The organism is Brevibacterium sp. 91QC2O2 (genome assembly GCF_024580695.1).
Taxonomy (GTDB): Bacteria; Actinomycetota; Actinomycetes; order Actinomycetales; family Brevibacteriaceae; genus Brevibacterium; species Brevibacterium moorei.
The window spans coordinates 1-42,698 of record NZ_JANIJY010000025.1 but is presented as its reverse complement, the minus strand read 5'-3'; the positions used below and the strand labels follow the sequence as shown (position 1 = coordinate 42,698).

The 42,698-nt window shown below is 68.4% G+C and carries 33 protein-coding genes; 22 read left to right on the top strand and 11 right to left on the bottom strand.

Going from position 1 to position 42,698, the window contains the following annotated elements; translation table 11 throughout:
• Positions 1 to 68 precede the first annotated feature (68 nt).
• Together NQ036_RS13570 and NQ036_RS13565 are read left to right on the top strand one after the other, a co-directional pair.
• On the top strand, positions 69 to 1,280 hold the full coding sequence (locus NQ036_RS13570) for a CdaR family transcriptional regulator (RefSeq protein WP_257059617.1): 1,212 nt from the start codon (positions 69 to 71) through the stop codon (positions 1,278 to 1,280).
• A gap of 97 nt (positions 1,281 to 1,377) precedes the next feature.
• The gene (locus NQ036_RS13565; RefSeq protein ID WP_257059614.1) at positions 1,378 to 2,352 is read left to right on the top strand and encodes an alpha/beta fold hydrolase; all 975 of its coding nucleotides are present in this window, start codon (positions 1,378 to 1,380) and stop codon (positions 2,350 to 2,352) included.
• Between the two features lie 7 nt (positions 2,353 to 2,359).
• On the opposite strand, the gene NQ036_RS13560 is transcribed toward NQ036_RS13565, so the two are convergent.
• The 4 genes from NQ036_RS13560 to NQ036_RS13545 all read right to left on the bottom strand — a co-directional run bounded on the left by NQ036_RS13560 (position 2,360) and on the right by NQ036_RS13545 (position 9,548).
• Positions 2,360 to 3,010 (bottom strand): 4'-phosphopantetheinyl transferase superfamily protein, encoded by a 651-nt coding sequence (locus NQ036_RS13560; RefSeq protein WP_257059611.1) that lies wholly within the window; start codon positions 3,008 to 3,010, stop codon positions 2,360 to 2,362.
• Between the two features lie 2 nt (positions 3,011 to 3,012).
• On the bottom strand, positions 3,013 to 7,428 hold the full coding sequence (locus NQ036_RS13555; RefSeq protein ID WP_257059610.1) for an amino acid adenylation domain-containing protein: 4,416 nt from the start codon (positions 7,426 to 7,428) through the stop codon (positions 3,013 to 3,015).
• A gap of 78 nt (positions 7,429 to 7,506) precedes the next feature.
• Entirely contained in the window at positions 7,507 to 7,785 is a 279-nt protein-coding gene (locus NQ036_RS13550) for a phosphopantetheine-binding protein (RefSeq protein ID WP_257049669.1), read from the bottom strand.
• Complete coding sequence (locus tag NQ036_RS13545) at positions 7,782 to 9,548, bottom strand: (2,3-dihydroxybenzoyl)adenylate synthase (protein ID WP_257059609.1); 1,767 nt, start codon at positions 9,546 to 9,548, stop codon at positions 7,782 to 7,784. Before NQ036_RS13545 ends, NQ036_RS13550 begins: the two co-directional genes overlap by 4 nt.
• Before the next feature lie 227 nt (positions 9,549 to 9,775).
• On the opposite strand from NQ036_RS13545, the gene NQ036_RS13540 reads away from it, so the two are divergent.
• The gene (locus tag NQ036_RS13540; RefSeq protein WP_257059608.1) at positions 9,776 to 11,500 is read left to right on the top strand and encodes an N-acetylmuramoyl-L-alanine amidase; all 1,725 of its coding nucleotides are present in this window, start codon (positions 9,776 to 9,778) and stop codon (positions 11,498 to 11,500) included.
• Positions 11,501 to 11,602: 102 nt separating this feature from the next.
• On the opposite strand, the gene NQ036_RS13535 is transcribed toward NQ036_RS13540, so the two are convergent.
• The 4 genes from NQ036_RS13535 to nrdI form a co-directional block, all read right to left on the bottom strand.
• Complete coding sequence (locus tag NQ036_RS13535) at positions 11,603 to 12,346, bottom strand: metal-dependent transcriptional regulator (protein WP_257059607.1); 744 nt, start codon at positions 12,344 to 12,346, stop codon at positions 11,603 to 11,605.
• 59 nt (positions 12,347 to 12,405) lie between these two features.
• The gene (nrdF, locus tag NQ036_RS13530) at positions 12,406 to 13,434 is read right to left on the bottom strand and encodes a class 1b ribonucleoside-diphosphate reductase subunit beta (RefSeq protein ID WP_257059606.1); all 1,029 of its coding nucleotides are present in this window, start codon (positions 13,432 to 13,434) and stop codon (positions 12,406 to 12,408) included.
• A gap of 91 nt (positions 13,435 to 13,525) precedes the next feature.
• On the bottom strand, positions 13,526 to 15,721 hold the full coding sequence (gene nrdE / locus NQ036_RS13525; protein WP_257059604.1) for a class 1b ribonucleoside-diphosphate reductase subunit alpha: 2,196 nt from the start codon (positions 15,719 to 15,721) through the stop codon (positions 13,526 to 13,528).
• Positions 15,718 to 16,221, bottom strand: a complete 504-nt coding sequence (nrdI, locus tag NQ036_RS13520; RefSeq protein WP_257059602.1) for a class Ib ribonucleoside-diphosphate reductase assembly flavoprotein NrdI — start codon at positions 16,219 to 16,221, stop codon at positions 15,718 to 15,720. Before nrdI ends, nrdE begins: the two co-directional genes overlap by 4 nt.
• 66 nt (positions 16,222 to 16,287) lie before the next feature.
• Here nrdI and NQ036_RS13515 point away from each other — a divergent pair, with 66 nt between their 5' ends.
• The 4 genes from NQ036_RS13515 (at position 16,288) to NQ036_RS13500 (ending at position 20,856) form a co-directional block, all read left to right on the top strand.
• Positions 16,288 to 18,216: a phosphoenolpyruvate carboxykinase (GTP) gene (locus tag NQ036_RS13515; RefSeq protein ID WP_257059599.1), complete on the top strand. Its 1,929-nt coding sequence runs from the start codon at positions 16,288 to 16,290 to the stop codon at positions 18,214 to 18,216.
• A complete protein-coding gene (locus NQ036_RS13510) occupies positions 18,213 to 19,157 on the top strand; it encodes a metal ABC transporter substrate-binding protein (protein WP_257059598.1) in 945 nt (314 codons plus the stop codon). Before NQ036_RS13515 ends, NQ036_RS13510 begins: the two co-directional genes overlap by 4 nt.
• Positions 19,158 to 19,237: 80 nt before the next feature.
• Complete coding sequence (locus NQ036_RS13505) at positions 19,238 to 19,960, top strand: metal ABC transporter ATP-binding protein (protein WP_257059621.1); 723 nt, start codon at positions 19,238 to 19,240, stop codon at positions 19,958 to 19,960.
• Positions 19,957 to 20,856, top strand: a complete 900-nt coding sequence (locus NQ036_RS13500) for a metal ABC transporter permease (RefSeq protein ID WP_257059596.1) — start codon at positions 19,957 to 19,959, stop codon at positions 20,854 to 20,856. The genes NQ036_RS13505 and NQ036_RS13500 overlap by 4 nt, the downstream gene beginning before the upstream one ends.
• Positions 20,857 to 20,982: 126 nt before the next feature.
• Here the strand turns inward: NQ036_RS13500 and NQ036_RS13495 are convergent, their stop codons facing one another.
• Together NQ036_RS13495 and NQ036_RS13490 are read right to left on the bottom strand one after the other, a co-directional pair.
• Entirely contained in the window at positions 20,983 to 21,996 is a 1,014-nt protein-coding gene (locus tag NQ036_RS13495) for an SDR family NAD(P)-dependent oxidoreductase (protein ID WP_257059594.1), read from the bottom strand.
• A gap of 96 nt (positions 21,997 to 22,092) precedes the next feature.
• Positions 22,093 to 22,818 carry a hypothetical protein gene (locus NQ036_RS13490; protein ID WP_257059592.1) on the bottom strand — a complete coding sequence of 242 codons (726 nt, stop codon included), beginning with the start codon at positions 22,816 to 22,818 and terminating at the stop codon, positions 22,093 to 22,095.
• Positions 22,819 to 22,953: 135 nt separating this feature from the next.
• Here NQ036_RS13490 and NQ036_RS13485 point away from each other — a divergent pair, with 135 nt between their 5' ends.
• The 10 genes from NQ036_RS13485 to NQ036_RS13440 all read left to right on the top strand — a co-directional run bounded on the left by NQ036_RS13485 (position 22,954) and on the right by NQ036_RS13440 (position 34,802).
• A complete protein-coding gene (locus NQ036_RS13485; protein ID WP_257059591.1) occupies positions 22,954 to 24,378 on the top strand; it encodes a histidine kinase in 1,425 nt (474 codons plus the stop codon).
• Positions 24,369 to 25,016, top strand: a complete 648-nt coding sequence (locus NQ036_RS13480; RefSeq protein WP_257059590.1) for a response regulator transcription factor — start codon at positions 24,369 to 24,371, stop codon at positions 25,014 to 25,016. The genes NQ036_RS13485 and NQ036_RS13480 overlap by 10 nt, the downstream gene beginning before the upstream one ends.
• A 3-nt stretch (positions 25,017 to 25,019) precedes the next feature.
• A complete protein-coding gene (locus NQ036_RS13475; protein ID WP_257059589.1) occupies positions 25,020 to 26,093 on the top strand; it encodes a DUF4097 domain-containing protein in 1,074 nt (357 codons plus the stop codon).
• A 141-nt stretch (positions 26,094 to 26,234) separates the two neighbouring features.
• Positions 26,235 to 27,461 (top strand): OmpA family protein, encoded by a 1,227-nt coding sequence (locus NQ036_RS13470; RefSeq protein WP_306440084.1) that lies wholly within the window; start codon positions 26,235 to 26,237, stop codon positions 27,459 to 27,461.
• A complete protein-coding gene (locus NQ036_RS13465; protein ID WP_257049490.1) occupies positions 27,458 to 27,940 on the top strand; it encodes a hypothetical protein in 483 nt (160 codons plus the stop codon). The genes NQ036_RS13470 and NQ036_RS13465 overlap by 4 nt, the downstream gene beginning before the upstream one ends.
• A gap of 155 nt (positions 27,941 to 28,095) precedes the next feature.
• Positions 28,096 to 29,877, top strand: a complete 1,782-nt coding sequence (locus tag NQ036_RS13460; protein WP_257059588.1) for a substrate-binding and VWA domain-containing protein — start codon at positions 28,096 to 28,098, stop codon at positions 29,875 to 29,877.
• A 10-nt stretch (positions 29,878 to 29,887) separates the two neighbouring features.
• Entirely contained in the window at positions 29,888 to 30,919 is a 1,032-nt protein-coding gene (locus NQ036_RS13455) for a hypothetical protein (protein ID WP_257059587.1), read from the top strand.
• 28 nt (positions 30,920 to 30,947) lie between these two features.
• Complete coding sequence (locus NQ036_RS13450; RefSeq protein WP_257059586.1) at positions 30,948 to 32,354, top strand: toxic anion resistance protein; 1,407 nt, start codon at positions 30,948 to 30,950, stop codon at positions 32,352 to 32,354.
• Positions 32,355 to 32,437: 83 nt separating this feature from the next.
• Entirely contained in the window at positions 32,438 to 33,808 is a 1,371-nt protein-coding gene (locus NQ036_RS13445; protein WP_257059585.1) for a DNA glycosylase AlkZ-like family protein, read from the top strand.
• Positions 33,809 to 33,953: 145 nt separating this feature from the next.
• Positions 33,954 to 34,802: an SDR family NAD(P)-dependent oxidoreductase gene (locus NQ036_RS13440; RefSeq protein ID WP_257059584.1), complete on the top strand. Its 849-nt coding sequence runs from the start codon at positions 33,954 to 33,956 to the stop codon at positions 34,800 to 34,802.
• 108 nt (positions 34,803 to 34,910) lie between these two features.
• Here NQ036_RS13440 and thrC read toward each other — a convergent pair whose 3' ends face one another.
• Positions 34,911 to 36,413 (bottom strand): threonine synthase, encoded by a 1,503-nt coding sequence (thrC, locus tag NQ036_RS13435; RefSeq protein WP_257059581.1) that lies wholly within the window; start codon positions 36,411 to 36,413, stop codon positions 34,911 to 34,913.
• Positions 36,414 to 36,696: 283 nt separating this feature from the next.
• Here thrC and NQ036_RS13430 point away from each other — a divergent pair, with 283 nt between their 5' ends.
• The 5 genes from NQ036_RS13430 (at position 36,697) to NQ036_RS13410 (ending at position 42,361) form a co-directional block, all read left to right on the top strand.
• Positions 36,697 to 38,151, top strand: coding sequence for a glycosyltransferase (locus NQ036_RS13430; protein ID WP_257059578.1), 1,455 nt, complete (start codon positions 36,697 to 36,699; stop codon positions 38,149 to 38,151).
• A gap of 89 nt (positions 38,152 to 38,240) precedes the next feature.
• Entirely contained in the window at positions 38,241 to 38,867 is a 627-nt protein-coding gene (locus NQ036_RS13425; RefSeq protein WP_257059576.1) for a TetR/AcrR family transcriptional regulator, read from the top strand.
• 175 nt (positions 38,868 to 39,042) lie between these two features.
• On the top strand, positions 39,043 to 40,044 hold the full coding sequence (locus tag NQ036_RS13420; RefSeq protein ID WP_257059573.1) for an alpha/beta hydrolase: 1,002 nt from the start codon (positions 39,043 to 39,045) through the stop codon (positions 40,042 to 40,044).
• A complete protein-coding gene (locus NQ036_RS13415) occupies positions 40,041 to 41,615 on the top strand; it encodes an alcohol acetyltransferase (RefSeq protein WP_257059570.1) in 1,575 nt (524 codons plus the stop codon). Before NQ036_RS13420 ends, NQ036_RS13415 begins: the two co-directional genes overlap by 4 nt.
• Positions 41,612 to 42,361 carry a DUF6320 domain-containing protein gene (locus tag NQ036_RS13410; protein ID WP_373566596.1) on the top strand — a complete coding sequence of 250 codons (750 nt, stop codon included), beginning with the start codon at positions 41,612 to 41,614 and terminating at the stop codon, positions 42,359 to 42,361. Before NQ036_RS13415 ends, NQ036_RS13410 begins: the two co-directional genes overlap by 4 nt.
• The last annotated feature ends 337 nt before the right edge of the window (positions 42,362 to 42,698 follow it).

The following is a 42,698-nucleotide window of genomic DNA, read 5'->3' as shown; positions in this document are numbered from 1 at the left end:
GGAACGGCCCGACCACCGCGGCGACACGCGCAGGCACATCACACCCGAACAGTACAATCACCTACAACATGAGACAACGACGCCGCGATCAAGCACAAACCCCAACCCGTGAAAAATCGAGGCTAGGCCATGCGGCGACCCGCCACAACGGGGTCGCCGAGGTGCTCGGGGTGCTCTACGATGTCAGCGGCTTCTCGGCGGTCGTTGCCGACCCTGCGCTGCATATCATCGCGCAGCACGGGCCGGGGGCCGATGCCCTGCTCGCGCGGTTCGTGGACGACATCGTGGTCCACCTGCCCCAGGGGATGCGCTGGTCGTTGAGCGAGGGGGCGGGAGAGGACGAATTCGCCCAGGTCTCTCCGCTGGGGACCCAGGGAAACCTGCGCGGGATCATGATCGCCGCCAGGACGGGGGAGGCCGGCTTCGACGACCAGGCGCTGCTCAGCATGGTCGTCTCCCAACTGAGCGTGCTCCTGGAACTGCGGTATTCGGCAGGACAGCAGAACCGCCGGCGCCGGGAGGCCGTCGTGGGCGCGCTGGTGTCGAAACCGCATTCCGAGGTCGACGCGGTCTTCCAGCTGGCCAGGGCGGGGATCGAATGCGCCGGCGCGCGTGTCGTGAGGTTCTCGCACCGCCTCGATGAGACCGACTGCCTTATCCTCGACTCATCGTTGGAGCGGGCCTGCTCGGAGCTTGTCTATCATGCCGATTCCACGGGGACCACGGCCCTGGTCTGCGATCCGGGCGAAGGGCTGGTGCGCGCGCTCGAATCCGGCCTGCGCAGACTGCCGCCGCGGACCGGGCGATCTGAGCGGGCCGAGTGGTCCGTGGAGGGTGGCGTCCGGTCAGCCGAGAGCGGCGTCCGGGCCGGGCTCGGGACCTCGACCGGGCTCGGGTCGATCAGCCGGTGCGCACAGCAGGCCAGACGCGCGCTGGGGATCGCGGAGTCGCGCGGTCTGCCGGTCGCGGAGCTGTCCGCGGTCGACGGATTCCGGACCCTGCTGGCGATGGGGACTACGGACGACCGGGCCGCGTTCTGCGCTGAAATCCTCGAGGACATCGACTCCCATGCGCAGAGCAGCAGCCTGCTGGCGGCGCTGCGCGGGTACTTGAGGGCCAACGGCAATATGGAACAGGCGGCGCACAGTCTGGGCATCCACCGGCACACCCTGCGGACCAGGCTGGCACCGGTGGAACAGGTCAGCGGCAGATCCCTCGACGTGGCGGACCAGCGGTTCGAACTGTGGTTGGCCATCGAACTGCGGGACCTGCAGGACTGAGGATCGTCACCTGCGGGGTGTGCAACCGAGTGGGCACGCGGCCCCGCCGTTGTAGGTTGGTCGAGTACGCGGAATCCGATCGGCAAGGAGGCCGAGCATGTCCGTTCCATCGACTTCATCCACCGTCGAACCCCCGCTCGGCGCCCCCTACGACAATGCGTCCGTGGCCGCCCGCCTGGCGGCGCTGCCACACGTGGCCGAGGCCTCGGCCACGACCCTGTCGATCGGCACCGGGGACTTCTCCGCCTTCCGGGCCACCCCGGCCCGGCCCGATGAGAGCCTGGGCACGGCCGTCCTGGTGCACGGCTGGCCGGAATACGCATCCTGCTGGGAGGGCACAGCCAGCGCGCTGTTGGCCGCCGGAATGTCCATCCTCGCCTATGATCAGCGCGGCTACTCGCCCGGGGCCAGGCCGGAACAGGTGGAGGACTACTGCGTCGCCAACCTGGTGGCAGATCTGGCCCAGCTGACTGCGGCCGCCGACCTGGACCGCTTCCACTTGGTCGGCCACGACTGGGGCGGCATCGTCGCCTGGCCCTTCGCCGCGACCCACCCCGAACGCCTCTACACCTGCACCGTCGTGTCGACCTCGCACCCGATCGCCCACGGGCTGCAGATCAAGAACGACCCGGACCAGTATGAGCGGATGGCCTACCTGCGATCGATCCGGCACCATCCCGACGGCGTCGCGCGGACCCTGCTGCGCGATGGGGGAAAGCGCCTGATCGACATGTACGGGGGAGCGGTCGCCCCGGCGCTCGCGGCCTCGTACGTGGAAAGGTTCGCCGCACCGGGCGCCTTCGATTCCACCCTGAAGTACTACCGGGCACTGGGCACGGGCGAACAGCTGCCCAGCACCCCCATCACGGTGCCCACCGCCTACGTCTGGGGCAGCGAGGACGTGGCCTTCGCCCCGGCCACAGCACGACTGAGCGGGGACTACGTCGAGGGTCCCTACACCTTTGTGCCGCTGGAGGGCGCATCGCACTGGCTGCCCGAATCGCATCCCGCCGAGATCGCCGCGGTCGTGCTGGACCTGGCCAGGCGCCACGCCGAGGACCCCGCCGGCTAAGGTCCATTCAGTCGGTCAGCAGGGCCAGGGCCGCCACGGCCCCCGGGGGCGCTGCGAGGTCGTCGATCCGCGCGCCGCGGCATCGGTCGTCCCGCACATCGACCCCGCCCGCCTGTTCCAGGGCCAGCGCGCCGGTCTTGACCAGCGCCTCCTTGCGGACCCAGAGCTGGGCGGCGGCCGGTCCGGTGTACGAGGCTGTGGCCGCGGGCGATGCCGCCTGCAGGACCTCCTGCTCGGCCGGGTGCAGGGCCCCGGCGGGGACCTCGATCCCGGCCAGGGCCTCGACGTCGATGCCGACCGGCACCCGGGCCACGGCGGCGGCGACGAAGCCGCGGGAATGCGACATGCTCGCCTGCAGGTCGGGGCGTCCCTTGATGCGCGGCGCCCCATGCGGTCCGCCGCAGACGGCGCAGCTCTGCACGATCTCCACCGCTCCCGGTTCCGGTGCGGCGGGCGACTCCGGGCCGGCGCCAAGCCACTGCGCGGCGATGAGGCGCACCAGCACGTGGGCGGCCAGGAAATCCCTGCGGTCAGCCGGCAGCCGGAGGCGCTCCATCCGGTCGCGTTCGGCCTCGCTCAGGGCGTCCAGGGCCTCGGGGGCGCTCAGCTCGGCCAGGACCTCGGCTGCGGTGGCGACCCGGAGCAGTGCCCCGTTCACCGTTATCGACCGACTGGAAACGGCAGCCCTCCGGTGAGCTCGGCGGGCCGCTCGGCCATGTGTCGCAGCCACTGCGCTACCTGGGCGATCGCGGGTTCGCGGACCATCAGGCCGTGGTGCACCGGCAGGGTCGTGACCTCGATCGCGCCCGTTGCATGGGCTGCCCAACCGGCCGGGTCGAAGCCCTGGGCCAGCGAATCCGCCGAGGCGAAGAAGCGTAGGTCGCCCTGCCACGTCCGGTGCGCGGAGGCGTGGATCATCCGGGCCGAGGCCCGCACATTGTGCATACAGGCGGAGATCACCTGGGGCTGCAGGCCGGCGAAGGTCGAACCGTCGGCGGCCAGGTGGGCCAGGACGGAATCGTGGTCCAGCGCTTCCCCCTCCGCAGGCTCCAGGCCCGCCATGCGCAGCAGGCCGATCAGGGTCTCCCGCTCATCGGGCAGCGGCTGCTTGGCCCACTGCTCGGCCGGATAGGCGTCGAGCAGGGTCACACTGCGCACGGTCCGGCCGGCCGCGTCCAGGGTCACCGCGAGCTCTTGGGCCAGCATTCCGCCGATCGACCAGCCCAGCAGATCGACGCCCGTGGTTCCGGTGACCGGCTCGAGCAGTTTGGCGATGCGCTGGGCCCAGGAGTGCAGATCGGGGTGTTCGACCGGGCTGCCGGTGTTCATGCCCTCGACCTGGATGACGTAGATGGGCCTGTCGGCCGGCAGGTGGCGCAATAGTCCGGCCCAGCACCAGCCCAGGCCGCCGGCCGGGGGCAGCGCCACCAGCGGCACCTGGTCCGCATCCCCTGCGCGCAGCCGGAACACGGCGCCGAGTGGATCGCCGAAGTCGGTGCCCGCCCCTGGGCCACTCTGCCTAGAGGCGGCGGCGTCCGGTGTCAGCCTGGCGGCGAGCGTCCGCGCGGTGGGGGCTGCGAAGACATCGGCGAGGTTCGCGCGGTGCCCGGCGATCGCCTCGACCGCGGTGAGCAGTCGCAGCGCGGTCAGGGACGAGCCGCCCAGGGCGAAGAAGTCCTCGTCCGGCCTAGGTGTCACGGTCTGCAGGATCTCGCCCATGACCCGCGCGATCTCCTGTTCGAGCAGATTGCCCGCGGCCCGTGCCCCCGGGCCGGCGGTGCCCTGGCCCGAGGCTCCCACGACCTCGGCCGGCAGCGCGCTCAGCGCCCTGCGGTCGGTCTTGCCGCTGACGGTCAGGGGCCAGTGTTCGACCAGGCCGTAGGCGCTCGGGCGCATGGCCGCGGGCAGTTCGGCCAGGGCCGCGGCCTGTAGGGCAGCGCGGACGGTGGCCGGGTCGGGGGAGGGGGTGCCGGGGACGGCGGTTGAGTGGGCGGGGGAAGTGCCCACCGAGGTCGTGCCCGTGCCGTTAGCCGAGCCGGCGGCCGCCTCGGCCAGGGAGTAATAGCAGATCAGGCGGGTCTCCCCGGAGCCTGTGACCGCCAGGATCTCCAGGTTGTCCACCCCGGGCACGCGCGCCAGCACGGCGCGGATCTCGCCGGGTTCGACCCGCTGTCCTCGCACCTTGACCTGGTCGTCCAGGCGCCCGCGGTAGAGCAGCACACCGTCCTCGCGCCACAGCGCCCGGTCGCCCGTGCGGTACATGCGGGTGTGCGCCGGGGGTGCGGGGCGCATGCCGCCTGGCTCTGCCGACGGTTCCGTGTCCCCGGGCGCCGAGGCGGCCCCGCGCAGTTCGGCCGGTTCGGCGAGGAAGGCCTTGGCCGTCGCCTCGGGCCGGCCGATGTAGCCTTCGGCCACCTGCACGCCGGCCAGCACCAGTTCGCCGGTCATGCCGGCGGGGCAGGGGCGCCCGGCGGGGTCGAGCACATGGCAGCGGACGTTCGGCACGGGCCGGCCGATCGGCACATCGGCGAGGTCGACCGCCGGATCGCAGTCCCAGTGGGTGACGTCGACGGCGGCCTCGGTGGGGCCGTAGAGGTTGATCGGCGCGATCCCCAGTCCCCGGGCCGAGGCCTGGACCAGGGTGCCGGGCAACGCCTCGCCCGAGCAGAAGATCCGCCGCAGGGCGGGTGTGTCGCCGAGCTCGGCCAGTGCGACGGAATCGCTGAGGAAGGCGTGGAGCATCGAGGGCACGAAGTGCACGGTATCGACGCGGTGGCGGCGGAAGGTGGTGGCCAGGGCACGCGGGTCACGGTGGGCGCCGGGCGCGGTGATGACGATCGCTGCCCCCACCCGCAGGGGCCAGAACAGCTCCCACAGGGACACGTCGAAGCTGATCGGCGTCTTGTGTGCGACGTGGTCCCCTGGATGCAGGGGGTAGAGCTCCTGCATCCACTCCAGGCGGTTGTCGATTGCGGCCTGGCCGACGACGACGCCCTTGGGCCGGCCCGTCGAGCCCGAGGTGAACAGGACATAGGCCGGGTCCTCGGCTCCAGCCCACCATGCTTCGGGGGCTCCGGGAGTTTCGGGGGCTCCGTCGGAGAGCCGTGTTTCACGTGAAACGGGGTCCAGCACCGTCACGCCGGCCGGCAGCAGGTCCCGGGTCTCGGCGGTGGCGAAGGCCAGGGTGACACGGGCATCGGCGACCATATCGGCCAGCCGCGCGGCCGGCTGGTCGGGGTCCAAGGGGACATAGGCCGCACCGGCCAACTGGGTGGCGTAGAGGGCCGCGAAGAGTTCGGGGCCGCGCGGCAGGGCAACGCCCACCGTCCAGGGACCGAGGTCGTCCCGCGCGTCGCTGTGTTCGTGCGAGGTGCTCTGCTCGTGCAGCTCTCGCAGTGTGCGGGCCAGAGCGCCCGCCCGGTCGAGCAGTTCGGCGTAGGTCCAGCTGTGGGTGCGGCCTGTGGCATCGTCCCAGATAAGAGCCGGGGCTTCGGGGGTGCGCCCGGCCTGTTCGACGAAGGCCTGTGGCAGGGTGCGGCGCGGATACTCGCGGTGTGCCCCGGTCCATTCGGCCATCCGGGCGCGGTCCGCGGCATCCATCAGTTCGAGGTCCACGATTCGGGTCGTGGGACTGCCAGTGGCGGCGTCGGCCGCTTTCCCGGTGGCGGCCGAGGCGATTTCGGCGCCACTGCCCGCAGCCTCGGCGAAGGTGCGCAGCCAGGCTGCCAGGCGGCCGGCATGGGCCGCGGCCGACCCCGCCGGGTACAGATCGGGGTTGACGTCGATCTCCAGGCGCACGGTGCCGCGTCCCAGGGCCCCGCGCAGGCACCAGGTCATATCCTCGACCGGGCCGGCCGTCAGATTCCGGATGGTGCCGGCGGCAGCGCCGAAGTGTAGGGCCGATTCGAAGGGCAGCAGATTGACCTGCGGACCGAACAGCTGGCCTGCGCCACTGCGGGCCAGGCTGCGCGTCAGGTCCTCCTGCCGGGCCTCGGTGTGACCGGCCACCGCCGAGTGCTCGGCCACCAGGGCCTCAACCGCGCCGCCCACGGTCAGGGCCTCGGCGGTCCCGGCCAGGCTCAGCGGCAGGACGTTCATCGCGGTGCACACGGCGCCCGCCCTGGCCAACCGCCCCCGCCCCGGCCGGAACCGGTTGAGGTGGGGGATGCCGATGCGCACGGCGGGGACCTCGGCCTCGGAGGAGGGTGCCAGGAAGCGCCACAGATAGGTGGAGAAGGCGGCCTCGGCGATGGTGGTCCACGGGGTGCCCAGGGCGCGCCCGGCGCGCAGCAGTGCCTGTTGGGTGTCCGCCGATACGTCGATTGTGTGGCGTTGCGCGTGCCGTGCCGGCGTCGCGATCCGGCCGGCGATCGAACTGGATTCTGTCATCCGGTCCAGCCGCGGATTCCAGAATTCCGCATCGGCCGAGGCCTCCGCGGCTTCCAGCGCACGGGCCTCGGCGACCAGTTCGGCCAGAGCGGGGGTCGGGCGTTTGGCCCGGCTGGGAGTGGCCGGGTGCGCCTGTGAATCGGGACCGGTCGAATCGGTTCCGGCGCCCTGCGCGATCTCCGTGTAGAGGGCCGCGACCCGGCGGGCGAAGACCATGAAACCGAAGCCGTCGATGGCCACATGGTGCGTCGCGTGGAACCACAGTGAGCGTCCGTCCTCGCGCAGCAGCGCGGTGCGAACCACGGGTCCGGTCCCCAGGTCGAAGGGGGTGTCCAGGGCGGTTTCGAGCCAGGCCCGGGGGTCCTCGTCCTCGACGATCTCCAGGGCGGGCCCGGCCGGGTGGAGCACCTGGACGGGGCCCTGCTCGCCGCCCGCCTCCTCGGCCTCGCACGCGGCGTCGGCTTCCGCGCTTGCTTCCACTCCTGCTTCCGCGGCCGAGGTGTGCACGCTCACACGCAGCTGTTCGAACTCCGCGTAGGCGCGCTCCAGGGCTGCGGCGAGTACCTCGACGTCCAGTGGGCCGTCGAATTCCACGAGCTCGGCGGTCGTGTACGCGGGGGTTCCCGGGTCGAGTTCCTGGGCGAAGAAGAGCCCGCGCTGGGCGGGGGAGAGCGGGATTGCGTTCATATCCTCGGGTTCGGTCGGGCTGGTGTAGGAGGTGGGGGCGAAGTGCTCAGGAAGTGTGGCGCTTAGAAGATGCGGCGCTCAGGCCGGGGCCGAGGCGCCGGAATCCCGGATGCACTGGGCCAGGAAGGCGGTGGTGGGCTGTTCGACGATCTGCGCGAAGTCCACGTCCACGCCGGCGGCGAACAGCTCATCGGACAGCGTGAAGGTGCGCAGGGAGTCGAATCCGGCCTCGAAGATATCGGCTTCGGGGGCGGCCAGCAGGTTCTGGGCGGCCTGCGGGTCCTTCAGAATGCGGGAGAAGGCATCCTGCAGCCAGCTGGTCCACGCGGAGTCGAGGTCGAGCGGTGTTGTGGTCATGCCATGTCCTTTGCGGCTTGGGCCGGCGCGCCGGCGGTGTGTTCGGATGGTGTGCTGCCGGCCTCGGCCTCCTGGGGTTCGGCCAGGACACGGGTGCGCAGGGCGCGGCGGTTGTTCTTGCCCACGCCGGTCGTCGGCAGGGTCGCGGCCACCTCCAGGCGGTCGGGGACCTTGAAGCGGGCCAGGCCCGATGCCCGCACGTGGTCGAGCAGCTCGGATGCCGTCGGCCAGTCGGCCTTGGCGATGTCCTCGCGCGGCAGGACCACGGCCAGGATCTTCTCGCCCAGGTACTCGTCGGGCAGGCCCAACACCAGGGCATCGGCGACTGCGGGGTGGCTCAGCAGGGCCTCCTCGACTTCTTCGGGGGCGATCTTCTCCCCGGCCCGGTTGATCTGGTCCTTGATGCGGCCGGTCACGGACAGGTAGCCGTCGGGTCTGCGGATCACCAGGTCGCCGGTGCGGTAGAAGCCGTCGGCGGTGAAGGAATCGGCGTTGACCCGCGGCGCGCGGAAGTATCCGCGGATCGTGTACGGCCCGCGGGTCAGCAGCAGTCCCTCGGTGCCGTCGGGCACCGGATTGTCCGCCTCGTCGACGATGAGGACCTCGTCGTCTGGGCTGATCGGCCGGCCCTGGGTGTGCACGATCGTGTCGATCGGATCGTTCAGACGCGTGTAGTTGACCAGGCCCTCGGCCATTCCGAAGACCTGCTGCAGGGTCGCGCCCAGTTCCGGGGCCACGCGCTGCGCGGTGGTGGCCGGCAGGGGAGCGCCGCCCACCTGGATCGTCTCGAGGCTGGACAGGTCGAAGCGGGTGCGCGCCGGCGAGGCCAGCCAGGCCTGCAACAGCGGGGGTACCAGGGAGGCCATGGTGATGCGGTGTTCGGCGATGAGTTTGAACGCCGTGCGGGGGCTGGGGTCGCCGGCCATGACGATCGTGCCGCCGGCGTGGAGGACGCCGAGGATGCCCGGCGAGCTCATTGCGAAATTGTGTGCCGCCGGCAGGCAGACCAGCATCCGCGTGTCCTCGGTGACCCGGCAGATCGCGGCGGATTCGCGCACCGTGTAGAGGTAGTCGGTGTGGGTACGCGGGATCAGCTTGGGCACGCCGGTGGTCCCGCCGGAGACCTGCAGGAAGGCCAGGTCGTCGGCCCGGCCGTCGTGGAAGGACGTGTCGTCCGTCGCGGTTTCGGCCGTGGAGCCGGTTGCAGTCGCGGCGCCGGCCGCGAGCTCGGTCGCCGACGGCGGGCGGGAGACGTCGATGGTCAGGGGAGCGACGATGCCCTCGGCGGTCAGGGCCTCGGCCAGCTTCGCCGAGGTCTCCCGCTGCTGCTGGGAGCCGACCACGACGTGCGCGGTGGCCCCGGCCAGCCGGGTGAAGTGGGCCAGTTCGGTTTCGCGGTGGGCGGGCAGTGCGAAGATCGGCACCGCGCCCAGATAGAACACGCCGAACAGCGCCGACAGGAACTCCACGCTGTTGGGCACCTGCACGATCACTGCCTGGCCAGCGCTCACCCCGGCGGCCGCCAGGCGCGCGGCGAATGCGGTGGCGTCGGCGTCGAGCTCGCGGTAGGTCAGGGCGGTGGGGGCCGCCGCGGCCCCGGGAACGGCCACGGTGGGGCCGGTGACGGCGATATTGTCTGCGAAGCGCAGTGCCCTGGCGCGCATGAATACCGGCAGGGACTCATCCTCCCAGTAGCCCAGGGCGCGGTAGTGCGAGGCCAGGGCGGCCGAAGGGCGGACGATATCAGCGCGAACGTCGATCATGGATTCCTCTGAGCAGGCTGTGGCACAGGAATATGCCGAAGCTAAAGCATACCTAAGGGTATAGGTGATCTGAAGCGTGTGCTCGGGTAGAGCGAGCGATCTCACGCATGGCGCCCACCGAATCCGATGGGTCCGCCGCGCCGAAGGGGCCGGGAGCATTGCACGGGCGTTCCCCCAGCGGATAGCCTGACCCCGGTTCCACCAACCTTCCCCTGGAGAGGACCTCTATGCATCGCCTTCTGCGTGCCCTGACCTGCGGCACCGTGCTGAGTGTGGCCATCGGAATCGGTGTGCCGGCCCAGGCATCGACCGCGGCGGCACCTCCGGCGCCCACCACCTCGGACTATCCGCTGAGCGCCGTCAGTGCTTCCGGCATTTTGACTCCCGGCGCCACCGACGGGTCCACGTCCACGGCCCAGGCGCGCGAGCAGGCGGCCGGCCCGCAGTCCACCGCCGCACTGCCCGGGGCGCTGTTGTCCCCGGCCGCCCTGGCGGGGATCGGCGAGCGGTTCACCCAGGCGGTCACGAGCCATGCCCGCGGTCTCGCCCTGGCGCTGGGTGCGCCGGGCGCCGGCACCCGAGCAGTGCCATCGGCCGGCGGGACGGGCGGTTCCCAGGCCGAGGCCTCGGCCCCGGACCTGCATCGGAAGCCGGCCGGCACCCGGACCGGGGACGGGGTGACGATCGCGGCGCTGTCCGATGTCGTCGACCTGCCGGCGGATTCGCCGAGCGTGATCGGGGTGCTCTTCGACGATTCCGACGTCAGGGTCGAATTCGAGGTGCGCACCAAGACCGCGGACGGTTGGTCCGACTGGACTCATCTGCACGCGACCCCAGAAGGTGGCGGCGCAGAGGGAGGCGAGTCCTCCGGCGGTGGGAGCACCGGCACCGACCCGTACTACGTCACCGGGGCCCAGCAGGCCCAACTGCGGATCCTGGGCGATGGCGGCGTGCCGAAGAACGCGCGCGCCTTCCTGATTGATCCGCACCGGTTGGACTCGGACGCCAAGGCGGTGGCCGACAATGCGCCCACCCTGATCAGTCCCGGAGCCGAACAACAGGGTGCCGGTGAGTCACAGGGCAGCGCCGAGCCGGGCGCCGGCGAGCAGCGGGCGTACCAAGTCGCGCCCATGGCGGCTCGGGCCTCGGCGGTGGCGGCCAAGCCCAAGGCGGGTGCGAAGCCCAAGCCCGCTGCGAAGTCCAAAGCGGGGCCGGTGCAGCGACCGAAGTTCGCCTCGCGCAAGAACTGGGGAGCCAGCGGGCCGAAGGACAAGCCCCGGACGGCGGACAAGGTCAAGGCCGCCGTCATCCACCACACAGACGGCAATAAGGACTACTCGCCCGAGGACGTCCCCGCGATCCTGCGCGGTATCCAGACCTTCCACAAAGAGGGGCGCGGCTGGTCCGACATCGGCTACAACATGCTCGCCGATAAGTACGGTCGGCTGTGGGAGGGCCGGGCCGGCGGAATCGACAAGCCCGTGATCGGCGCCCACGCCTCGGAGGTCAACAACGGAACCTTCGGCATCTCGGTGATCGGCGACTATGCCAAGACTGCCCCACCGAAGAAGACCAGGGACGCCGTGGCGGGTGCCGTGGCCTGGAAGCTGTCCCTGGGCAAGGTCCCGGCACAGGGCACCACATCGGTCGAGGGCAAGAAGATCAAGACCATCGTGGGCCACCGCGATGTGGGCGACACCGACTGCCCCGGCGATGCCTTCTACGCCACCTTCGACGAGATCCGGCGGACCGCGGCGGACATCCAACAGGGCAAGAAGACCACCGCGGGAGCCCAGGCCGGTGGTTCCGCTGCGAAGAAGGGCGGTGCCAAGGGTCCGGCTCAAGGCGGTGCGAAGCCTGGTGCGAAGGATGGGGGCAAGGCGAAGGCGCCCAAGATGAACCCGGGTGTGGTCCCCGATATGAACGCGGGGGTCCAGTCGGCCGGGGTCTAACCCGGGCTCAGTTCGGCCCGGGCCGGGTCTGACCTGGCCGCAGCGCATGGGATGATTCGAGTCCCCGATCCAGGGGCCTCGGGCGATCGACCGCCCGCTGTGTCAGCTCTGCAGAGACACGTAGACGGCCTCGGCCGCCGCCCGGCCCAGTTCCACGGGCGCCGCCGACTCCGGACCCGCTGCCTCCGGTGCAACGGCGGCATCCGCGCCCGCCGCAACCGCAGCCGAGGCCTCAGTCACCGGGGTGAGGGCGATCGCACCAGAATACGGTTGTCCCTCACCCACCTCCAGGCACACCCCGGGGACCACCCCGCGCTCGCGGAAGAACTGGAGCAGCTGGGGGTCGGCATCCGAGATCCGCTCCACCAGGACTTGGGAACCAGGCTCGATCTGAGTCAGCAACACGGCATCGGGTCTGGTAACGGCGCCGTCCCTGGCCGGGATCGGATCGCCGTGCGGGTCGCGCTGTGGCGAGCCCAGGAGTTCGTCGATCCGCTCGACCATGAAGTCGGAGACGGCGTGTTCGAGGTTTTCGGCCTCGTCGTGGATCTGATCCCACCGATAGCCCAGGGTCTCCACCAGGAAGGTTTCGATCAAGCGATGCCTGCGCACCATCGCCAGTGCACCGGCGCGACCCGCCTCGGTCAGCTCCACGGCCCCATAGGGAGCATGGGTCAGCAGTCCCTGGGTGCTGAGCCGGCGGATCGCATCCGAGACGCTGGATAGCTTGAGGCCGCTCTTGACCGCAATCGACTTGGCCGTCACCGGAGCATCGGACCATTCGGTCAGACTCCAGATCACCTTCAGATAGTTCTGCGTGCTGGCGGACAGTTCGGATACAGACATGGCCTCAAGTTTATCGGCGCATGAGGGCCGGGGAAGCCCTGGAACTTCCCGTGCTGTCCTCAGAACTCCCAGTCGTCGTCGGCGGTGTCCTCGGCCCGGCCGATGACGTAGCTGGAGCCGGAACCGGAGAAGAAGTCGTGGTTCTCGTCGGCGCCGGGGGCCAGAGCCGCCAGAATCTCCGGATTGACCTGGGTGTCCTCGGGTGCGAAGCGGGCGGGGTAGCCCAGGTTCATCAGGGCCTTGTTCGCGTTGTAGCGGACGAATACCGCGACATCGTCCATCGGGCCCAGCGGCTCGTAGAGCTCTCCGGAGTACGCAAGCTCCAGTTCGTACAGCTCATCGAGCAGCCCATAGGTGAAATCGCGCATCGCGTCTTGTTCCGCCCGTGGATGTGTCTCCAGCCCGCGCTGGTACTTGTAGCCGGAGTAGTACCCGTGGACGGCCTTGTCCCGCAGGATCAGCCGGATCATATCAGCGGTGTTCGTCAGCGTCGCATGCACGGAGAAGTGCAGGGGCAGGTAGAAGCCGGCGTAGAGCAGCAAGGATGACAACAGGGTCGAGGACACCTTGCGTTTGAGCGGGTCGTCACCGTAGTAGTGCTCCAGAACCTTTTTGCACCTGGTCTGCAGCAGATCGTTGTCCACCGCCCAGGTGTAGGCCGCGTCGATCTGCGGGGTCGACGTCAGGGTGGAGAAGACGGAGGAATAGGACCGTGCGTGCACCGACTGCATGAATGCGATGTTCGTGTACACGGCCTGTTCGTGTTCCGTACGCGCGTCCTGGATCTGGCAGATCTCGCCCACGGTGGCCTGCACGGTGTCCAGCATGGTCAGTCCGGTGAACACCCGCATGGTCAGGGTGCGTTCCTGTGCGTCCATCCGGTTCCAGGCGGGTATGTCATTGGACAGCGGCACCTTCTCCGGCAACCAGAAGTTCGCGGTCAACCGGTTCCAGACCTCCAGGTCCTTCTCATCTGTGACCCGGTTCCAGTTGACCGGGCGCAGTCGGGCAGCCGGGTCGTGGCGGTAGAACGGCGGGGTGGCGGAGCGTGCGGTGTAGGTGGCGTCCGTCCCCTGGGTGGTGGTCATCGAGTGCTTTCCCTCTTTCGTTTGGTGGGTTTCCGGGGACCGGGCCCGAGGCCCCGGCCATGCAGTGTCCGAACATGCCGGGGCACCGGGGTTACAGGGTGCAGGACACGCAACCTGCGACCTCGGTCCCGGGCAGGGCCTGCTGCCGCAGGCGGATGTAGTACAGGGTCTTGATGCCCTTGCGCCAGGCGTAGATCTGCGCCTTGTTGATGTCGCGGGTGGTGGCGGTGTCCTTGAAGAACAGGGTCAGGGATAGTCCTTGGTCGACGTGCTGTCCGGCCGCGGCGTAGGTGTCGATGATCTTCTCGTAGCCGATTTCGTAGGCGTCTTGGAAATAGTCCAGATTGTCGTCGCGCAGATGGGCGGCCGGGTAGTACACGCGGCCCAGCTTCCCCTCCTTGCGGATTTCGATCGGGGCCGCGATCGGGTGGATCGAGGCGGTCGCGTGGTTGATGTAGCTGATCGAGCCGGTGGGCGGGACGGCCTGCAGATAGGCGTTGTAGATCCCGTGGGTCCTAATCGAATCGCGCAGGGCACACCAATCGGCCACGCTGGGCCAGGCGATACCGGCATCGGCGAACAGTTCGCGCACTCGCACGGTGGCCGGTTCCCACTCCTGTTCCGTATAGCGGTCGAAATAGCTGCCATTCGCGTAGGCCGAATCTGTGAAGCCGGCGAAGGTCCGTCCGTGTTCGATCGCCAGACGGTTCGAGGCCCGCAGAGCGTGGTAGGCGACCGTGCGGAAATAGGCGTCGGTGAAGTCGATGCCCTCGGTGCTGCCGTAGTGTATGTGTTGCCCGGCAAGATAACCGTGTAGGTCCATTTGCCCCAACCCGATCGCATGGGACGCAGCATTGCCCGCGGCCACGGATGGCACCGATTCGATGTCCGTGTGCTCGGACACCGCGGTCAGCGCGCGGACCGCGGTGTCCACCGTGCCGGCTAAATCCCCGCCGGCCATGGCCCGGGAGATGTTCAACGAGCCCAGATTGCAGGAGATGTCATGGCCCATTTCCCGATAGGACAGATCGGCCGCCAGCTTCGACGGCGTGTTGACCTGGAGGATCTCGCTGCACAGATTGGACATGTTGATGTGCCCGGCCAGGGGGTTGGCGCGGTTCACATTGTCTTCGAACAGCACATAGGGGTAGCCGGACTCGAACTGCAGTTCCGCCAGGGTCTTGAAGAACTCACGTGCATTGATCGTCGTGGAGCGGATGCGCGGATTGGATACGAACTCCTCATAGTGTTCCGTGATCGACAGATCGCCCAGCGCCGTTCCGGTCTCCCTGAACACGTCATAGGGGCTGAACAGGTGCATGTCCTGGTTCGTCCTGGCCAGTTCGAAGGTGATGTCGGGGATCACCACGCCCAAGGACAGGGTCTTGATCCGGATCTTCTCGTCGGCATTCTCCCGTTTGGTGTCCAAGAAGCTCATAATGTCCGGGTGGTGGGCGTGCAGATAGACGGCGCCCGCGCCCTGCCTGGCTCCCAGCTGGTTGGCATAGGAGAACGAGTCCTCCAGCAGTTTCATCACCGGGACCACACCCGATGCTTGGTTCTGGATCCGTTTGATCGGGGCGCCGGCCTCCCGCAGATTGCTCAGCAGTAGGGCCACTCCGCCGCCGCGCTTGGACAGTTGCAGGGCGGAGTTGATTCCCCGCCCGATCGATTCCAGGTCGTCTTCCAACCGCAGCAGGAAGCAGGAGACCAGTTCCCCGCGCTGGGCCTTGCCGGCATTGAGGAAGGTGGGTGTGGCCGGCTGGAACCGGCCGGTGAGCATCTCGTCGACCAGTCGGGCCGCCAGGGCGGTATCGCCGCGGGTGCCGGAGGTGGCCTCGGCGTCCGCGGTATCCGCAGCCGAGGTCCCCGCAGCTTGGGTTCCCGCGGCCAGGTACAGCGCGCAGGCCACCACACGTTCGGCGAAGTCCTCCAGATAGCGCTGCCCGTCGAAGGTCTTCAGCGCATAGGAGGTGTAGAACTTGAAGGCGCCCAGGAAGGTCTCGAAGTGGTGGTCGTGGGTGGCGGCGCGGGTGTAGAGCTCGGTGACGAAGTCCCGATCGTAGGTACGCAGGAAGTCCGCTTCGTAGTAGTCGTGGGCCACCAGCCAGTCCAGACGCTCCCACACGGAATCGAAGCGGACGGTGCGCGGTTCGACGTGTTCGGCGATATAGGCCGCGACGGCTTCTACGTCCTTGCCGAATTGGATGGAGCCGTCAGGGGCGAACAGGTTCAGTTGGGCGTTCAGCGCGTGGTAGTCCAGACGCTGCACGGTGGTCGTGGTCATTCGGTTGTCCTTTTCTGTGCTGGTCCGGTGGCCGTCGCCGGGGTGGCGCGCTCCGGGGCGGATTCCGCCTGCGCGTGCCCCGCCCAGAACTCGTCGAGTCCCGCATCGACCCGGGCCACATCATCCGGGGTGCCCAGGAGTTCGAAGCGGTAGAGCTCCGGGACCCGGCACTTGGCGGAGATGACGCGTCCGGCGATGCAGTAGTGCTCGCCGAAGTTCGTATTGCCCGCTGTGATGACGCCACGGATCAACGATCGGTTGGTTTCATCGTTGAGGAAGGCGATCACCTGTTTGGGTACGGCCCCGGACCTCTCGCCTCCGCCATAGCTGGGGACGATCAGGACATAGGGCCGGTGCACCCGGATCATCCCCTCGACTCGGGGTCGCAGGGGGATCCGCACGGCGGCGCGCTCAAGACGCTGAACGAAACGGTGGGTGTTCTCGGAAACGCTGGAGAAGTAGACCAAGTCCGGCGACTGCTCGGCTAGTAGATCGTGCATGCGGATCACTATCCTACGCCATGACAATATTTGCAACTACGTCTAGACGTACATAAGATTCTGAGTATGCCCGATACAACGCATCTCACACCCCCGATCCCCGGTGACGGCACACAGGATCCCACCGCGGGCCTGCCCGCGGAACCCGCCGCGGCCCTTCCCATGAACCTGCCCGTGGGCCTGGCCGGTGACCGCCTGGCCGCAGTCCGCGAGTTCGTGACCGAATGGGCGCAGATCACCCGGCCCGGTTCCATCGAACTGATCGGTGCGGCAGACGATGAACGCCTGCTCGCCGAATCACTGGCCGCGGGTACCCTGCTGCCGGCGGGGGAGGGCCGCTATTACTCCCGCTCCCACCCCCTGGACACCGCACGCTCGGAGGAGCGGACGCAGGTGGTGACAGCGGACCCGGCGGATCGCGGGGTCTACAACAACTGGCACGATTCGGCACAGATCGAACCACTGCTGGTCGAACGCATGCGCGGGGCCTCGCAGGGCAAGACCATGTACGTGGTGCCCTATCTGATGGCCCCACCCGGCAGCCCCCTGGACGCCTATGCCGCAGGTGTTGAGCTGACAGACGACCGCAATGTCGTTCTGCAGATGATCCGGATGGCCAGGGTCGGCATCGACTACATCGCCGAACTGGACGACCCCACGTTCTTCGTCAAGGGCGTACACGTCACCGGTGATCTGGATGCCCTGGGCCAGGGAACGGAAGACGATCAACGGCTGTTCGTCACCCTGGCCGATCAGCGCACCATTGTGCACTTCGGATCGGCCTACGGCGGTAATGCCCTGCTGGGCAAGATCGCCCACGGACTGCGCCTGGCCTCCTACGACGGATGGAAGTCCGGCCGCTTCCTAGCCGAACAGTTCCTGCTGCTGGGCATCGTCGACCGGGTGACGGGACAGAAGTACCACGTCTGTGGGGGATTCCCCAGCGCATCGGGTAAGACCAACCTGGCGATGACCCTGTCCCCGGCGGCCCTGGGCGATAGGTACAGGGTGGAGTTCTACGGCGATGACATCACCTGGTTGTGGGTCGACGAGGACGGTCGGCTGCGCGGTTTCAATCCGGAGGCCGGCGCATTCGGCGTGGCCAAGGACACCAATGAGTCGACCAACCCCACCGCAATGGCATCACTGGCCCCGGGATCCGGTGCGATCTTCACCAATGTCGCCTACAACGAGGACACCCAATACGTGTGGTGGGAGGGCCTGACCCCGCAGCCCCCGGCGGACACCCGGGGCTGGTTGGACTGGACCGGGCGGCCCATCTCCGAACGCACGGAGTCCGAACGGGATCAATCCTGGGCCCATCCCAACAGCCGTTTCACCGTGCCACTGTCCCGCATTCCGAACCTGGCCGAGGCAGCCGGAGACCTCGCCGGCGTGGTGATCGACGCGGTGATCTTCGGAGGACGGACCCGGGACCGGGAACCGTTGATCCGTGTCGTCACGGAACTTCCCGATGCCGTCTACGACGGACTGACCCTGGGCGCCGAGGCGACCTTCGCCGCCGAGGGCGTGGACGGACAACTGCGCTACGACCCCATGTCCATGCGCCCCTTCATGTCCTACGGGGAGGGCGACTATGCCGCACACTGGCTGGACGTGCTCTCACACACGACCGAACCACCGGCCTTTGCCCACGTCAACTGGTTCCAGCGCGATGCCGCCGACGGCCACTACCTGTGGCCCGGGTATCGGGAGAACCTGCGCGCACTGCTGTGGCTGATCGCCCACGGCAACGGCACGGCCCCGGGTCATGAGACCCCGGTTGGAGTGGTGCCGGATGCTGCGGAACTGGACCTGGGCGGACTGGACCTGCCCACAGCCGATCTGGACCGACTGCTGAGCATCGATACCGACCGCTGGATGGAGGAGATGGAGAACCGGCAGACGCACCTGGCGCAGTTCGCCCACCTGCCGGAGTCCATCCGCCACGCACACGATCAGATGAAGAACCGACTCGCAATGGAGTGGAAATGAAGAAGACCGGCACGAAGATCCGCATGATCCTGGCCGCGAGCGGCGCCCTGGCGCTGGCCGCGGCCCTGTCCGGATGCGGCCAGGCGGCCGAGGCCTCGGGCACGGGGCAGAGCGGCGATAAGCCGGTGGCGCTGACGACCTTCACTGTGCTGGCGGATATCGCGCAGAACGTCGCCGGCGACGATATGACCGTCGAATCGATCACCAAGCCCGGTGCGGAGATCCATGGCTACGAACCCACCCCGAAGGACATCGCCAAGGCATCCGACGCCGACCTGATCCTGGACAACGGACTGAACCTGGAGGTCTGGTTCAAGCAGTTCGTTGACGAGATCGATGTTCCGCATGCGGTTGTATCCGACGGGGTGGAGCCCATCGACATCACCGAGGACGCCTACGCCGGCAAGCCCAACCCGCATGCCTGGATGAGCCCGAAGAACGTCCAGAAGTACGTGGACAATATGGTCAAGGCCTTCTCCGACCTGGACCCCGGCCACGCGGAGGACTACCGGTCCAACGGGGAGAAGTACAAAACCGAACTGCAGGGCGTCCAAGACGATCTGACCACGGAACTGGCCGAGGTCCCCAAGGCCCAGCGCGCCCTGGTCAGCTGTGAGGGCGCATTCTCCTATCTGGCGCGCGACGCGGGTCTGACGGAGAAGTACATCTGGCCGGTCAACGCCGAACAGCAGGCGACCCCCAGACAGATATCCTCTGCGATCGAATTCGTCAAGCAGCGCGAGGTCCCCGCGGTGTTCTGCGAATCCACGGTCTCCGATAAGCCCATGCAGCAGGTCGTCGGCGCGTCGAGGGCGAAGTTCGGCGGCACGCTCTACGTCGATTCACTGTCAGAGTCCGACGGTCCGGTCCCCACCTACCTGGACCTGATCCGCCACGATGCCGATGTCATCACCACAGGATTGCGGGGCAAGGAGAAGTGACGGACGAACAGGTGGCAGTCGGGCACGTACGCAGTGCGGCCCCGGCTTCGGAAGTCCGGGACGCTACGCGGGTCCCTGCGATCGAGGTCACCGACCTGTCCGTGAGCTACGGCGAGGTCAATGCCCTGGAGAACGCCCGACTGCGGGTGTATCCGGGGCGGGTGACGGGTCTGGTGGGGATGAACGGATCGGGCAAGTCGACGCTGTTCAAATCGATGATGGGTATGCTCCGACCCGATTCCGGTCGGGTCCGCCTGGCCGGGTTGGAACCCGCGCGGGCCCGGAAGGAGGGAATCATCGGCTACGTTCCGCAGAGTGAGGACGTGGACTGGGCCTTCCCGGTATCCGTGCGCGACGTGGTGATGATGGGCCGTTATGGTCTGCAGGGCCCGACCCGCCGGACCCGTGCGGTGGACCGTGCGGCCGTGGACGACGCCCTGGAACGGGTCGAACTGACGGACTTCGCCGAACGGCAGATCGGGCAGCTCTCCGGCGGGCAGAAGAAACGGGCCTTCGTGGCACGCGGGATCGCCCAGGGCGCGCAGATCATGCTGCTCGACGAACCCTTCGCCGGTGTCGACAAACGCAGCGAGGCGACCATTGTTCGGCTGTTGCGGGAACTGGCCGACGACGGCCGTACGCTCGTGGTGTCCACCCACGATCTGCACGCACTGCCGGACCTGGCGGACGAGGCGATCCTGCTGCTGCACACCGTGTTGTTCCACGGGCCGGTCGTTCAGGCCCTGCAACCGGAGCGTTTGGCCCAGACCTTCGGACTCGATGTGCTGAGGAGCGCGAAATGAACCCGGTCGACCTCATCGTCGAACCCCTGCAATACGATTTCATGACCCGGGCGCTGCTGACCACGGTGATCGCCGCAGTCGTCTGTGCGCTGCTGTCCTGCTGGTTGGTGCTGGTGGGCTGGTCGCTGATGGGCGATGCCGTCTCCCACGCTGTTCTGCCCGGAGTGGTCATCGCCTACATCCTGGGCGCACCCTTCTCTATCGGAGCCCTGGTCTTCGGATTCCTGGCGGTGACTGCGATCGGGACGATCCGCGGGACCAGCCGGGTCAAGGAGGATGCGGCGATTGGCATCGTGTTCACCAGCCTGTTCGCGCTGGGCCTGGTGCTCATCTCCGTCACGCCCAGCCAGACGGATCTCAACCACATCATCTTCGGCAATATCCTGGGCGTGTCCAAGGGCGATCTGGCACAGGTCGGGATCCTGGCGCTCATCGCCTTCGTCGTGCTCATCGTCAAGCGTCGGGACCTGACCCTGTATGCCTTCGATCCCATCCACGCTCACGCCATCGGTCTGTCCCCGCGATTCCTGGGCGCGCTGTTGTTGGGACTGCTAGCGATGACCGCCGTTGTCGCACTGCAGGTGGTCGGGGTGATCCTGGTGGTCGCGATGCTCATCATCCCGGGTGCCACCGCCTATCTGTTGACCGACCGGTTCGGTCGAATGCTGGTCATCGCTCCCGCGATCTCCGCCGTGGCCTCGATCGTGGGGATCTATCTGAGTTATTGGTTGGATGCCTCGCCCGGCGGTCTGGTGGTCTTGGTGCAGGGGGCCGTGTTCGTCCTGGTCTACCTGCTCGCGCCCCGGCACGGCCTGCTCGTCAAACGTCTGAGGGCGGGCAAACGTGAGGCCCGGCGCGCGGGAGTCCAATCGGCCGGGGTCCGGTTGCACAGCTAGTCCGGTCCTGCCGCGGCCACTCCACATCCCATGCGCAAACCTGCAGTACATACGCATATACACGTATGTACTGCAGGTTTGCGCATGTAATGCCAGGGCCTCATCCCGGACGCGGGCGCTGGCGCCTCAGTGATCGATGCTCTCGAGCAATGCCCGGGTCCATTCCCACAAACGGGCCGCGTCCGAGGCCTGGCGCAGGGTGGCGAAGGGCCGGTGGATCCGCGGTGGTCCGGCCAGTTGGAGGGGCCCGCCGGGTGCGAACATGGGCGGTTCGTCCGGCGCCGCGCCGCGGGCCAGGGCCGCCCGCGAGGCCAAGCACGAGTCCGGCGCCTCAGCTCTCGAGGTTCTCGATCCGGGCCCGGGGACTGTGCCGGACACCGCGCCGGCCTCCGGTCCCGAGCCCCAGACGAGCGCGGCCAGGGCGGTCTGCGCGGCCTCGGCCGGGGTGTTGCCCAGATGGGCCGAGGCCCAGTCGACCAGCCCATCGGGCACCATCGCGCGGATCGCCGGGGCGATCGCAGAACCGGGGGTGATGCCCGGATGGCACAGACGCACGGAGACTCCGAGCTGGGCTGCACCGGCGTCCTCGGCGCTCCCGGCCCGACCGGCGCCGCAGGGCGCCCCGTCCCGCACAGCGCTACCGGGCATCCCCACCCGCCGCTGCAGTTCCATCCCGAACAGGCCCAATGCCAGTTTCGAGGCGGCGTAGGCGTGGAAGGGGTGGAAGTGCTGCCTGCCGCGCGGATCGGCTCGGTCGAGGTGGCCTCGGGCAGCGGCGATGCTGCACTGCACGATGACCCGGGTGCCGCAGCGGCGCAGGGTGGGCAGCAGATCCAGCAGCAGAGCCGCGTGCCCCAGGAAGTTCGTCTGGAAGTTCAGCTCGAAACCGTCGGGGGTGAGCCTGCGGCCGTGCTCGCCCAGGGTGACGATGCCGGCGTTGAGCACCAACACGTCCACGGGACCTGAGGCCAACCGGCGCGCCAGCGCATGCACGGTGTCCAACCTGGCCAGGTCCCCCTTGGCGGCATTGCGCACCGGCAGGACGATCCGGGCCCCGGCGGCGGCCAGCCCATGGGCGATTTCGAGTCCGATCCCGCTGCTGCCCCCGGTGATGACGGCCGTGCGCCCCTGAAGATCCACGCTGCGGAGTCTACGTGGTCCCTCAGGGTTTCCAGCCGGAGGGACTGTGCCATTATCACTTATCGCCATAACTGATAATGGCTGGCTGGTCGATTATCAGTTACGCCGTTCAGGCGTTTGCGCCGAGCGGCCAGTTGGGGATTTCCCTGCCGGGCTAGCAGTCCCGGACCCAGCCGTTTGTCCACCACCTGCCGGCCCGGCCCCCATTCGGCCCCCGTCCCCACTCTCCGGGTTAGCCCCGGCCTCCGGGGCGGCCCGCCGCTGCATGAGCCCGCGGACGCTTCCCATTCCGATGAGCAGGGCGGTCAGCACGACTCCGCCGGCGACCATCCGGAAGCTCGAGGTCGGGGTGGTGCCGAAGGTGGTGAGCTGGCTGACGACCAGCGACAGCACGGATGCTGCGAAGGCCGGCGCGGTCCAGGTCAGGCTCAGACGCGCGGACACGGAGATGAGCACAACGGCTCCGGCCGGGGCCGCGAGGACGGACACCATCCACACGCACAGGATCACCAGGCTGGCCACCAGGGCCGAGGGCGGTCCGATATACCCCTCGAGGCGCTCCGAGGGGTCGTGGGCGATGGCCGAGGGCAGCAGGGCCAGCGCCAGGATGCCCAGTGCGCTGTCGATGCAGACGTCGACGGCGCTGCCACCGGTGGAAGCACTGGGATTGGTCACCGCCACCCCGATGTACTGCAGGAAGTGGAAGACCGCCGACATGATCACACCGGTGCCCAGGGCAAGACAGAACAGGACGATCGTGCGGGTCCTGGTGCGCGGGGGATCGGCGTGTGGCTGATGCTGCTGCAAGGGTCCGGTCGGCATAGGCCCACAGTAACCGGCCACGATGAGCGCCCGGTGTAAATCGCAGCCCCGCCTCCCCGGTAGGGAAAACCCGACGGGGACCTCGGCGGAAAGCGGCATAGTGGCACGCGCCGCCGGCCACGTAGCGTTGAGGCTATGAATGAGAGAACCAGACGGCGGGGACCGGGATTCCTGGGCACCGCGAACGTCATACTATTCGGGGTCCTGGGCCTCATCTGGGTCTGGGTGCCGGTTGGCCTGCTGACCGGGGGGATCGCCGCGTTGCCGGCGCTGGGCTCGGGCATCCTGTTGTTGGTCGCCTGGTTCTATCTGCAGCGCGGGATCAACATCGCCTCCTACTGGTGGTCGGAACTGGTCTACGCCGAGGGCTTCCAACCGCCCTATGTCGTCCCCAACCCCGCACCCGGCTTCAAGGGCCACGTCTTGACCCAGTGGAACCACCTGAAGTCGTGGTCCTTCTGGCGTACCGCGCTGTACCACTACCTCAAGGTGCTCTACGGCCTGGTGGTGTGCACGGTGTGCTTCCTCATGTTCTTGGCCGGCATCGTGCTGGTGGCGGCCCAGTACTCCGTGGGCGTGTCCCAGCAGGGCCTGGTCTTCGGCTTCGAGATCCCCGAACTGACGACTCCGGGCCTGCGCATCCTGTTCGGCATCATCGCCGGACTGTGCATCCTGTTGCCCTTCGCCGGCCTGTGGTTCGCGGGTTACGGCGACCGGGCGATCGACCGCTGGCTCCTCCCGCCGACCAAGGCCGAGGTGCTGCGGGCGGAGACCGAACGCCTGTCCGCGCAGACCCAGCGCCTGTCCGCCGAGGTCACCGACCTGGACGCGGCCCGCGCCGGTGCGGTTGAGTCCGCGGCCGGCGAGCGCGCCCGGATCGAACGTGATCTGCACGACGGGGTCCAGCCGATGCTGGTGGCCCTGTCGATGAAGCTGGGGATGGCGAAGAACAAGCTGGCGGCGGTGCCGAACGACCCGGAGGATCCGTCCGCCGGCAGCAGGCCGAAGGACCTGGAGGGCGCGCGGACCCTGGTGGCCGAGGCCCATTCGGATTCCAAGGCCGCGATCACCGAACTGCGCCAGCTGGCCCGCGGCATCCACCCGGCGGTGCTCGAGGACCGGGGCCTGGACGCCTCGGTTTCGGCTCTGGCCGCCCGCTCGGTGGTCCCGGTGGACCTGCGGGTGGACCTGTCGGCGGGCTTCCGGGCCGGCGCCGAAGCGGAATCGGTGGCCTACTTCGTGATCGCCGAATCCCTGACGAACATCAACAAGCACGCCCATGCGGCCGGCGCTATGGTGCGGGTCTCGCTGTTGCCGGGTGCGGCCACGCCTGCGGGCGGCGCCGGGGCGCCGTCCTCGCGGCCTGCGGCCTCGGCCCCCGGCACCCTGCAGGTCGTCATCTCCGATAATGGCAGGGGCGGGGCGCGGGTGGCGCGCGACGGTTCCGGCACGGGCCTGGCGGGCCTGGCCGACCGGGTCGCGGCGGCCCGCGGCACGTTCTCACTCACATCACCGGTGGGCGGTCCCACCACTATCGTCGTGGAGGTCCCATGCGCATAATCATCGCCGAAGATTCCGTCCTGTTACGCGAGGGCCTGGTCCGCCTGCTCACCGATGCCGGGCACGAGGTCGCCGCCACCGCCGGCGACGCCACCGAGTTCCTGGCCGCGGTGTCGGCCCACCCGGACGCCGAGCTGGCGATCGTCGATGTGCGGATGCCGCCGACGTTCACCGATGAGGGCATCCGCGCGGCGGTGCTGGTGCGCAGTCAGAACCCGAAGGTCGCGGTGCTGGTGCTCAGCCAGTACGTCGAGGAGCGCTATGCCGCGGAACTGATCGCGGAGAACAAGGGCGCCTTCGGCTATCTGCTCAAGGACCGGGTCGCGGACGTGGACGATTTCCTCACGGCAGTTGACGAGGTGGCCGGCGGCGGCACCGTGCTGGACCCCGAGGTGGTCGCCCAGATCATGGTGCGGTCCAGGAAACAGGATGGCCTGGCCATGCTCAGCCCCCGCGAACGCGAGGTGCTGGGGCTGATGGCGCAGGGCAAGTCGAACTCCGCGATCGCCGCCGAACTGTTCCTCAGCGCGGGCGCTGTGGAGAAGAACATTTCGAACGTATTCACCAAACTGGGCCTGGCGCCGGATTCCGATGAGAACCGCCGCGTGATGGCCGTACTGAAGTTCCTGGGGGCCTGAGCCATGGTCAAGATCGCAATCCAATCCGGCACGCGGACGGCCGTGCGCGCATTCCTCATCGTGTTCGCGGTGCTGACCGTGCTGGCCATGGTGGTGGGCGCCGGCGGCATCGGCGTGGTGATGGCGGCGAGCTCCTATGTATCGGCCACCGAGGACATCCCTGCTGATGCGCGGGAACTGACCGTGCGCGGGGCGAACTTCAACATCGACGTGGGAATCGTGCCGACGGGGCAGAAGCCCAGGGTCGAACTGCGCTACCTGGGCGGTTCGAACCGCAAGCCCGAGGTGAACACGAGCGTGGACGGGGATAGGGCGCTGGTCGATTTGAGGTCGGATGCCTCGCGCCGGATCTTCGGTTCGGTGCTGGCCGAGGCCCGGGTCTACATTCCGGCGGATCGGGCCAGGGAGATGACCCTGAACGTGGACGCGGCCTATGGATCGGTCAATGCGTACGCCGATAGCTCGGTCTACGATTCGGACGATTTCAACGACGAGGATGAAGGCGCCGATGACGAGCCGCGTTCGGCGGAGGACGAATTCATTGACTCGGTCACCAGGGCCGATGACCTGGCCCGCAAGTTCGGCTTCAAGGGCATGAACCTGCACAGCGAGTCCGGGTACGTGAGCGTATCGGATGTGGCTGTACAGGTCATGACCGCCCATGCCACGACGGGCAATATCGAGCTCGACGGCCGTTTCACCACCGTTGACGCGTCGACCAAGTCCGGCAATATCGAGGTCAACGGCGCAGTGTCGAAGAACGCGCGGGTCAACAGCACGGATGGCAACGTCAAGGTCGATCTGGGCCATCGCATCCCCGTCGTCCAGCCGACGTCCGGGGTCGACGTGCAGACCTACTCCGGCAATGTCCACCTCTACGTGCCCACCGGATTCAAGGCGCAGTCGCTCAAGCCCTGGAATATCGAGGCGAAGTCCGCCACCGGGCGGGTCAAGGACACGCTGCCGCGCACCGCGCACGCCGATGCGAAGACCCCCGGGGTGCGCCTGCGGGCGACGACGAACACCGGCGACATCTGGGTCACCCCCAACGAGTCCGAATACGCGGACGAGGATTGAGGTCGGTGCCGCTGCGAGCGCCTATCCGGCGCTGCGCGCGGCCCGCCTCGACCCGGCGGCGGTCCTCATCGCCTAGCAGCGTGTAATGTGTCACACGATCGCCCCATCCACCAGTCGTGACGATGCTGCAGGTTGACACCGATGAAGAATATGAAGATTCTGTGCGCCACCCTGGCCGCCGTGCTCGTTTTCAGCTCGTGTACGCGAGGTGGTGGGGAGTCTCCCGCTGCCGGCGCACCCGATGACGGTGGCGCAGCCGCCTCCAGTCGGCCCACACAGCAGGAGACCCCCGCCATCGTCGACGCCGAGGGGTACTGGCGGGCCAACACCCTGCCCGATCCGGTGGCCGAGCAGGTGGTGCGCCAGCCCGCTGCCGGTGGGGAGACCAGCGCCAAGGTGCAGATCCTGTCCCTGGACTCCGACGGGCAGAACGCGCGCCTGGTCGCAGCGGTCCTGCCGCCGGTCGACGGTGCGCCGATCTCCTCCCCCCTCGGTGTGGCCGGGTCCAAGGGCGCCAGCCAGCGGCCATGGGTCAGACTGGTCGACGGCGGTGCGCAGAAACTCTACGAACCCCTGCAGGCCAACGGAGCCGAGAGCCGGAGCTCTGCGGATCCGGGCGACGTCCAGGACATCGGAGAGGTTGACGACGATGCGCGCAAGGCAGCGTGCATCTGTTCGTACGGGGTCAACGCCGCTGACAAGGACGCGACCGGAGCTCCCATCCGGACCAATCTGTTCTACGTCGACTTCCCGGCCCCGGCCGGTGCGAGCGTCGACGTGCTGCTGGGCGACGGAGACGCGTTCTTCTCTCAGGTGCCGGTGAGTTCCGGGCAGAGGTTCGAAGCCGATGAGCTGGGCCGCTTCTCCTTCATCAACAGTGGCGGCGACGCGCTGCCGGGGCGATACGGTGCCGGCGCGAAGCTCAGGCGCATTGTGGATCTGGACGAGTCGGTGTCCTCGGTTACGGACAGCACGGTGCAGGAGAAGAAGGGCACCACGAATCTGTCCGTGGGTGCCGACGTGCTGTTCGCCCTGGATTCGGACAAGCTCGACGCCAGGGCCACGAAGGTGTTGGGCTCCATCGCCAAGAAACTGGCGACGGCCGCCAAGGGGCAGACCGTCACCATCGAGGGCCACACCGACGATCAGGGGGCGAAGGACTACAACCAGGGTCTGTCCGAACGTCGCGCTCTGGCGGTGGAGAAGGTGCTGCGGCCCCTGGTCGAGGACGCGGGGATCACTCTGCGAACCAAAGGCTACGGACAAACCAGGCCGCGGGTGCCGAACAAGGACACGAAGGGCAAGCCGATCGAGGTGAACCGGGCCAAGAACCGGCGGCTGAACTGCCGACGCCCAAGGGCGGGGTGAGCCCGAAGCTGACCGTCGACGTCTGGCAACTCGAGGACGTCGGAGATTATCTGAAGCTGGTCTACAGTTTCAAGACCGCATCGGGCCGGGACGACCCCAACGCCTTCGGTGGGGGCACCGGCAACGAACGGGCCCTGCCGTTCGGCCCGAATCCCTATGCGACGGACAGCTCCCTTCCCAGTGCTGCCAATGTGGCGTTGTGGGACAAGGGCGGAAAACTCCTGGCCGAGCCGATCAAGGCGGGCGGGACCGACTGCCTGTGCATGCAGTCGACGAGCATCTACACCCCTTACACGGCCCATGCCGCGGCGCAGTACATGTACGCGCTCTTCCCCAAGGACAAGCTGGGATCGGACACGCTGACCCTGCGGTTCGCGGGAACCGGGCAGATGGAGGTCAAGCGCGGTGCGGTCGAGCCGCCGGCGGCGCAGACCCCGACCGATGGGGGTTCCGGCCTTCCGACCCCCTCGGCCCCCTGAGCAGGGACTGCACAGGGGCTGAGCGGGCCGTGTCCGTGAGCTGAGATACACTGAGAAGCGTTAATGGAGGGTCGGCGTCACAAGGCGACCTGAGGGACCGCGCCGTGGAGGGCCGACTCATGTCCAGGAGAAAACCGACCCGAACCATTGTGAGCATGGCCGCCGTCCTGGGTCTGAGCACCACGGCACTGGCCGCGTGCTCGCCCGGTGACGGCCCCGGTGCCTCCCAGTCCAAGGGCGACTGTTCCCCGGTGGTCGTCGCGACCTCTTCGGAGAAGGTCAACCTGATGGAGAAGCTGGGGGAGCGGTTCCAGGACTCCGATGAGGCCAAGGGCCTGAAGGACTGCGTGACGATCAAACCGGTCAACGTCGCCTCCGGCAAGGCCGCGGACTATCTGAGCAAATCGACCAAGGACTGGCCGCTGGGAGCCGACAGCGCCCCGGCCATCTGGTCGCCCGCCTCGACCGTGTGGACCCAGCGGGTCGCCTCGGTGGCGGGCAACAAGGTGTACTCCGGCGATGCGCAGAGCTTCGCGAAGTCCCCTGTGGTCTTCGGTATGCCGGAATCCATGGCCAAGGCCCTGGGCTACCCGGGCAAGCAGATCAGTATGAAGCAGATCCACGACCTGATCAAGGACAAGAAGGGCTGGGGCGCGGTCGGCAAGGACCTGTGGGGCTCGTTCAAGGTCGCCAAGACCAACCCGAACAGTTCGACCACCGGCCTGTCCACCCTGCTCATGCAGTCCTACGCCGCCACGGGCAAGAAGAAGGACCTGTCGGCCGGCGACATCACCAAGGCCAAGGACTTCTCACAGGTCTTCGAATCCGGGGCGATCCACTACGGCGACACCACCGGCAAGGTGCTGCAGAACCTGGCGGACCGCGCATCGGGCGGCGGCTCCTCCTATGTCAGCGCGATCGCGTTGGAGGAGACCAGCCTCTACAACTACAACATCGGCAACCCGGACTCCCACACCGTGCAGCCGGGCGAACAGCTGACCCCGCCCAAGGAGAAGCTCGTGGGGGTCTACCCCAGCGACGGTTCGATGTTCTCCGACAACCCGGCCGTGGCGCTCAACGCGGACTGGGTCGGCCCGGAGCAGAAGTCCGGGGCCGAGGCCTTCGTGAACTTCCTGAAGACCAAGCCGGCCCAGGAACTGCTGCCGGAATACGGCTTCCGGCCCATCGACGGCAGCGTCGACGTGTCCAAGCACCTGAACAAGGACGTGGGCATCGACCCGGCCCAGCCCAAGACCACCCTGCCCCAGCCTGCGCCCGGCGTCGTCTCGGCGGCCCTGGACCAGTGGGCCAAGATCCGCAAACCGTCCGCGGTCCTGCAGATCATCGACACCTCGGGCTCGATGAACAAGAGCATCGGCTCCGGCAAGACCCGCCTGGACGGGGCGATCGAAGGATCGCAGACCACCCTGGGACAGGTCCGGCCCGGTGATGAGATCGGCGTCTGGGCCTTCACCACCGGTATCAACAGCATGATCGATAAGAAGAACTACCCCGGGATCGGCGTGGTGCGGCCCTTCGGCAAGCTGGGCGGTGACAAGGAGGGCCTGCAGGACGACATCGCTGACCTGGCCAACAGCCGCCGCGGTGGCACCCCGCTCTACGACGCGGTCTCCCAGTCCTACGACTATATGAAGAAGAAGGCCGAATCCGGCCGGATCAACGCCATCGTCGTCCTGTCCGATGGTGAGGACGCGGGCTCGGAGATGAGCCTGGAATCCCTCGTGCAGAAGATCAACGCCGACCAGGGCGAGGGCGGCAACGACAAGCCCGTGCGCGTCTTCGCGATCGCCTACTCCGGCGAAGCGGACACGGAACCACTGGAGAAGATCGCCTCGGCATCCGGCGGGCAGGTCTTCGACGCGACTGACCCGACGAAGATCCAGGAGACCTTCCAGTCGGTCATGAACAACTTCTAGGCTGGGGCATATGGGAACGGATGCAATCGTCTCGAGCTGCGCCAAGCAGCAGGTCTGCCTCTACGATGGGGCGCAGATCGGCAATGCCGACGACCTGCAGTCCACGCTGCCCCAGGGCGTTCAGGTGGTCGTGATCCCGCGCCCCGACCAGGCCCAGGCCGTGTCATCGAATTCGGTGGCCGAAGCCGTGCGGGCCCAGTCGGGCAAGGACACGGTCATCGTCATCGAGGACCAGCCGGGGTCCGACCGCTTCGCCGTTTCGAGCACGGGGGACGCCGCGCAGATCTCGAAGGACCTGTACTCGCAGGGCCAGGCCGACGGTGGGGCCGCCGTTGCCGCGATCAGTGGGCAGCTTGTGCCCGCAGCGGACGGACCAGACGACGGCGGCGGTCTGGGGGGTGTGGCAATCGTGTCCGGGACCGTGGCGGTGGTGGCGATCGTCGCAGCCATCAGCTCTGTCATCGCCGTGCGCCGGAACAAGAAGAAGAAACGCGTGCTGACCCGCAAGGAGGCCGACCGCCGGCTGGAGGCGGATCTGGACGACGCCCTGAATGGGGAGGACGGCGAATTCGTCTCCCAGGCGATCGACGAACTCGAGGAGATCGCGCAGGCCTATCCTGACCTCGGCGGCAGACTGCCGGCCCTGACCCACCACGTGTCCGAACTGTTCGTGCGCGTGCGCAAGCGCGGCACCGACCAACAGGTCAGGCTGCTGCAGGGCCGCTACAAGGACACCCTGGGCAAGCTGCTCAAGGCCCTGGGCCCGGACTACTACGGCGACATCCGCGCCAATCCGCAGTACTGGTCGAACCCGGGCGGGCGGCTGGACGAGGTGCGCCGCGCCATCGAATCCGTCGACCAGCAGGCCGTTGACAACATCCGGCAGGTCAACGAATCCCGCGACCTGGAATTCCAGGTCGCCCTGGACTCCCTGAGCCGGTCTGTGACCGAGGCGAAACTCTCCGACGTCTACAGCGACCGGGACACCCCGGACAGCACCCCCGGCGACCACCGACCACCACCCTCCGCTCCCGGGTACTGAGCCCGGGCCTTACGCACAGGAGCACACCATGTCAGAGCAGCAAGCCGCAGAAACCGTCGCGGTCGACTTCGCCGCCCTCCTGGACCCGGGCGACACCCAGGCGAACGAAGTGGCCGGCAGCCCCCTGGAAACCGCCCTGGCCGAGGTCCCGGCGGCCGAGACCACCGCCGTCACCGATGCGACGCCGCAGCAGGCGCAGTTCCAGTTCCGCAGCCTGCTGACCGACAAACAGCGGGACGACCTGGCCAAGGGCGCTCCGGTGCTGGCGGGGAAGTTCACCGCCGACGTCAACCAGATCGTGAACTTCGGCGGGCCGATCATGAAGAAGATGAACGACGCCTCCGTCCAGTTGCTGGAGGCGCAGCGCCATATCAAGGTGCCGGAGGCCGACCAGGTCGTCAACGACATGCTGCGCGAAATGGATGGCTTCGAGAAGAAGTGGCGCTCCGTCAAACTGGAGAACGCCGTCGAATCGGTGCGCAGCTGGTTCAAGCGCCAGAAGTACACGCTGTCGACCATGGTGCGCGAATCCAAGCCCATCGCCGACAAGATCGACCTGGCCGAACTGAAACTCCAGGAGATGGAGACGGCACTGGCGGACAACATCAGCCGCGGTCAGCTGCTGCACAAGCAGACGCTGTCCAATATGGACGATGTGGTCGCCGTGCTGGCAGCCCTGGAGCAGGTCATCGAGGAACTGCAGGGCCAATTCGACGAGGTCGACACAGCCCTGCGCGCCGCGGAATCCTCCGGCGGGGAATCCGCCACCTACAAGGGTGAATCCGTCACGGTGAGCAAGCTGCGTGAGATCCACTCCAATCTGTCCTTCGTGCTGTCGGAGACGGAGAAGACCTGGGCGGACTGGCGCTCGCAGTTCTTCCTGGGCTTCGCCCACGCACCGGCGACCCGCAATCTGGTCGTCACGACCTTCTCCCTGCGGCGGCGCCTGGCGGCATTCCGGACCATGGGTCTGCCGGCGGCTCGGCAGTCGCTGGCCCTGTGGCAGCAGGCGGCCTTCGCCAAGGAGGGCGCGCAGCTGGGCGAATCGGTGCAGGCCGGGACGAATAAGCTGATCCAGCGGTCCTTCGAGGAGACCGCCAAGTCCGTCGAGGCTGTGGCCAATGCGGCGCAGGCGCCGGTGATCACGGAGGAGACCATCTGGTCGGTGATCGATTCGGTCAAGGCCCAGTGCTCCGCGATCGTCACGGCAGACAAGGCCGGCCGAGCCCTGCGCGCGCGAAATCTGGACGCGCTGGAACGCGGTGAGACACAGATCCAGGATGCGGTGATCGCCTCGCAGCGCCAGGTCGCAGACGGGGCCAGGAGTGGGATCGCCGGGGCCGCTGCTGCGGGTGGTGCGGGTGCTGACGGTGGCACCGGTGGTTCTGCCGGCACCGGTGCCGGCGATGACCTGCTGAACAAACTCACCGATTAACCCCTCCGCCGAGCCGTCACAAATATTCGATTATCTGGGCTTAGAATCGATATAAGTGACGGTTCGGCGAATAGAGGTGCGCTGTGAAGGACACGTTGGCCCCGGGGGAGGCCCGGCGCCTGGCGCTGGGCGCGCAGGGCTTCGGCCGGGCGCTGCCGGAGCCTTTCCGCGGTGCCGGTGCGCTGTCGGGGACTGATGAGCCTGCCCAGCCCGCAACGCTCCCCGGGACCCGGAGGATCAAGGCCGAGATCGCCCGGATGGGTGTGCTGCAGATCGACTCGGTCAATGTGTTCTCCCGCTCCCACTACATGCCGATCTTCTCGCGGCTGGGCGTCTACGACACGGAGTTGCTGGACCGCCAGGTGCTGGCTCCGGTCGCCGGGCGCAAGACTCCGGGGTTCATCGAGTACCTGGCGCACGAAGCGACCTTCACCCCCGCTGCCGACTGGCCCCTGTGGGGCTTCCGCCGGGAGCGGATGAGGCAGCGCTACGGCCACGCCGAATCCTGGTTCGCCGCGAACCGGCGGACCGTGGACTGGGTGCGCTCCGAACTGGCGGCGCGCGGACCGCTGCGCGCAGGTGAGATCGAACGCGATGCGGAGTCCGGCCCACGCGGTCCCTGGTGGGATTGGGACGAGGTCAAGCGGGCGCTGGAGATGATGTGGCGCTTCGGCGATGTGGTGATCGCCGGGCGCACCGGTTTCGAACGGCGCTACGGCCTGGCCGAACACGTATTGCCGGGGCGACTGTTGGATGCCGGGGTCCCAGCCGAGCAGGCGATCCGCACCCTGGTGGAGCGCGCGGCCCGGGCCCAGGGCGTGGCGACCCTGTCGGACCTGGCCGATTACTACCGGATGAAGCGCGCCACGGTGCGCACCGCGGTGGACGAACTGGTCGAGGCCGGTGTCCTGGTGCCGGTGCGCGTGCGTGGCTGGGAGCGCGGGGGCAAGCCGATTCCGGCCTGGCGCCACCGTGATTCCAAGGTTCCCAGGCGCATTGAGGCGGCCACTCTGCTGACCCCCTTCGACCCGGTGGTGTGGTTCCGTGAACGCGCGCACCGGATGTTCGACTTCGACTACCGGATAGAGATCTACACTCCGGCGGCCAAGCGCCGTTTCGGTTACTACTCACTGCCGCTGCTGATCGGCGAGCGGATCGCCGGACGGATCGACCTCAAGGCCGATCGCGCGGGCGGACGCCTGCTGGTGCAGTCGGCCTGGTGGGAGCCGTGGGCGCTGGAGGCGGTGGGCACAGCACGTGGGGGAGGGCCGCGCGGTGCGGCCGGCCCATCCGGTTCCGAGCTCGCCTCCCGCGCTGCTGCTGCCGTCGTCCGGGCCGCCGCCTGGCAGGGATTACACGAGGTGTCCGTCTCCCACTGGGGCGACGCCACGGACGCCCTGGCCGCCGAGCTCGCAGCACTGGGCCCGGCGCAGGGTGCCGTGCACCGGCACTGAGTGCCACCTCGGCCCCGGAAAGCGCGATTATCGCGCACCGATAACCGCCCCTTCCCCGCCGTGCGCCGGGTGCCTAGCGTGGTCGGTGAGGCGGCTACCATCGCCTCGGACCGGACTGCAGGACGATTCTCAAGGAGGAGAAACCATGTCCGAACACGGCATTGAGAAGACCGACCAGGAATCCTACGTCGAAGCGGCCAGGGCGAAGGCACCCGCCGGACAACAGGTGGCGATCGTGACCGGGTCGGCCCGCGGAATCGGCGAGGCGATCGCCAAACGCCTGGGCCGGGACGGATTCCACGTGATCGTGGGCGATCTGCCAGCGATGCAAGACGGCATCGACTCGACGGTGGCGGCGATCGCGGAAGCCGGTGGCACGGCAACGGGTGCCACCGTCGACGTGACGGACGAGGACTCGGTCGCGGGCCTCGTGCAGGCGGCGGTGGCGGCCGGAGGACGGCTCGACGTCTTCGTGGCGAACGCGGGAATCGCCCAGGTCGAATCGCTCCTGGACTATTCCGCCGAGGACTTCCAGAAGATCCTGGCCGTCAACATCACCGGCGTCTTCAACTCCTACCGGCAAGCAGCCAAGCAGATGGTCGCCCAGGGGTTCGGCGGCAAGATCATCGGCGCGGCCTCGATCGTGGCATTCCGCCCCTTCGAGATGCTGGCACCGTATTCGGCGACCAAGTGGGCAGTGCGCGGGCTGACCCAGGCGGCCGCGATGGAATGGGCCACGCACGGCATCACCGTCAATGCCTACGGGCCCGGCATCGTGGGCACGGCGATGTGGGATCTGATCGACGAGAAGCTGGCGTCCAAGCACGGTCAGCAGCGCGGCGAGGCTCTGGCCGAGAACGCCAAGGCGATCTACCTGGGCCGGGTCTCCGTGGGCGACGATGTGGCGCGGATGGTGTCCTATCTGTCCGGGCCGGACTCCGACTACGTCACGGGGCAGACGATGCTGGTCGACGGAGGCATGCAGTTCAGCTGACGTTTCCGCGTCTTCTGGACCGCATAGACACCATCCTGGTGCGGAAACGACTCGCTATAGTGGGTAGTTCCCGCGCCAGGATGGTGTCTGTGACCGAAGCGAGCAGATTCAGTCGATGGCCTGGCGGATGAAGTTCTTCACCGTGTCCACGTCATCGGGCAGGTCCGTGACATGGCGCGGCGCGTTGAGCACATCGTGGAACCGCTCCGGGACCGTGTCCGCCGGCGGCTGCGTGCCGATGGCCTCGCGGATCGTGTCGGCGAACTTCACCGGCAGCGCCGTCTCCAGGCACACGATGGGTGCGGCATCCGGGTGCTGCGCGCGGAAGTCACGGGCGACCTTGACGCCGTCGGCGGTGTGCGGGTCGATGAGCACCCCTGCGGAGAACCAGCAGGACTTGATCGTGGCCAGCCGGTCCGCGTGCGTCGACGCGCCCGAGGTGAAACCGTAGTCCGTGCCCACCTGCGCGAAGGCGGGGTCGTCGGCCAGATCGAAGCCGCCTGCGGGCACCTGCGCGCCGAACAGATCGGCGCAGCGCGCGGCATCGCGGCCCAGTAGGTCGAAGACGAAGCGCTCGAAGTTCGAGGCCTTGGAGATGTCCATCGACGGGCTGGACGTGGCCTGCGTTTCGGCGGCGCCGCGGACCCGGTAGGCGCCCGTGCGGAAGAACTCGTCGAGCACGTCGTTCTCGTTCGTCGCGACGATCAGCCGATCGATCGGCAGGCCCATCTGCCGGGCGATGTGCCCGGCGCAGACATCACCGAAGTTGCCGGTTGGAACGCAGAACGAAACCCGCTGCGGCTGCCCGGCGGGGGCCTCGGCGCCGGCGGACTGGGCCTGTTCCGCGGCCGAGGCGGAAGCCGGCTCGGTCGCCCGCAGCCAGCTGGAGACGTAGTAGACGATCTGGGCCATGAGGCGGGCCCAGTTGATGGAGTTGACCGCGCCGATGCGGTATTCGGCCTTGAAGTCGGCGTCGCCGGAGACGGCCTTGACCACGTCCTGGCAGTCGTCGAACACGCCGTCGAGCGCGATGTTGAAGATATTGGGGTCGTCCAGGCCGAACATCTGCGCCTGCTGGAACGGGCTCATGCGCCCGGCGGGGGTCAGCATGAAGACGCGGATCCCGTCGCGCCCGCGCATCGCGTATTCGGCCGAGGATCCGGTGTCGCCGCTGGTGGCGCCCAGGATGTTGATCGACTCGCCGCGGTGGGCCAGGACGTATTCGAAGAGCTCGCCCAGCAGCTGCATCGCCATGTCCTTGAAGGCCGCAGTGGGGCCGTCGGACAGGTGGGCGAGCTTGATGCCGTCCTCCAGATCGGTCACCGGGACGATCGCCTCGGTCGCGAACTTCGGGGTGGAGTAGGCGCGCGCGGTCATCGCGGCCAGGTCGGCCTGCGGGATGTCGTCAATGAATAGGCCGATGACCCGGGCGGCCAGGGCGGCGTAGCCCTCTTCGGCCAGAACTGTGCGCCAGGCCTCAAGAGTGGCGGCGTCGATCTGCGGGTACTCCTGCGGCAGGTAGAGGCCGCCATCGGGCGCCAGGCCGCCCAGCAGGATGTCGGTGAAGCCGACGGGACGGGCCTGGGCATCGCGCGTGGAGATGTACTTCATGCTCCTAGCCTAACGAGGCCGCATCGCTGCGGGGCGCATCGTCCCGGAAGCCGGACCTCGTGGGCGGGGTTGGGCTTGCAGGGTGCGCGGTGGTCCGGGCGATCGTGGAGACACCATCCTGGCGCGCAAACACCCTACTGTAGCGCGACGTTTCCGCGCTTACCGGTAGTTCTCGCGCTGGGATGGTGTTTGGGAGGGGTGCTCATGCGAGGGAGCCTCGGGGTAGACTTAGTTAACGTTGTTTACTAAGTCCTATTCAACCCCACCCGAGAGGTGTCCGCCCATGCACGTTCTGATTCTGGCCCCCGGTTCGCGTGGGGACGTGGAGCCCGCGGCTCGGATCGCCCACGACCTGCGCTGCGAGGGGCACCGGGTCACGCTCGTGGCCCACCGCGACTATGCCGGGATCGTCGAGCGGGCGGGGGCTGGCCTGGTGCCGTTCGACGTTCCGCTGGAGCCCCCGGAGCCTGCCGGTGGGCCTGCCGGTGAGCAGGGCGGGCCCGCCGGTCGGCCGGGGGCCTCGGCCTATCTGGCGCATCTGCACACCTATATGCGCGCCGGTGCGCAGGCCGCTCTGCACGCCGCGCGGCTGGCCTCGGACTCCGGGGATCCGTTCGGCGCGGTGCTCACCAATCCGATCTCGCCCTACGGCCACGACCTGGCCGAATCCCTGGGGATTCCCTCGGCCGAGGCCCTGCTCCAACCCGATCAGCCCAGCCGCGCCTACCCGCCCATGACACTCTCCCGCCTGGTCGATTCCCGAGTCGCAGCCCTGCTCAACCCCGGCGGCCTGGGAAACCTGTCCCTGGGCGGACTGTTCGCGCGGATGCCCAGTCCGGTGACCCGGGCCTCGGCCTGGTTGCGGGCCGAACTGGGCCTGCCACGCGAGTCGCCGGCGGCCGCCAGGCGGCGCAGACTGCGCGCCGGTCTGCCCGTGCACCACGGGATCAGCCCGGCGATCATGCCCCGGCCCGCCGACTGGCCGGACAATCTGAGCCTGGACGGACCGTGGTGGCCCTTGGACGTCGACTGGAGTCCCGATGCGGACCTGCGTGATTTCCTGATAACCGGCGGGGCCGCTGCTGACCCCGGAGCCCCCGGGGCTGCCGCCGAAGCCGGGGTGGTCCCCGATGCCGGCTCGGCCCCCGTGCTGGTGAGCATGGGGAGTGTGGCCACCGGCGCGCATCCGGGCCTGCGCGAATTCGTCCGCACGAGCCGGCGCCGCATCATCGTGCAGGGATCGGGCTGGGAGTCGATCCTCGCCGACTCCGCGGGGCGGGTCCGCGCGGTGGGCGATGTGCCGCACGCCCGGCTGCTGCCGCTGGTATCGGCGTGCATCCACCAGGCGGGTGCGGGGATCACCGCGGCCTGTCTGCGCGCGGGGGTGCCCGCCGTGGCGCTGCCGCAGCACACCGATCAGTTCTTCTGGGCCGCGCGCGTGCGAACCCTGGGCGCGGGCGTCGACCTGGTGGGGCGGCAGGGCGCTTCGCCCGAGGCGATTGCGGCCGCGGTGGACCATGTGGTGGGCGACCCGGGCCCACGGGAGGCGGCCGGACGGTTGAGCCGGACCCTGGCCGCCGAGGCCGGGGACGGTTGGCAGCACGACGGCGGGCATCGGAGCAGCGGGCACCCGACCGGCGATGAGCCCGGGGACAGGTCCGGCGGGGAGGTCTGTGGCCTGCCCGGCCCGGTGCTCCCCAGTACCGCCGGGCTGCGCGCCTGGGTGGCCGGACTGTGACGGCGCGTCCGAGCCGTCTGAGCCGTCCGAGCCGCCCCCGGACCGGCCGTCCGCCGCGGCTGACACGGCGGGCCATTGCGGGAGCCGGGGTGGCTCTGGCGGACGAGCAGGGACTGGGCGCCGTGACCATGCGCAGTGTGGCCGCGCATCTGTCCGCGACCCCGGCGGCCCTGTACCGGCACGTCGCGAACCGCTCCGATCTGCTCTCGGCGATACGCGATGCTGTGGTGGACGGCGCTGCGCTGTGCCACGGTGCGACGTGCGATGACGCGGTGCTGTGCGATGACGCGGTTTGCAATGACGCCGCCTCAGCGAAGGACCGGTCGGCAGTGGCGGCGCCCGGTGCAGTCACTGATTCTGGTACGGGAACCAGAGCCGCCACGCTAGCCCGGCCGAGGGCCCGGCTGGAAAGCCTCATCACCGAGCTCGTCGAGCTGCACCGGAGGCACGCCTGGCTGGCGCAGATCCCACCGGATGCCGCACAGGGCGAGCCCACCGTCGCGTTCGTCGCGCGGGTCTCGGCGGTGCTGGAGCCTTTCGACGCGCCGGAACCCCGCCGACTCGCAGCGCTCGCGGTCCTCTTGGACCTGGTGTCCGGTGTCGCCCGGTGGGGCACAGCGGCCGCGGGGGAATCGACCGGGCCGGGGGAGACCTCGGCGTTGGTGGGAATCGTCGCGGATGCGGTGAGCGGCGTGCTCTATCCGACGACCGCATGAACACCTCAACGGACACCACCTGAGCGCGCGAATGACTTGCTGTAGCACGGCGTTCTCGCGCTTACCGGTCGTTCTCGCGCTGGGATGGTGTTTGCGGGGGAGCGAGTGGGCCCCGCGCCCATCCAGTGCTCGCAGACTGTGAGCCCGTGTCAGCCCCGGCCCCTATGCTTGGTATATGAATCCGCTGCTGCGGGCCGTGTTGCGACTCTTCGCCGCGCCCCGGATCGATATGCGCCGTGACTACGAGAAGGTCCGGAAGGTCCAACGCGGCCTGGCGGCCCGGCCCGTACCGCGCTATCACTTCCTCGACACGCAGATCCAGGCGGAAACCGGTTCCCACACCATCCCCGTGCGCGTATTCGAACCGCGCACGCGCACCCGCGAGGACGTGCTGCTGTTCTTCCACGGCGGGGGCTGGGTGACAGGGGACATCGAGTCCTACACGCCGGCCTGTGCCCACCTGGCCGAGGCCACCGGCTGCGTGGTCGCCTCCGTGGACTACCGCCTGGCACCCGAACACCCGTTCCCCGCGGGGCTCGAGGACTGTGTGCGGGTCGCGGGCCTGCTGCTGGCCGAACCGGATCGCGCAGGGGCCGCCGATGCCTCGCGCATTGTGCTGATGGGGGATTCGGCCGGTGGCAATCTGGTCGCAGTGGTCTCCCAGGTGCTGGCCGAACGCGGTGTGCCGACGGCGCGCCGCCAGATCCTGCTGTACCCCGTCACGCACTGGAACCACGACCCCGCCAGCTCGCCGTTCGCCTCGGTCAGGGAACACGGGGAGGACTACCGGCTGACCAATACGGAGATCGACGAATACCTCGAGCTCTACGCGCCGGACCCGGCCACCCGCCGGACCCCGCGGGTAGCACCCCTGGAGGCCCCGGCCGCAGAACTGGCCGGACAGCCCGACACTCTGCTCATCAGCGCGGAACTCGACCTGCTGTGCGATGAGGGAGAGGCCTATGGCCGGGCCCTGCGCGCCGCCGGCAACCGGGTGCGCATCCACCGGGTGCCCGGCGCCCTGCACGGTTTCATCACCCTGCCGACCTTCGCAAGCGCCCTGCGGGAGTCCTACCGTGTGATCAACGAATTCCTCGACGGCGGCGAGGCCGGGGACAGCCCGGCGGGCGCCGGTGACACCGCGCTCGATGCGGAGCCGCGGGAGGGCATGCCATGAGCCGCCGAGGCCGCCGCAGCGTTCCGGACCGTCGCACCTGGGTGCGCCTGGACAACGCCTCCAATATCTTTCTGGCCGCGCGCACCGAGTCCGATCCGAAGGTCTTTCGACTGGGCGGCACCGTGGACGCGCCGGTCGATCCCGAACTTCTGCAGCGCGCCCTCGATGAGACCTTCGACCGCTACCGGCTCTACCACGCGGTGCTGCGCGGCGGGGTCTTCTGGTACTACCTGCAGGACAGCGATCTGCGTCCGCGGGTCGAACAGGAGGACCTGCCGACCTGCGCCGCGCTCTATCATCCGGAGCGGCGCAATCTGCTGTTTCGCGTGGTCTACCACGAGGACCGCATCAGCGTAGAGGTCTTCCATGCGCTGTCCGACGGCACCGGTGCTCTGTGGTTCTTAAGCGATCTGTTGGAAGCGTATTCGCGCCTGCGCTATCCACAGGAGTTCCCCGCCGCACCGGCCGGCGGGATGGATGGAGCCGACGATGCCACCGTCGGGACAGCGGATACCGGGATTGCGGCCCCGGCCGAGGCCGCGGGGAGTGCGGGCCCACACCCCGGATCCGCCCGTGTCGAGTCCGAACTCGACCTGGCCGTCGACAGCTTCGCCCAGCACTTCCGCCGCAATTCCTGGCGCACTCCGGGTCCGGATACCTCAGACCCGGGTAGCTCGGAACCCGATGCTTCGGACCCGCGAGGTTCCCGCCCCGGCCCGGAGACTTCAACCGCATCGGCAACTGCGAACACGAAGCGCTCCCGGCCGGGCCGGGCCTACCGGGTCCGCGGCGCCCGGAACCCGGACAACCGCACGCGGGCGGTGGAACTGACCATGCCGGCCCGTGCCGCCCTGAACCTGGCGAAGGCCGAAGCGGTCTCGCCCACCATCTACTTCACCGCCATGTTCTTCCAGGCCCTGCGCGCGGCGGATCCCCAAGCGTTCAAAAGGCCCCAGACGTTGGCGGCATCCGTGCCGGTGAACCTACGGCAGTTCTTCCCCTCGACCTCGCCGCGGAACTTCTTCGCAACGGTGCGCATCGCCCACGCCTACGGCCCGCTGCGCGCTGGGGACCCCACCCGCCCGAATGACGATGCAGCGGCTCGGCGGACCGACCCCGACTCCCTGTCCACGGTCTGTCGCGATCTGCAATCGCAGTTCGTCCCGCTGATCGAACCCGCCGAACTCGAACGCGGGCTGCGCCGGCTCATCGCCTTCGAACGCAATCCGCTGCTGCGCGCCGTCCCACGCCTGCTCAAGGACCCGATCCTGCGCCTGCTCAACTGGTTGAACAACCACAGCCTGTCGATCGCGGTGTCGAACCTGGGCCGCGTCGAACTGCCTCCTGCCGCAGCTCGGCACGTGGGCCCACTGCAGTGCCAGGTCTCCGCCGCCCGCCCGCAGTTCTGCGTGGCATCCCACGCGGGGACCTTCACGCTTACCTTCACCTCGCCGTTCTCCCAGACCGGCCACATCGCCGAGTTCGTCCGCCTGCTGACCGAGCGCGGGGTGCCCGTGACCGTGGCAGCTGCCCGGGTGACCGAGGCCGAGCTGGAAAGGGCGGCCTCGTGACCGGGGCGGACGCCGTGAGGGGAGCCGGCGAACCGGAAGAGCGGCCCGGCGGGCAGGATCAGCCCGACCCCGGAGCGGCCGGCCGGTACTGCCCCGCCTGCAGCGCACACGTGCTGGGCGACTGGACGCGCTGCCCCCTGTGCACCACCGCGCTGACCGGCGATCCTCTGCCCGGCCCCTTCCCCGAGGTCCCCCTGACCTTTTCGCGCCGGCGCCTGTTCCGCGCCCTGGCCGCATCGTCGCTGGCGGTGGTGCTGGGGTCCTTGGCGGTGCAGCTGCTATTCGAGCGCAGCTTCTCCGGTGTAGGCGTGTTCCGGTCCCTGTGGCTGGGCGTGTCTGCCATGTGGTTGGTGGTGCTCACCGCGGCCAGCCAGCGGCGCAATGTGGCGCGCACGGCTCTGTCCCTGGTGGTGGTGCTGTCCCTGGTGGCCGTGTACTGGGACTATCTGACCGGCTGGCACGACTGGGGCTTGACCTATGCCGTGCCGATCGTGTGCGCCGCGATGATCGTGGCGGTCCTCATCACGGTGTTCTCACTGCGGATCGAGGTGGGCGAGCACATCGTCTACAGCGGTTTGACGGTGCTGTTGGGCCTGGTGCCGCTGGTGTTCCTGGCCCTGGGCTGGGTGAGCAATCCCTGGCCCTCGGTGCTCAGCGCCTGCCTGAGCCTGTTCACCCTGCTGACCATCCCCCTGGCGCGCGGCGCCGAGCTCCGCCACGAACTGGCCAAATTCCTGCACCTGTAGGGGTGTACGGCCGCCCGCGCTGTATCGTTGGGCCGTTTGTCTCAGATTCGACCGTTCGTGGCGGGTTCACGTGGTCGTTGCAACACCCCTCACCACATGGGGGTACGGCCACGATGCCGACCAGAGCAGAACGACAGGTAATGAAGGAGGCCTTCTACGAGGTCTTCGACGCGATCGGGTCCCTGCGACCCGCCGCTCGCGAGGCGGGTATAGTGGCTCATCCGATTTGGGAGTGTAGTTGGGGTCTGAATCCCCCTGCTTCCAGGAGGCTGCGTGCAACGTAGTTGGTCAGGTTCCGGAAGCCGAGGGCGGAGCCTCGGAGGTGCTCGAGTCTTCC

Coding starts and splice junctions, on each gene's coding strand:
- NQ036_RS13570 (WP_257059617.1), top strand. CDS start 69: ATGAGACAACGACGCCGCGATCAAGCACAAACCCCAACCCGTGAAAAA.
- NQ036_RS13565 (WP_257059614.1), top strand. CDS start 1,378: ATGTCCGTTCCATCGACTTCATCCACCGTCGAACCCCCGCTCGGCGCC.
- NQ036_RS13555 (WP_257059610.1), bottom strand. CDS start 7,428: ATGAACGCAATCCCGCTCTCCCCCGCCCAGCGCGGGCTCTTCTTCGCC.
- NQ036_RS13550 (WP_257049669.1), bottom strand. CDS start 7,785: ATGACCACAACACCGCTCGACCTCGACTCCGCGTGGACCAGCTGGCTG.
- NQ036_RS13545 (WP_257059609.1), bottom strand. CDS start 9,548: ATGATCGACGTTCGCGCTGATATCGTCCGCCCTTCGGCCGCCCTGGCC.
- NQ036_RS13540 (WP_257059608.1), top strand. CDS start 9,776: ATGCATCGCCTTCTGCGTGCCCTGACCTGCGGCACCGTGCTGAGTGTG.
- NQ036_RS13535 (WP_257059607.1), bottom strand. CDS start 12,346: ATGTCTGTATCCGAACTGTCCGCCAGCACGCAGAACTATCTGAAGGTG.
- nrdF (WP_257059606.1), bottom strand. CDS start 13,434: ATGACCACCACCCAGGGGACGGACGCCACCTACACCGCACGCTCCGCC.
- nrdE (WP_257059604.1), bottom strand. CDS start 15,721: ATGACCACGACCACCGTGCAGCGTCTGGACTACCACGCGCTGAACGCC.
- nrdI (WP_257059602.1), bottom strand. CDS start 16,221: ATGCACGATCTACTAGCCGAGCAGTCGCCGGACTTGGTCTACTTCTCC.
- NQ036_RS13515 (WP_257059599.1), top strand. CDS start 16,288: ATGCCCGATACAACGCATCTCACACCCCCGATCCCCGGTGACGGCACA.
- NQ036_RS13510 (WP_257059598.1), top strand. CDS start 18,213: ATGAAGAAGACCGGCACGAAGATCCGCATGATCCTGGCCGCGAGCGGC.
- NQ036_RS13500 (WP_257059596.1), top strand. CDS start 19,957: ATGAACCCGGTCGACCTCATCGTCGAACCCCTGCAATACGATTTCATG.
- NQ036_RS13490 (WP_257059592.1), bottom strand. CDS start 22,818: ATGCCGACCGGACCCTTGCAGCAGCATCAGCCACACGCCGATCCCCCG.
- NQ036_RS13485 (WP_257059591.1), top strand. CDS start 22,954: ATGAATGAGAGAACCAGACGGCGGGGACCGGGATTCCTGGGCACCGCG.
- NQ036_RS13480 (WP_257059590.1), top strand. CDS start 24,369: ATGCGCATAATCATCGCCGAAGATTCCGTCCTGTTACGCGAGGGCCTG.
- NQ036_RS13475 (WP_257059589.1), top strand. CDS start 25,020: ATGGTCAAGATCGCAATCCAATCCGGCACGCGGACGGCCGTGCGCGCA.
- NQ036_RS13470 (WP_306440084.1), top strand. CDS start 26,235: ATGAAGAATATGAAGATTCTGTGCGCCACCCTGGCCGCCGTGCTCGTT.
- NQ036_RS13460 (WP_257059588.1), top strand. CDS start 28,096: ATGGCCGCCGTCCTGGGTCTGAGCACCACGGCACTGGCCGCGTGCTCG.
- NQ036_RS13455 (WP_257059587.1), top strand. CDS start 29,888: ATGGGAACGGATGCAATCGTCTCGAGCTGCGCCAAGCAGCAGGTCTGC.
- NQ036_RS13450 (WP_257059586.1), top strand. CDS start 30,948: ATGTCAGAGCAGCAAGCCGCAGAAACCGTCGCGGTCGACTTCGCCGCC.
- NQ036_RS13440 (WP_257059584.1), top strand. CDS start 33,954: ATGTCCGAACACGGCATTGAGAAGACCGACCAGGAATCCTACGTCGAA.
- thrC (WP_257059581.1), bottom strand. CDS start 36,413: ATGAAGTACATCTCCACGCGCGATGCCCAGGCCCGTCCCGTCGGCTTC.
- NQ036_RS13430 (WP_257059578.1), top strand. CDS start 36,697: ATGCACGTTCTGATTCTGGCCCCCGGTTCGCGTGGGGACGTGGAGCCC.
- NQ036_RS13420 (WP_257059573.1), top strand. CDS start 39,043: ATGAATCCGCTGCTGCGGGCCGTGTTGCGACTCTTCGCCGCGCCCCGG.
- NQ036_RS13415 (WP_257059570.1), top strand. CDS start 40,041: ATGAGCCGCCGAGGCCGCCGCAGCGTTCCGGACCGTCGCACCTGGGTG.